Raw genomic sequence first — 56,358 nt, 5'->3', positions numbered from 1 at the left:
GCCTCTGGCTGGCGGGCTCGGCCGCGTATTGGCGGACACACCGTGAAATCCAGCCGCTTCGCCGCACGTGGATCCGCCCAGACCTCGAATCCATCCCGTTGCAGCCGAAACGACAGGACCTGCCCTTCCTCCGCGCGCGTGAAGCCGAGTTCGATCAAACGAACTTCTGCGCTGGCCATCGCCGCATCGTCACGCGGCGTGCGGCCCCACATCTCTTCGTCGAGCAGCATCCCCGGCTTTCGCGGACCAACATCATACACGCGTTCGGTACGTCGGCGGAGCTCAATCTGCGCGGCGGCACCCCGATCGGCCTCGACGAAGTCGCTTTGCAAGGAATCACGCGCGATGGCGAAAGCGGCCCGCGTCCCAGGACACTGGCGGACGTTCCCGAATCCTTCTAGGTGCCTGCGCAGTCCTTCGGGGATGGTGAAGCCGATATCATAGGGGCCCGAACTACCTCCGCGACATAGGGGACAGCGTGCCCGTGGCTGCCAATGTGAAGCCACCGGATCTGGTTCGGCCAAGTCGATCGCCGCCTCGACGACCCGCTTTTCCCAGGCGTAGTGGTCTTCGCGCGTCCGACACGCGTGATAGTCGCGCATGAGAGCGGCGATTGCGTCCGGCATGAGCTCAATGATGTCGCGCCGCGCCCGATAAAGTTCGTCTTCGAGCCTGCGGACACGCTCGTCTTGTGGTTTCTCGAGATGCTGAAGTCCTATCCGCCGCATGGCCCGGATCTGCGGCAAGGAGCACCTCAACGAGCGAAGCGAGGCGAATGCGGTAGTCGTCTTCGTAGAACTTCGCTGGATCAAGCTGAGACAACGTCTCTTGCGGCACGGCGCGGATCGTCTCGGTAGTCCCGCTACCATCTCGTGCTGCCTCGTCCGCCGCAGCCTCTGATAGGCTCTTGACCGGCTCCGTCTCCTCTCTGTCCTCTGCATCATTCGCAGCGGCTTCATACGGCTCCTGGACTGTCACCGCAGCATTGGGCTGCATCCGCTCCGTCGTGGCGCGCGCGGCACTCCGCCTCGCCTCAAGCAGTTCGATGAGAATGAGGTGGACACGGTGCGTCTCGCGCTCCGCGTTGGTCCACCAATCGGTCGACCAGATGCGCTGGATACGCCAGCCAAGACCTTTCAGCACGGCCTGACGGAGCCTGTCGCGATCACGGGCTGATGCAGATCGGTGATAGGTTGCGCCATCGCACTCGATCCCCGCCAGGAAGGCGCCGGGCGCATCGGGGTCCACGATACCGAGGTCTACGCGGAAGCCGGACACGCCGATCTGCGGGTGCACAGTCCAACCTCGCGCGCGCAACCGTTCGGCCACGGCTGCCTCGAACGGGCTCTCGAAGTCGCCCAACGGGCCGGTCGATGTGGTCGCGAAAGCCCTCGCGCCATGCTCAGCAAAAGTCAGAAACTGCTTCAGATGCGCCACGCCGGTCGCGGATGTGCGGGCGAGATCGATGTGCTCCGGGCGAAGGCTGCCGAAAACCAGCAGAGCCTCTCGGGCGCGGGTCACCGCGACATTCAGCCGGCGCTCACCTCCCGACTGGTTCAGCGGGCCGAAATTCATCGCGACGCGGCCTGTCACGTCAGGGCCGTAGGTGAGCGAGAAGATGATGACGTCGCGCTCCTCGCCCTGCACGCCCTCCAGGTTCTTCACGAGCACCGGCTCGTCCAGGTCATCCGAGAAGAACCGCTCCAGGGAGGGATCGTCGCGCCGTGCCTCGTCCAGCAAGTTTTCGATCAGCGACTGCTGCTCGGCGTTGAACGTCACGATACCGATGGAATGCTCACGCCCTCCGGCCCCCATCTGGCGAAGGCGCCCGACGACCTCGGCGACGACAGCCCGGGCCTCGGCTTGGTTGGTCCGCGCGCCAGCCCGTGCATAGATGCCATCGGCCACGTGACGAAACGACACCGCGGTGTCCTTCACCACGGGGGAAGGGAAGGTCACGAGCCGCCCGCCATAATACTGATGGTTTGAGAAGGCGATCAGCCCTTCGTGACGGCTGCGGTAGTGCCAGGTGAGTTCCACGCTACGGATGCCGGCACCGAGGCATTCGTCGAGGATGGATTCCAGATCCTCGGTTTCGAGTTCAACCTTCCCGTCCTCGCCGCTGCCATCGAATGCGTCGGGGATGGCCCGCTCGAAGAAGCGCGTCGGCGGCAGTTGCTTGGGGTCACCGACCACGATCACCTGCTGTCCGCGGCCGACGGCACCGATCGCATCCCAGGTCGGGATCTGCGAGGCCTCATCAAAGATGACCAGATCGAACTGCGCTGCATCCGCCGGCAGATACTGCGCGACCGACAGTGGGCTCATCATCAGGCAAGGTGTCAGGCGGCGGATTGCCTGCGGCATGCGCGTAATCAGCTGCCGCACGGGCAGATGTCGCTGCCGCTTGGCAAGCTCCCGCGTCAGCACGGCGTATTCCGGGCTGGCCTGGCGCTCGGAACCGCCAGGCATGGCCTCGGTGATGCGCGCCCGGGCCACACGGGCGGAGAGATCGAGCATCCGCTGGTCGAGATCACGGAACCGCTCGATGCGCTTCTCATGTGTCGCGGCGACGAACCCACGAAGCCGCGGAAGATCATCCGCGGCGACCGTGATCCACCAGCGCGCATAGTTGGCCTCGAATACCCGGCCGGCATCGGCAGGGGCCAGCATGCCGTTTTCCATGGTTGCAAGAAGCGGGGAAAGGCCGAGGCTTTCGGCGCGCTGGACCACGCCGCGCCAAGCACACCAGTCACGCAGATGTGCGGCGCTCTCGCCCCAACCGGCAAGGTGAGACCTGAGCGCTCCGGCCCAATCTGTCTCCCCATCGACCACGACCAGTGCCGGGTCGCCTCCACACAGCGGCGCCAGCGCGGCGAGGGTGGACTTCACCTCGGCCATTGCCTTGGTCAGGAGCCGGATCGGCACGGTCACGGCGCCAGCCTCCCCGAGCAGATCGGCGCCCTCCGTCAGCAGCCTGCGGATATGGTCCCGGAGCGCCAGGAGCGCGGCGGGATCCGCGGCACAGCCGGCCACGGCTGACCTGATGGCCATGCCCCGATCGAGCGATGCCTCGATCCCAGCGAAATCCGATTGCAGGCCGCGCCACCGTCGGCCAAGCAGCGGTTCCAGAAGCGCGGCATGGGGGACGAGTTCGGTGGCCTTCGCCTGCATGGCGATCAGCCGCTCAAGATCACGGGAGGGGTCCTCCGGCACGCGGCTGGCGGTAGCAGCGAGCCTCTCGCGGATCGCCTTCTGGCCAGACCGGCGCTTCAGCCACCACCGACCACCGGCATCCCGCCACTCCAGCAGCATCGCCTGCAGCGGAAGGGTAGTGACCGAGGCGTTCCATTCCGCATCGAGTCCCCGGGCCAGATCGCCATGGTCGCGGGCAATCGCCGACGCGGCCTGCAGCGCGCCTCGCGCTTCCCGCGCTGCCTCACCCAGCGCCCAGGCCGCATCCGGCGCTGCCGGGTCTAGGAGTAGACTGGCTAAGTTGTCGATCCTCTCCACGACCTGGCGCGTCAGCGGCGTGTCAACTGGCAGAGCCAGGGCGCGCAGCGTGCCCGGCAAGGCTCCCTGAAGGCGGCCGAGCGCCGAGACGGCGCGCCGCGCTGCCTCGACGAGATTGGCCTGCCAGGTCGGGGACCATTCGGTGGCGCCTATTCCGGCGAGAGCCGCGCAGGTTCCCGTCTCGCCAAGTCTGGCCCGCGTTGCGGCCGCATCCTCAATCGCTTCTATGAGGCGCTGGTAATCGCCTGCATCATGCGAGTCGGCAGACGGCCATGACAGCGCGACTTCCGGCACGCCGCCGGTCTCGGCACGAAGCATGACGCCGATAGCCCGATAGGGCGTCCAGCCGTTGCGCCCCTTCCGATGCAATTCGCGGACATAGCCATTGAGTTCCGCGCGCAGGGCCGCCGCCTCTTGGCCCGCGGAGGCCCAGGCCGCGTGATCGAAGGCCTCGCGGGCCTGCTGGGCACGGTTCAACTGCTCCAGCACGGCCATCTTGGAGGCCTTGGACGAGAACAGATCCAGGCAGAAATCATCGAGGCCAACCTGGCGCAAGCGACGTTGGACGACCTCCAGCGCCGCGCGCTTCTCGGCCACGAACAGCACGCTTCTGCCCTGGGCGAGCGCGTTCGCTATGATGTTGGTGATGGTCTGGCTCTTGCCCGTCCCGGGCGGGCCGATGAGGACATAGCTCTCGCCACGCGCGGCGGCTGCCACAGCGCGAAGCTGCGAACTGTCCGCCTCCATCGGGCAGGCAAGCCCGAGGAGACCCGGATCGTCGTCGAGAGCAGCGCCGGCATGGCCTGTCGCGTTGGTGGGGCTGCTGCCCGTGACGGCGTCGTCTGGCCCTGGGATGCCATCGGACGGGCCGTCCATGAGCCGGCGCGCCACCTCGCTCTCGCGCAGAGCATCGGCGCGATCGGCCAAATCCTTCCACATGAGATATTTGGTGAAGGACAGATTGGTCAGCGCGACCTCGTCAGTCACCTCCCATCCCGGGATCTCCCGGACCTTGCGCCGAAAAGCGTCCAGAATCGCCGGGACGTCCAACCCCGAACCATCCTCTGGGACCGCTTCGAGCTCCGGCATTCGAACGCCGTATTCCTGCTTCAGCATTTCGAGCAGCGTGGCGTTGATGCGAGTCTCGTCGTCATGGGCGCGGAGCTGGAAGCCCGACTTCACGCTCGGGCGTTCAAGTACCACGGGCACGAGGATCAGCGGCGCACGATAGGGCTTCTCCTTTCCCTTCGGCTTCCAGAGCAGGGCGCCGATCGTCAGATAGAGGGTGTTGGAACCACCCTCCTGCTGCGATGCCCGGGCCGTCCGGAACACCTCCGTCAGGTTGGCCTGGAGCTTCTCCCCCTCCAACGCCACCAACAGTTCGCGCTTCGTCAGCGAATCCCGGGCAAAAGCCTGGTTCGCTTCCTCGTTCAGGCGATCCCGATGCAGCCGGGCGCTGCGGGGATCGCCACCGGCCATCAGATCGGGCCAGGGGCGGAACCGGATCGGCGGCGGCTTCGCGCTGCCACGCATGTCGGCCAGCATATCCTCCAGCCTGGCCGGATCGTGACAATCGATCGCGACGGTCTGCCTGCCGCCGAGCCGGAGGTTCAACAGCCGGTTCCGCCCGGAGAGATCGAGCAGCCGCTTGCGCCAGCGCGCCAGCCGATCTGCGGCGGTTGCCGGCGGTGGCTCGGGCTCCGGCTCATCGTCATCGCGCAGAGGAGGCGCGTCCTCGATCGGTGGTGGGCCGACCTCGATGGGCGCATCCTCGCCGACGGCCCCGGTGCCGCCCCGGCTGTATCCGCCGGACGGCGCGCCGAGCGGACGGATGCGCCGCTGTCGCGCCCGATGCACGTCGATGACGCCTTCGAACTCCTCGTCTCGCCCGGCTGCGACCTTTTCGGCTCCCGCGGAACAAGCCCGTTTGAAGCCCGGCGCCGGGGCCTGGGTGCAGAGCGTCGTCTCGAACAGCAGGACGTCGTTCAGCGCGAGGCGCGTCCGAAGGCTTGGCGCATCATCTGCCACCGAGGCGCCGAAATCATGCTTCGAGAGCCACACACCGGCAAAGGCATGCCCCCTGGTCAGCACGATGAGCGGCCGGAAGCCAGCGTGTTCCAGGCAGGCGGCGAAGAGGACCGTCAAGTCGAGGCATGTGCCAAGACGTTCCTCCATGATCTGGCGCGGCGGGCGGACGCGCTGCCCTTCGACCTCGAAGGAAGGCGGTGGGTTGACGTAGCGAATGTCAAGCGAGCAGACGGCACTCCACACGGCGGCAGCCTGTTCCCATAGGCGCTGCTTCGACGTCGCCTGGTAGCCTTCAAGGCCGTCAGGCTTTCCCTGCGCGCGAAGCAGGTCCGAAGCCTTCCGGAGGATTGTCGCGACGGCGGGGTCGTTGGGTTCCACGAATGCAGCCAGCAGGTCGGGGATGCTGCCGTTCCCGCCCCATTCGTTGTGCGCCAAGAAGCGCACATCCTGCGTCACCTCGGCAACGCACCGTTCGCCGGATCGCGCTGTGAAGGAGACGCTGCCGCGGATACCTTCGGTCAGGCCACCAAGCCAAGCGCCATCCAGCTTCAGGTCGAGATCGTCCATCACCCGCATCTGGCCGGGCCCGACCTCCGCGAGCCGCCAACTGCGGGGCAGGATGGCCGGAGGGGTGCTGACGACCTCCACGACGATTTCGCCGAGGCGTTCTTCCGTATCGTTGAAGAGGGTGAGTTCTGAAAGCACCGGGACATGATTGGCCCAGAGCGCGACGTTGACGGCACCTTGGAGCCGTGCCGACAGCTGAATCTCCGAGCTGTCGACAAGGCCACTTTCCGTGCTGACAGGCGTCGCGGCTTCTTCTGTCGCTTGGGTGCCTTGGTCCAGCGTCATTCAAGCTCCGGGCAGCTGCGCAGTATCTATTGCAACTTAGCCGTCTTCATTGTTGGGCCGAAAATTGCAATCTCGTATAGAACGCAATTGGCTTCCGATTGGCAAGTAGTGCAGCAATCCGAGCCGAGGTGCCCGGAGGCAACGCGATTCCCCGGGTGCCCAACCGTCGCTATCCAGGCGGCAGTGCTGACAAAGCCCGCCGAAGATGCTCCCTGACCGCGTCGAGATCCGGCGAATGCCCGGAGCGATCGCGCCGCGCGAGGCGCAGCATGGCGAGGAAGACGGCATCGGACTCAGCCATCAGGGCGATGAGATGTTCGCCGCGCGGACCGGGCTTTCCGCCGATCCATCCCTTCACCGCACGCTCGCTGGCTCCCGTCCAACGCATGATGGTCTTCGCTGACACACCATCCGCGTTCATCTCCTGCCGCAGCGCCTCAGCGATCGCGCGCGCATAGCCGATTGGCGCCTGCGTCTCCACATCCAAGAAGGGCAACTTCTTGCCCTTCGAGTGCAACAAGTTGCCCTTCTTCGTCCGCACAGCCGATTCCGCTCCCGGTATGATGGGAGCGAAGGTGCAACGCGCTCGACCGCCCGCCCGGAATGTCGCGACGTGACGATGCTGTTGTGTTCCTTCGTGGCCTGCATGCGAAGGGATGGAGCATTGGTCGAACCAGCAGGTACCAGCGGAGGCGACGAACCTGCGCCCGAGCCAAAGATCCGCGCGGCCGAGTATGTGCGGATGTCGACCGACCATCAGCGCTACTCGACGGAGAACCAGGCTGACGCGATCCGCGACTACGCGAAGAGCCACAACATCGAGATCGTCCGGACCTACGCCGACCACGGAAAGAGCGGTCTGACCATCGCCGGGCGCGACGCGATGAAACGGCTCCTGGCCGATGTCGAATCAGGCCGGGCGGACTTTACCCTCATCCTCGTCTATGACGTCAGCCGGTGGGGCCGCTTCCAGGACACGGACGAAAGCGCCTACTACGAATACAAGTGCAAGCGCGCCGGCGTCCGGGTGATCTACTGCGCAGAGCCCTTCGAGAACGATGGCAGCGTCGCTTCCGAGATCTTCAAGAACATCAAGCGGACCATGTCGCGGGAGTACAGCCGCGAACTGGCGAGCAAGGTCTTCATCGGGCAATGCCGCCTCATCGAGCTCGGCTTCCGCCAGGGTGGCCAGGCCGGCTTCGGGCTCCGGAGGTCACTGGTCGATGGTGGCGGCACCCCGAAAGGTGAACTGGAACGGGGCGAGCACAAGAGCATACAGACCGATCGTGTCGTCCTCACGCTCGGCCCGGCCGAGGAAGTCGAGACGGTGCGGTGGATCTACCGCACCTTCGTCGAGGACGGGCGAAACGAGGGGGAGATCGCGCGCCTTCTAAATGAGCGGGGCATCGCAAATGAGGCTGGCAACCCTTGGTCACGCGGCACGGTCCACCAGATCCTGATCAACGAGAAGTATGTCGGAGACAACGTCTGGAACCGCGTCTCCTGCAAGCTTCATGAGAAGCGTCGATCGAATGCGCGCGAGATGTGGATCCGGCGCGACGGCGCCTTTCCGGCTGCCGTCGATCGGCTACTGTTCGAAGCCGCGCGGGTCATTATTCGGGAGCGTTCCCGCAAACTCACCGATGAAGAGATGCTGGATGCCCTGCGCCGTATCCTGGCAGCCCACGGACGCCTCTCCGGCATCCTCATCGACGAGGCCGAGGATTCGCCATCGAGCAGTGCCTATGCCCAGCGGTTCAAGGGCCTTATTCGAGCCTACCAGCTGATCGGCTACGCGCCGGATCGGGACTTCGCGTTCCTGGATGCCAACCGGGCCACTCGCGAATTGCATCCCGCCTTGGTCGCGCAGGTCATCGCCGGCATCGAGCAAATCGGTGGCACCGTTTCGCAGGACCCGGAGACCGATCTGCTCACCGTAAACGGCGAGTTCACCGCCGCAATCGTGCTGTCGCGCTGCCGTACGGCTCAGAGTGGCGCGCGGCGCTGGCTGATCCGGCTGGATGAAGGGCTGACGCCAGACATCACCATCGCAGTGCGGCTCGCTCCCGGTGAGACCAGTGTCACCGACTACTACCTGCTGCCATGGATCGATCTTGATCTCTCATCGCTGCGGCTGCGGGACGCCAATGGCCTCTCGCTGGACGCCTTCCGGTTCGACAGCCTGGACCCATTCTTTGCGCTCGCTGCCCGAGCGCCGATCAGGGAGGTTGGATGATGGACGGTCGTGAAGCCGGGGCGAAGACCCAAAGCATTCCAGTCGACCTGATCGACGTGGCCAATCCCCGGGCCCGCAACCAGCGGATCTTCGAGGGCATCGTGGCGAGCATCGCAGCCGTCGGCCTGAAGCGTCCGATCACCGTGGCGGCCCGCCCCTCGGCCAATGGCATCCGGTATGACCTGGTCTGCGGCCAGGGGCGCCTTGAAGCCTTCCGCCGACTTGGCCAGACGACAATTCCGGCGTTGGTCGTCGAAGCGGATGCTGAGCAGCTCCAGATCATGAGCCTGGTGGAGAACCTGGCACGACGCCAGCACCATGCCCTGGACCTGCTTCACGACATCCAGGGCATGCAGGAACGTGGACACTCGGAGGCCGACATCGCCCGCAAGACTGGCCTGACCAACGAGTATGTTCGGGGCGTCCTTCGCCTCATCAACCGAAGCGAGACACGGCTGCTCGTCGCGGTGGAGAAAGGCACCATTCCCGTGAGCATCGCGGTGGATATCGCCCTTGCCGCAGACACGGACACCCAACGTGTGCTGCAGGAAGCCTACGAGAAGAATCTGCTGCGTGGGCACAAGCTGATCGCCGCGAAGCGGCTGGTCGAGCAGCGTCGCCGCCACCGGCGCCTCGGCGGGAATAGCGATCGGGGAGAACGCGCCCGGCCGCTCTCGGTGAATGCCCTGGTGCGGACATACCAACAGGACACAGAAAAGAAACGCCTGATCGTGCGTCGTGCTCTGGCGACGCGGGATCGGCTGGTCTTCGTGCTGGAAGCACTACGCACGCTGATGTCAGATACGGTCTTCATGCGGTTGCTCGAGGCCGAGCAGATCGAAACCTTGCCTCGCAGCCTGAGCGAGCGCCTGCGTTCACGGGGAGCCGCATGATGGGAAAGCCACCGACGGTGCCGACCTGCTTCGAGCCGAACATTACGTCCATCAAGATCAGCCAGATCGACCTGCTGCGCCCCGTGGCGCAGAAGGTCCGGCGGTCGGCAAAGTATGCGCGCGTTGCCTCGTCGATTGCGGAGGTCGGCATCATCGAACCGCCAGCCGTTGTGCGGAAGGAAGGTGCCGAAGACCGCTACTTGCTGCTGGATGGTCACCTTCGGCTCGACATCCTGGTATCCCGTGGGGTGGAGACGGTGGATTGCCTGCTCGCCACGGATGATGAGGCCGTCACCTACAACAGGCAGCTCAGCCGCCTTGCCGTGGTTCAGGAGCATCGCATGATCCTGAAGGCCATCCACAATGGAGCCTCTGAGCAGCGCATCGCGCGGGCGTTGAACATCGACATGCAGACGCTGCGGGAGAAGAAGCGGATGCTGTCGGGCGTATGCCCGGAGGTGGTTGAGCTGTTGAAGGATCGGCCTGTTGCCGCTGGCCTTTTCCGGGTCCTGAAGCGCATGCTGCCCTTGCGCCAGATCGAGGCCGTCGAGCTCATGATTGCCATGGACCGCTTCACGATCACCTATGCGGACGCGCTGCTGGCGGCGACGCCACAGAGCCAGCTCGTGCCGGACGAGAAGCCGAAGCAGGTTCGCGGGCTGACGACGGAGCAGGTTGCGCTCATGGAGCGAGAGAGCGGACAGCTTGAGCGGGAGCTTCGCGTCGCAGAGCGGAGCTATGGCCCGGACCACATGCATCTGGTGGTTGCGCGCGGCTACCTCTCGAAGCTGCTCGGCAATGTGCGATTGGTGCGCCACCTCGCGTAGCACCATCCCGAATTTCTCGCCGAGTTCCAGCGGATCACCGATGGGGATGCCGCGACGGCTTGAGCCGGTGGGCCGGGCGGGGCCGGCCATCGGGATGGGGACCCGGACCCGAAAGCGCGGGGACCGCCGGAGACGCTGCACGAGGGGCAGATCGAGGGTGGTGGTGGGGATGGCGGCGAACCCGCTGGTGCCCACCAGGCCGGCCGCCATAGGGCCGGCCGCATGGTTGGAGGCGGGTGCGGAGGCGACAGCGCCGTACCCGCCGCCCGGCTCACGGGAGTCGCCGCTTGATCACCTGCACCGCCAGCGGTGCCGCAGCGAGATCCACTGTCGACGCGCTGACGTTCCGCGCCGTCACGCGCACGCTGTTGTTCGACCAGACATGGCAATCCAGCACGAAGGCGATGCTGCTGGTGTCGAGCGAGGCGTCCGCGTAGTCGCCCCGCCGCGCCCCAGGCACGGTCACATCGACATTGGCGGTCGCACCGGCGGCCATGCTGGGCAGGTCCCAGCTGGTCTCCAGCGCCAGCGTCCGCGTGCCAGCCGGCAGCGACGGGCAGCCATAGAGGATCGACGGCGCATCCTCCGGCAGGCCATAGAGCCGCAGCGCCTCGAGATCGATCGGCCCGTCGAAGCCGATGATGCCGATCTGCGCGAAGGCGACGCTCGGTCCCAGCCGGATGGTCTGCCGCCGGTTGAGCGAGTTGTCCTGCATCACGGCACCCGCCTGCCAGCTCTTGGAGGCGACTACCCACTGCATGGTGGTGCCGGAGGCCAGCACGTCCTCGGGCTGATCCTCCCGGATGTTCCCACCGCCATCGAAGCAGCGCACGCAGAGACGCCCGCCATCGGCACCATCCGCCAGCCAATGCGCCAGGGCAAACTCCTTCGCGTGCGTCGTCTGCACCACGAAGGCGACGCCCCGATTGGCGTTCAGCTGCAGCCCCCGCCCGGTTCCGGCGATGCCATCCAGTCCGCTCCAGGACAGCCCCGCCATGGTGGTCTCGGTGGTGGTGGAGGTGGCGATGACACAGGCGCCCTCCACGCCGATCTCGGTGTTGCTGTAGCGGAAGGCGGCAGCGCGCAGGTTCGGGATGTTGGCCAGCAGCCGGGTGAGGCGCGAGGCTGGCGCGCGGTGCCGGTTGTAGACGGCATTGCCGGCCCGGCTCGCGGTCGCGGTGTAGTCGATCCCGACCTGGTAGGTGTTGGACCAGGCCACCTCGTATTCGCAGTCCGTCGCCGCGGCGGCGTGCCGAGCGGCGATGGGCGAGCAGGCTTCCATGCGCATGCCGCGGGCGATGATGGCGGTGCCACTCGTCTCGTTCAGGAAGGGAATCGCGACGTTCGGGTCGAGCTGGCGCAGCTCGAAGTTCGGCCCGTCAAAGATATGCCGGTTGTGGTTGTTGTAGGCTCCGGCCTGCCGCGAGAAGCGCACCCCATATCGGTCCGTGGTCGCGTTGATCCCGGTGGCGCAAGCGAAGTGGCCGCCATAGTAGCGGATCGAGGTGTTCCAGGCCGTCGCCGTGGCACAGTGGACGTCCAGCCCGTAGCGGTTGTTCAGGATGCGGCCGAGGATCAGCGTGGTGTCCTCGAAGCCGCGGCCGTCGCCCAGCGTGCGCAGCCCGATGCAGAAGCCCGAGACCAGCCGGAGGTCGAGCAGCGAGGAATCGAGGTTCCGCGCGACGATACCGATATCGGCCTCGCTGGCCCAGTCCGACTGGATCTGCCGCGTGACCTGGAGGTTGAGGTAGAGCTTCTCACCATTGCGGATGGTGCCGCCATCGCCGAGCGTCAGCACGGTCGCCGGGGCGCTGGCGGCGCCGGTGTACTGGATGACGCCCTGCATGATCAGGCCGCGCGCGCCGCCGCCGAGCGTTACGCCGGCATCGACGTTCCAGGTGCCGGTCGGGATGACGGCGAGCTTGCCATCGGCGGCGGCGCGGTCGAAGGAGGCCTGGATGGCGGCGCGGTCGTTGGCCGCGCCATCGCCGAGCCCGCCGAAGTCGCGCGGCATCACCGCCTCGCGGTCGCGGAGATACTTGGCCAGGTCGGTCTTGGAGATGTTCTGGCCGAGGACCATCAGGTCATCGATGCGGGCGGCCATGGCGGCTCCTACAGAGCTGTGGCGGTGACCGGGCCGGCCAGGGCCGAGACATTGCCCTCGGCCGAGACGCTGCGGAGCCAGTACCAGCGGGTCTGGCCGGTGGTCAGGCCGATGCGGTCCCAGAAGAGGCTGGTCGGCTCGGTCGCGAGCTTGACGGCAGCAGCCAGGCTGTTGCTGCTGGCCTCGAAAACCTGCAGCCGCACGGCATCGGTGGGAAAGCCGCCGGACAACCGCACGCCGCCGACGATGCCCGTCACGGTGGGCACCGAGACGGTGGCCGGCACCAGCGCCTCACGCCAGCCCGACACGGCGCCACTGCGCGCCACCGCGCGCGCCCGAAAAGCAGTCGGCTCGGCGGTGGGAATCCCCGCCGCGGTGGCGCCCAGCCCCGCCCCGTAGCCCTGCCACGTGGCGACGGAGGCCGGCATGAACTGGACCTCGTAGCCGGCGAGATGGGCGCTGGCGACCGGCGCCCATAGGCGGTCTCGTTGTTCTGGATGAGCCGCTCGCGCTCGCGCAGCAGCTCATTCAGCTCGCGCTCGGCCTCGCGCGCCTCCCGCACGCCCTCGTTGCTGGCGCGGCGGACCGCGGCGACGCGGGGCTCGAGGCGGCGCAGCGCCTCGTCGCGCTCCTGGAGCGCCAAGGTCTCGAGGCGGGTGCGCTCCGCGGCGGTGACGCCACCGGCCGCCTCCGCCTCGCGCAACCGGCGGACACGTTCCTCGTATTCCCGGTTGATCCGGAAGCGGTCGTCGAGGTCGCGGGTGAGCTCCTGGACGTCCTGCGTGGCGCTGCGACGCCGGGCCTCGGCCGCGGCGGTGGCCGCGGTCTCCTGCTCCGTCCGCTGGCGCTCACCGGCGGCCTGCTCGCCGCGGGTGATCTCGGCCTGGAGTTCTGTGTATTGCCGGCGCAGCTCCTCCAGTCGGGCGGTGCGATCGACCCCGGCCTGCTGCTCGGCGGCACCGACCAGACCGGGACGGATGCTGCCGCGGCGGGTCTGGGCGGTGAGACTGGGCCGGCCGTCATTCTCGCTTTCCAGCCGGGCGATCTGGGCGGCCAGCGCCTCGGCCTGCCGGCGCATGCCGGCGACCCGTTCCCCCTCGCTGAGCAGGCCAGCACCCTGGCGGACACCATCCACGGCGCGGGCGGCAGCCGACAGCGCCCGGGCCAGCGCGTTGGACAGGCCGATGGCGCGGTCGAGCTGACCGAGGAAGTTTTCCGTCGACGCCGTCAGCTGGCCAAAGGCACGGCCGAGGGAGAGCGGGGCCTTGTCGAGCTCCGCGCCGAGCCGCTCGGTCGCGCGCAGCAGCGCGGGAAACACCCGCTCGGCGGTGAGCTTGCCCTCGGAGCCAAGTTTGCGCAGCTCGCCGATGGAGACGCCGAGCTCGCGGGCCAGCCCCTCGGCTAGCAGTGGCATGGCCTCCAGGATGGAGCGGAGTTCGTCGCCCTGCAGGACGCCCGAGGCCAGCGCCTGGGCGAGCTGCAGCGTGGCTGAGGAGATCTCCTGCGTGGAGGCTCCCGAGACGATGGCGACGCGCTGCAGGCCGCCGACGAGGCGGACCACCTGGTCGGAGGTGGCGCCGATTTCCCGCGCGGCGATCGAGAAGCGCTGGAAGGCGTCGACGCTCTCGGACACCGCGACGCCGGTCTGGAGCGCGTTGCGGTACAGCGCCTCGTAGACCTGCCCGGCGCGCTCGACCGAGCCGGTGGCGTTCTGCAGGCGGGAGAGGCCCTGGGTGAGCGCGTCACCGGCCTGGACCAGGGCGCGCGCGGCGACCGCCACGCCGGCGAGCTGGATACCGCGCGTGGCGACGTCGAGCAGTTCGAGGGAGCGCGAGGCGCGCTCGGCGCCGCCCTTGATCTGGTCGAGGGAGCGCTGGCCGGTCTCGCCGACCTCACGCAAGTCGGCCTTGACCCGGGCGGCGTCGTCCAGCGAGAGGCGAACTGAGACGCGGCGGGTGGCGTCGGCCATGTCAGGTCGTCTCCCCCTCGCGGCGGGCGGCGGCGCCGTCGGCCATGCCGATGCGGATGGCGAGCAGCAGTTCGGAGGCGGCCCAGCCGGTGGCACCGAGTTCGCGCGCCGCGGCGAGGGCGCCGGCGGTGTCGAGCCTCAGGCCGGCCATGCTGACTTCGGCGCAGGCGGTGCCGGCGGACCAGCAAGCGTGGCCCTCGATGCTGGTGGGGGCCTGCATTGCGTAGGGGCAGGCGTCAGCGCAGTCGCGTCCGAGGGCGGCGCAGCCGCGGCAGTATTCGGGCCCGCGCCCGAAGTGCCAGGCGGCGCGGGCCCTCAGCCGTTTCCCTCCAACGCCACCGCGGCGACCGGTGCGGTGGCGCGGTCCCAGAACGCCGCGGCGATGTCGTCGAGGTCCATCAGGCGCTCGACCGCCTCGGGCGAGAGCGGCAACGGCTTGCCGGCAGCGTCACCGACGCCCGCCCAGGCGGTGACGGCGTGGCGGGCCAGTGCCTTGACCAGGAAGGCGAAGGACAGGCCGCGCGACATGTCGGGGTCGAGGTCCGGGTCGGCGATGCGGATCGCGGCCAGGCGGCGCGCGGCGGCGGCCTGGGCGGCGGCCATCACGGCGGTGGTCACCGGCCGGATTTCGACGCGGACGCCGCGTGGCAGGTCGAGCCAGTACGGCTCGGCCAGGAGGTCGAGGGTGAGCATGGAAAAATTGCCCTCCATGGGTTATGTATTTTGCAGAAACCAAGGAGCTCCCGATGAGCGAGCCCATGCTCAAGGTCCCGGCGGCCGAGGCGCAGCGGAACTTCGGCCTCTATCAGGACAAGGCGCTGACCCAGCCCGTCGCCATCACCCGCAACGGGCGCCCGCGCACCGTGCTGATCTCGATCGACGAGTACGAGCGCCTCAAGCGCCGCGACCGTCAGGTGGTTCGCACCGAAGAGGCGCCGCAGGAGATCGTGGACGCCATCCTCACGGCGCGGCCGCCAGAGGAGAACAAGCGCTTCGATCATGAAGTCTGATACGCCGGCACTGCCGGCTGTCGGCGACGTGATCCGCTACGCCTATCTTTGGAGCCACGAGCACGCGGCGGGGCGCGAGGAGGGATCGAAAGATCGGCCATCCGCGGTGGTGGCCCTGGTTCGCAAGGAGGATGGGAAGGACGAGGTCGTCGTGCTGCCCATCACCTCGACGCCGCCTGCGGAGCCCGGCGCCGCTGTGGAGATCCCTGCCGATGCCCGCGCCCGCCTCGGGTTGCAGCGCGAGCCGTGCTGGGTCGTGGTCACCGAATACAATCACTTCGTCTGGCCCGGGCCGGACCTGCGTCCGACCGAAGGCGGCACGGGGACATTTGCCTATGGCCCACTGTCCGATCGAATGATGGCGCAGATACGCGAAGCCTTTGCAGCGTGGCGGCAAAAGCGCCGCGTCACAGCCGTGCGGCGCACTGAGTAGTCTTCACGCGTACCCCGCCCCGGCCTACTGGTTCTTGAGCATCGCGTTCATGATCCGCGTTGTCGTTGCGTTGAAGGCGGTGCGGGGGGACTGTCGGGAATTCCGTGTGTGACCGGACGGTTGAACGACACGGTCAGGCCAAGGCCTAGCTCCCCGCCTCAACATCCTCGCTCGCCTGCTCGTCCTCATCCTCCGCATCGCTTGATCCTTCATCGGTGACGGGCGAAGACAGCACGTTCTCCAAATACTTGCTGTAGGTCTGCCGGAGATGGTCCAGAGCCCCCTCGCGCGTTACGCGAACGGCAAGGGCTTCCTGGAAAAACTTCAAACGAGCGCGGTTCTCCTGAAACAGCGACGACCACGTCTTCACCCAGATGACGACGTTCCCGCTCTCGTTGATCACCCCTGATGGGGCGTGTCGGATTTGGCGAAGGCCGCAGTAAGCCTCGTCAAGCGTGCGGGAGAGCACCCAGAACGTCCACTTTGTTCCCGCCTTGTCGAATCTAGCGTCAGAGACGACCGCCTGAGCATATCCCTCGACCTGCCCGATTTCCTTCTGCCGGATGCAGACCTTCGGGGCCTTCAGTTCGACGACGAGGTGTTCAATCGACGCGTCGCCGTGCGGCCTGCGCTGACGGCCGAACATGAGGTCTACGATGCCCCGCTTCTTCGTGGGATGCAGGACGGGGTCACTCCCAAGGACCTCTACACCCCGCGCCTTGGCATGCTCAGCGAGGCACCGGTCGAGCCCCTCGTCATCTACCATGAGATTGTTCTCCTCCCCGAAGAGCCAGGTATTCTCCGCGACTAAGCGGTGAAGCTGGCTCCTCTCCCGGAGAACTCGGGAATGGTTCTTCTCAAAAACAAGAGCCTCGAGGCCGGTGATGACTCTAAGTCGATCGGACACCACCCGGGCCCCTGCGATAATCGAGGAAAGCGTCGTTTCTCGCAGCAACCCGGCGAGGTCGCTCAGCTCCTTCTTGGGGAGCTTTAGCACTTCGCCGAGGACAAACTGGATTTCTTCCCCTCCTTGCTCCACTGCGATGCGCAGCGTCCTCAACTGGAGACGCCGCGCCTTCTGTGAGGCCTTATCGAAATCCTCGATGTGGCGGGCTGCCGTCACGGCCACTATGTCAAATACATCTCGCTCAACCTGCTCAACCGCATTTAGTGGTACCTCGGCATAAGGATAGGTGACCTCGGGGATCATGAGCAGGCGCGAATTTGCGCCGATGGCACGGGGCATGAGGCGTCTCCGGGAGCGGTATCAGGCCAGCGGTGAGCCGGCGACGGTGAAGGACAGCGTGACGGGGACGGAGGCAGCACGGGCCGCGGCGGCGCCCTCGGTCTCGGCATCGTCGAAGAACGGCGCACCGGGCTGCGCCCACTCGACCGCCCCGCCGAGGGCGCGGTCGCCGGTGATCGCCGCGGCGATGTCGACCAGCAGCGCGTCGAGCAGCGCCCCCGTCGCAGCGACGACCTCGACCTCGGCGCGGTGCTCGACCGCCCAGGCAAGCGGCGAAAGGATCGCGGTCTCCTCCACCGTCTCGCCGTCGCGCACCACCACCAGGCCGCCGGCAGGCAGGCGCTGGGGGACGGTCTCGTTGCGCAGGACCTTCGGGGCGGGGTTCCGCGCGGCCAGGGCGGCGCCCAGGCGGGCGGACAGGGCGGCCAGGGCCGTCTCGCGCACACTCATCCGGTCCTCGCCGTCTCGGCCTCCCAGGCCGCCACGAAGCGCCGTGGCAGGCGCCGCAGGGCGCGCAGTGAGGCCCCGCGTACGTCGAGCCGCTTGGCGAGCTTCACCTGCGGCAGGAGCAGGAACATCGGCACCATCCCTTGTTCGAGCAGGCCACGGGCCCAGGCGTCGCGGCCCTTGCGGTTGGCGGTGCCGACCTCGGCAACACCGCCGGCGATCAGCCGGGTGCGGCGGCGCCGGCCCGTTCCCGCGCCCTGGCGCAACGGCAGGCACCAGACGAAGCCGCGGCCCGAGCGGAAGGGCCGCAGGAAGGCCTGGCCGGAGCACCGCCAGCGCGTCGTCGAATACGCCCATGGCGGCTCAGCCGAGCCCGAGCCAGGAGGCGAGCTTCGCGCCGACCGCTGCGCCGACGATGCCGCCAGCCGCCGCCGCGCCCGTGGCCGGGATCGCGGGCGACGCGCTCGGCACACCGCCGGCCGCCAGCGACAGCCGCGCCGTCAGGCCGGCCATCGCCTTGACCAGTTCCGTGACGGTGCGGGTCAGTTCCCGCATGTCCTTGTCGCCCTCGGCCAGGCGCCGCTCGATCTCGGTCAGGCGTGTGACGATGGTGCCGAGTTCGCGGTCGTGGTCCGTCATCGGGTCACCTCCCGCTGCCGCTGCAGCCGCTGGTGGATGGTCCAGGCCGCGACGCCGATCACCGCGGCGGCGACGCCCCAGGGGCCGAGTGCGCGCAGCACTGCGGCCAGGCCCTCGGCATGCGGCGCCAGCGTGGTGACGGCATCGACCATTGCCGCGGCCGTGGCGCCGGCGACCACCGAGCCTGCCGCCGCGCGGACCGTCCCGCTGTGGGCGAGGCCCGGCTGGACCAGGCCGGCCATGCGCAGGCCCTCCGCGATGGTGTCCGGCGCGTAGGGCATGCCGCCGAGCTCGTGCCGGATGATCGCCTCGACCAGCCCGCGCATCGTCGCCGCGTCGTGCAGGTCGATCGGGTCGTCGAGGCCAACGCCGAGCCGCGTGGCGACCGCCGCCTGGTAGGCGCGCGTGTCGTTCTCGCTGCTCGGCGCCCAGCGCGCGACGATGCCGCGGACCGTGCGCAGCCCGTGCCGGTCCTGGTAGCTCTGTAGCAGCAGGGCCAGCGCGCGGATCCCGTGCTGGTGCGACCGGAAGCGGCAGAACCGCCCATCCGAGGGCGGCGTCTCGAGGCCCAGCCACTTGTTCGTGGCGACGTGCTCGATGTTGCCGGGGTTGCGATTGCGGTAGCCCCGGCTGGCCTTCGGATCGCCGCTCATGCGCCGGAGGCCGGGACGCGGTTGAGCCAGACGCGGACGGTCGCGTCCGCCGCCAGCGCCGCCGTAGTGGCGATGCCGATGGAGAAGTTGCCGGTGGCGGTGGTGGTGACGCGGCGGTTGGTGTTGTCCCAGAAAACGCGCGCGCCGGCGGAGATGGCGAGCGAAGGCTCCTTGGTGAGGTCGAAGACGCCCTGGGTGGCGGCCTCGATGACGGCGTTCTGCGCGCCGTCGACGGCGGCGACGCCGAACAGCGCGCCGACCAGGACGCCCTGGCCGGCGGTGACGCCGCCCGCATAGGGGACGGCGACGGCCAGGCTGTCGCCCGGCTGGACGAAGTTGCGCATGGGAACGGGGTCTCCAGAAACGCAGAAGGCGCCCGTGGGGGCACCCTCTGCGTGGGTTCACGATGGAAGGGGTGAGCCGGGATCAGGTGCCCGGGTTGAACCAGGCGCCGCGCCAGTCGATGGCGCCGACCCCGAAGTCGAAGATCACGCTGACCTCGACGCCGTCGACGCCGGAGACCGGCCCGGTGGTGACCTGCGGTCCCTCCGCCCCGTTCAGGTAGCCGTAGACGTAGACCGGCGCCGAGAGCGGGTCGGAGAAGAGGTACCAGCGGTTGTTCTGGATCAGCGGCTCGACGAGCGGCTGGACGAAGCCCGCGAAGACGTTCGCGTTCGAGGTCTGCGTCGCCGCGACGCTGACGGTGAGCTGCCGCGCGGCCAGCTCCTGGTTCGGCCCCACCAGCAGCCGCATCGAGGAGCCGACCGCGATCGGCAGGCCATCAAGGGTCTTCTGACGCATGATGGCGGCGCGGCCGGTGGCGAGCCCGCCGAGGTCGAGGGCCGAGCCGGCGCCCGCCTTGTTGGCGCGCGCCGCGCCGGTGCCGAACACCGCGGCGTTGCCGGTGGTGAGCGTCGGGCCATCGCCGTTCGCGGAGTTCAGCAGGCCATAGGCGGTGGCGTTCTCGAAGTCGGCGACGCGGCGGCCGATCGCGGCGGCGAAGTCGGTGAAGGCGCCGAGGTCGTCGTTCACCAGCATCGGCCGCGTGACGCGGATCCGTCGGGCGAAGGTCTGCAGCAGGACGATCTCCTGGCTCTCGGACATGGTGCCGGCCTGGATCTCGCCGTTCTCCAGCAGCGGCAGCAGCGTCGGGAAGTCGCCGACGCGGAGGTGCCGGTGCGGCTTGAAGTCGCGGAAGTCGCGGCGGAGGAAGATCTGCCGGTAGGTCGGCTGCGCGGGCTGGTAGGCGGCGAGCAGCATCTTGTTGGCCGCGGCCGAGAGCAGGGCCGGGAAGTCGGAGGTGGTGTGGAAGGCGCGCTCGGCGAGCAGCGTCGGGTTGCGCGGCACGCTGCGCTCGCCGCGGGCGCGCAGCAACTCGCCGATCATGTCGGACGGACGCCAGCCCATGAACTCGGCGTGCCGGCCGGACCCCTGCGGCTGGTAGCCGGGCATGGAGCGGGCGGCGAGCGCCTCGGCCATGGCGTCGATCAGCATGGCGGGATCGTCGTAGCCGGGGCCGCTCTCCGGCCGCGCCGGCACGGAAGGCTTCGGGGCCGTCGTGACCAGAAGGTCGAACAGGGCGCGGCGGACCTGGTCGGCCGACCAGCCGCGCTCCACCGCCTCGCTGCGGACCGGCGGAATGCGGTCCGCGGGCACCAGGCCACGGGCGGCCTCGATGGCGGCGTCGATGCCGGCGAGCACCGATGTGAAAGTGCAGTTCGTCACCATCGCGGACTACGCCGAGCTGACGACCGAGATCACCGCCGGCCGCGGCCAGTCGGTCGCAGGCCAGGGGCTGGGCGTGAATGTCCTCAGTACCATCGCGCCATCCGTCACGCCGGTCGGGGGCCAGGCGCGCAACACCAGCGGCGCGCTGCCCGTGCTGGCGGCGACAGGCTATTCGGCCAACCCGACCGCCGTCACCACGGCGCGGGGTGTCGATCTGCTCGCGACGCTGATCGGGGCGCTGGTCACCAAGCCCTTCTCGATCCCGGAGGCCGACTGGCAGTACGCGGCGGCCGCAGGCGGGATCATCAACACCACCGACGTGGTGCTCCGGGCCGCGGCGGCGGCCGGCATCCGGAACTACGTCACCTCGATCGACCTGCGGAATGCGCACGCGACCGTGGCGACCGAGGTCGTGATCAAGGATGGGGCGACGGTGATCTGGCGACAGCTGCTGCCGGCGGCGATGGCAGCCCCGGTCGAGATCACCTTCCCGACGCCGCTGCGCGGGACGGCGGCGACGGCGGTGAACTTCGCCTGCCTGACCACGGGCGCGCAGGTCTACGTCAACGCGCAGGGCTACGCCGCGCCGTAGCGGCGCCGGCCACCAAGGATCCAGCATGTCCGAGACCACCGAACCGGGCGGGGGCGGCCCCGCGCCGGATGCCCCTGCCATGCCGATCGTGGCGCAGCGCGCGCTGGCGGCGCCTGCCACCGTCGATCGCGCCGCGCGCACGGTCGAGGTGGTGTGGTCGACCGGTGCGCGGGCCCGCAACTTCGTGCCCGCTCTCGGCCTGATCACCGAGGAGCTGGAGATGTCGCCGAACGCGGTGCGCATGGAGGCTCTGCGCTCGGGCCAGGCCCCGGTGCTGAACACCCACCGCCGCGGCGATGCCCGCGACGTGCTGGGCCGCGTCACTGCCGCCCGCCTCGAGCGCGGGCGGGGCTATGCCACCCTGCAGTTCTCCGCCGCTGCGGACGTCGAGCCCGTCTGGCAGCGCATCGCCGACGGCACGCTCCGCGCGGTGAGCGTCGGCTATAGCGTGCACCGCTACGAGCCGCGGCCCGACGTCGCGACTGGCGAGACCGTCCACCGCGCGGTGGATTGGGAGCCCTTCGAGATCTCCGTCGTGCCGGTCCCGGTGGATCGGGACGCCGCAGTCCGTGCGCGGGGAGAGCAGGGCCTCCCCGCGCCGGCGATCGAACCCGCCCTGCCTGACGAGGAACCCATCATGCCCGAGACGACGCCGGAGACCCCGGCCGCGCCGGCGCCGTCTGCGCCGCCCAGCCCGCCCCAGGAGATCACCGTGACCACCACGCCCAGTCCCGCGCCAGCCGCGCCGTCCGAGTCCACGCGCGCCGCCGCGCCCCCGGACCTCGACGCGGTTCGTGCCGAGGCGCAGCGCGCCGAGCGCGAGCGCATCGACGCCGGGGCCAGGTTCCGGCTGACCGAGGCCCAGCCAGTGTTCAGGTAGGCCCCGGAGAAGGTCGAGCCGACGAGATCGAAGCTGTTCGCGTCGATCACGGTGATGGTGAAGGTGCCATTCGCCCCGGGCACGCCGGAGACGTCCGCCACCGTCACCACATCGTTCGTCGCAAAGCCATGCGCCGCGCGGGTGATCCGCACCAGGCCGGAGCCGTTGTTGGCGACCGCCGAGATGCCGTTGATGAACTGCCGGTTCCGCACGCGGATCCGGAAGCGGTAGAGCGCATTCGGCTCCGGGATCTGCTGGTGCCGGACGTAGGAGTTCGACCGCGCCGCCGTGGTGTCGAGCTGCCGGCCGTGGAACCAGCACTCGTCGTTGGTCGGCTCGATCTCCAGCACCGACCAGCCGGTGGGGACGGTGGTCGGGATCGGCGAGCCCGACGAACTCGCGAGCCGCGGCGCGCCCTCGCTCTGCACCTCGTAATTGGCCAGCGTCGGGCTGGTGCCGTCGAGCCGCCAGGCGGCGGCGCTGCGGCCGTCCGGCTGGGCGGAGGTCGGATCGACCGAGACCAGCTCGAGCCAGACCGACTGGCCGGCGATGCGCTGGCTCAGGTTCACCGCGACCATCACACGGAGCGGGATGGTGAAGGCGGTGCGGCTGGTCAGCACGACCTCGTCGTCGAGGGTCGTGCCGGTGGAGATGGTCACGGTGCCGTCGGCGACGGTGAGCGCCATGCCGCTGCCGGAGGCCGCGACGTCCCAGCGGGTCGGGTTGATCTCGGTCCCGTTGAAGCTGTCGCGGAACTTCTTCTGCATGCTCTTGATCTTGAGCATGTCGTCCGTCCAGTCGTAGGCGCCGGCGGTCATGCGGTGGCTCCTGGGTTTGGTTCGGCGCGGGGCGGCGCGGCGGCGCCAGTGGCCGCGATCTCGACTGCGGCCATCTGCGCGGCGTCCTGGGCCGATCCGGACTTCGCGACACGGCGCGGGTCGGTGTCGAGCGAGATGCCCGCCTCGTCGAGCAGGGCATTGGCCTCGCGGATCATCTCCACCGCGGCGCGGAAGTCGTAGCCGAAGGCCCCGGCGGCTTCGGGCTGCGGCACGAAGCCCGCCCGCACCTGGGCGATCAGGGCCGTGGTGTCCTTCAGCGGGTCGATCATCTCGTGAGCCGGCGGGACGTGGCTGACGCCGTCCGGCATCTCCGCACCCCACAGCCCGAGCAGGGCGCCCTGGGCGTGGAAGCGGTCCGCGATGGGGCGCACCAGCATCGGGATGAGCATCCCGTACTGCACCTGCTCGCAGAGGCGGCGGAACTCGATCTTGCCGGCGCGGAGCGAGGAGTAGTTCGCCTGGGTGAGATCGCCCGAAACCTGGTCGTAGGTCAGGCCCGCGCCGACTGCCGCGGCCTCGAGCGCGCGGCGGGCAAAGGCGGCGTGGCTGCCGCCGCCGCTCGGGTTCACCACCTCCACCGAGCCCATGCCGCGACGGTAGAGGATCATCCCGGGCTCGAAGCTCTCGACGGTGCGGCCCTGAGCGTCGCGGAGCAGGCCAGCGGCCGCACCGGTCAGGGCCTCGTCGCCCTCCTCGGTCACCACCGCGGCGAGGCAGGCCTCGATCTTGGCCTTCATCAGCAGCGCCGCCTCGTAGTCGCCGAGGTCGCGCAGTCGGAGCAGCACCGGCGCGAGCCAGGAGACGTCGCGCAGCTGGCCAGGGCGACGCTTGCGATAGATGTGCAGAACCTCGCTCGCCGGGATGCGCTCGCTGCTCTGCCAGGCCGAACCCGGCAGGATCCACGCCGCGCCGGGGTGCACGCGGTGCAGCCAATAGCCGACTGGCTCGCCCGCCTCGCCGAGGGCGATGCCCTGGATGGTCGGGGCGCCGTCCACCACCCCGTTCCGCGCGGTGTCCAGGTGGTCCGCCTCGAGCACCTGCAGCCGCAGGCCGATCGGGTTCGTCAGCGACGGCGCGGTCATGACGAAGCGGACGAAGCACTCGCCGCTCTCGACCACCGCCCGCATGGCCAGCGCCTGCAGGCCGTAGAGGTCGAGCCGGCCCTCCGCGTCGCAGGCGGTGCTCTCGGCCCAGCGCTGCCAGGCGCGGCCACCCTTGAGGCGGCGTCAAGGACCTCCTTCAGCCTTCCGCTGCGCAGAACTCGTCTTTCCCTATCCGGGATGACGCTCGTCTCGAGCACCGTGATGAAGACAGTATCCGCCAGTCGCTCGCCCTCCGCCGTGGGCACCTTCAGGTGCTGGAAGGCGTAGCTCGCAACGCGTTCGCGCAGGCGCTTGGCGAGGTCTGTAATGTCCGAAGCGCCGCACCGCCACTCTATCCGCCGGACCAGTTCGTCGCGGAGGCGAACGTCATTTCGCGCCTTGATGAATGCGTGGGCCTTGGCGTCGAGGTCGAGGGCTTCCAAGACCTTTCGCAAGGGTGCCATGTCGGTCCCGTCGGCAACCCGCTGCCAGAACTCCATTCCCGGAACGTCGCCGGTCCTATGCTCGCGCTTCCGCTCCTGCGTGATCATGGCTGTAGTGAGGAATACAAACCGGACCGTCCGGCCTGGGTTCGCTTCGACCAGCCCGACATAAGCACCGATCGCGTTTCGGACGGCTTCCGACGCAAGACTGACCGTGCCCGGGGTGTCCTTTACCTGGGTGGCGCGGAGCGCCTCGCGCGCAACAGAAGCGAAGTCCTCCGCGACCTCAAGGTGAAGTTCTTCGTCGTCGGCTACGTCCAGCCACGCGAGCGCGGCTGCATATACTTGATATGCGTAGCCTCTCAGCGCTGAGACCGCCTCGCGCGCCTTATCGCCGACTATGCTTTGGGTGGCATTTGAAGGTTGGAGAGCCTCCTGGGTCACAGAGGCTGGCGCCCGGTTAGTCGACAAGACTTACCTTCCCCCAAGATTGCTACCGTAACCCGACAGGGAGTCGATCACCGCAGCCATTTGGTCGCGGTTTGGCACGGGTGCCGATCGATGGCGAGTGATTAATCGGGACGAAAAGGATTCCGAATCCGAGCCGGGAGGCTGTGGGGAAAGCTTTTTAGTATCAATAGCTTGGACCTTGTTGGACAAATCGCCCATCCGGAGAGTCTCCTCCGTCCGGAAAGCGAATGCGCCTTCAGTCCGTCCGCTCACCCTTAGGGTGACCGCCAAAAACCGCGCGAAATCTGAGGCCCAGCGCACCCTAACGCTGTGGGGAACGTTTAGAGAAAGACCGACCAGAGCCAGTCAGCGCTTCGAAATATCGCCCCCAACAGTCACCGGCTGGCGACCCGATCGACGCAATCGATCGTCGGGACAGCGGCTCGGGGGTGAAGCGAGATTCTCCGTTCTCCGCTTCTTTGGTCAGACAATGGACATGCTGAATCTGAGCAGCGAGGCTGCGCCAAAGGTGATTTAAAATCAGAGCGTTAGAGCTTGTTGGCGAAATCGCCCAACCCTCAAGGTCCGGAGACTCTCCGCCATTCCGGAGAGAAAATCCGCCCTCGTTTCGCCTTTGCATCATCAAGGTCACGGCCGAAAACCGCAGGAAACCTGCGCCTCAGCGCGGTGCCCTGGTCGGAAGAGACAGATTGTGAGGAAACCGACTGGAGCAGCGGTGGGAACCCGGAACTGAAATTCTCTGGACGGCCTGGCGCCGGGCTGCGAGATCGGCATCCGGTTGAAAGACACACAGATTAAAAAGTTAAGCGTTGGGAGGTGTCGTATTCGCTCGATATCAATAATAAACTCCGCTTCGGTGAAACCTGGGATAAGCAGGCTGCGAAGGCGGCTGCCAGCCTTGCATTGCCATCATTTGCTCCTGCGGCGGTACGAGCAGGCTGCGCAGTCGTGAGACGCGTATCTCGGTTGGCGGATGGGTGCGCAGCAGCGAAGGCTCCGGGATCCGGCGTCCTGGAAGGAAGATCTCTTCCCAGAAACGGCCGGTGCGTCGCTCGAGCTTGAGCAGTGCCGAGACAAGCCCCTCGGGGTCGCCGGTCAGGCGGGCGGCGCCCAGATCCGCGTCGAACTCGCGCGACCGCGACAAGGCCAGTTGCAGCAGCGCCATCACGGTCGGCGAGAAGACCAGCAGCAGCACCACGCTCCAGGGCACGACCGCGAGACCGGCCGCGAGCATCGGCAGGTTCAGGACCAGGATGACCTGGCCCATCCAGGACGCGACGGAGACGAGGCGCGACATCGCATCGGCCAGCCCCATGATCCACAGGTCGCGATGGGCGATGTGGGCTACCTCATGCGCGAGCACCGCGACGAGTTCCCGCTCGTCCAGCAGGCGCAGCAGCCCGTCGGTGACGCAGATCGCGCTATCCTCCGGCCGGCCCATGGCAAAGGCGTTCGGCAGCCGGCTCGGGACGTACCAGAGTTCGGGCGTCCGCGGCAGCGCCGCGCGCCGGGCTATCGCCGCCAACATGGCGATGCCGCCCGGGAAGGCCGCGGCATCGAGACGGCGCGCCCCATAGGCCGAGAGCAGCACCCGCCGCGGGACCGCCGGGGCCGCCATCATGGTCGCGAGCGACACCAGCAGCACCACCATCGCCCAGGCGGGTCCGGCGACAAGCCGGACCGTCAGCCACACCAGCAGCCCCATCCCCGCGAGGATGAGCGCCGCTTGCGCCAGGTTGTTCAGGCGATGGCGGAGGGTGGGCGACATGCGCCATGCCGATGCGCCAGGGCGGATGCCGCCGTCAAGCGCGGGCAGGCTGCCGCAAGGGCAGCCTGCCCGGGCACTCAGCCGGCCTTCACCTCGACGCGCCGGACCTTGGCCTGCGCCTCGGGCGTCTGCGGCAGGCGGATGGTCAGCACGCCGTTCTTGAACGCGGCCTCGGCCTTGCTGCCATCAACGCCGGGCGGCAGCGGGATGGCGCGATAGACGGAGCCGTAGCTGCGCTCGGAGAGGTAGTAGCCCTTCTTCTCCTCCTGCCGTTCGACGCGCTTCTCGCCCTTCACGGTCAGCATGTCGTCGGCCACCGAGACCTCGATGTCCTTCATCTCCATCCCCGGCAACTCGATGGAGATCTCGACCGCGTTCTCGGTCTGCACGACGTCGGACTTCGCCTCCGACTGGCCCCAGGGCCAGTCGAGCGTGCCGAGGGGCCGGCCGAAGCGGGTCCAGAAGTTCTCGAACACCTGGTTCATCTCCCGCTGCAGGGAGGCGATGGGGTTCGTCTCGTTCGCCTTAGCCTCGGGCGCCTCGCCCTTGCGGGCCCAGGGGATCAGGTCCTTGATCTGCATCGTCGGTCCTCCTCCTTGCTTCAGGCGGCGCTGACGCGGATCGTCCGCGGCCGAGCCTCGGCCGCGCGCGGCAGCTTCAGCGTCAGCACGCCATCCTTCATCGTCGCCTCGATGCCGCTCTCGTCGAAATCCTCCGAGAGCGTGAAGGCGCGCTCATAGTCGCCTGGCTCGTATTCCCGATGCACCGCGCGCAGCGCCTCCGGCTCGGGCTGGCGGCCGCGGCCGCGGATGGTCAGCACCCGGCGTTCGAGCGTGATGTCCACATCCTCCGGCGCCACGCCCGGCATCTCGACCATCAGCACGATGCCCTCCCGCGTCTGCTGGATGTCGGCGAGCGGGCGCCAGATGGGTGTGTTGCGCACCGCTTCCGGCGCGGCGGCGGGGGTCTGGCTGGTGGTCGAAGCGAGTTCCGTGCTCATGTCCGTTACCTCCTCTCAGCCGGCCTTGATGGCGATCCGCTTCGGGCGGTCCGCCTCGGGGCGGCGCACCGCGATGCGCAGCACGCCATCGGCGAAGCGCGCGTCCACCTGTTCGGTGTCCACCCGGAAGGGCAGGCGGATCGCCCGGGTGAAGCGCCCATAGGCGCGCTCGCGCCGCAGCCATTCCGCGTGTTCGGGCAGTTCGGGGGCGCGGCGCTCGCCCGAGATGGTCAGGACATCCTCCTTGACGGTGATATCGATGTCCTGCGGTCCGACGCCCGGCAGCTCAGCGACGATCGCCGCCGCCTCATCGTTCTGCCAGACATTCACAGCCGGGAAGATCGGCGCCGCCCCCGCAATTGCCGCGCGATCCAACGCGTCGCTGACGCGGCGCAACAGGGCGAAGGGATCGGCGGGATAGAAGGCCATCGGCCAAGGCATGACTTCCTCCTCTCGCGGCCCGCGCGGCCCGCCATGACGGAAGTCGGCCCAAGGGCATTTGTCATGCCCCCGCATGGTGACGGCGCCGGACGTGGCCCCCGCTTCGCGGCTGACCTCCAGCGGTCTGCCATCATGGCCAGACCCGTCATGCTGCGAACCCCGCTTGGGCGTTCACGTCATGGAGAAGGGAAAGGCTCCGGCCTTCTTCAAGACATCTTCCATGCGTTGCGTGCAAGGCTGGCATTCCAGTCCGCGTGGGCAAGGCAGCGGTCCCCGAATCGACGCGGCGCGTCACTCGGAATGACGCCGTCGCCGGGCAAGGCCGCGGCTGGCGGGCGGCTCAGATGGCCTCAGGCGATCCGCGTTCCCGTCCAGGCGGGGGGATCGCTGGCGGGAAAGGACTCGCGGCTGGCCCGCTCGACCGCGTCCTCTGCCGGCACCCGGACGGGGCCGCGCGGCGCAAGCCAGGGCTGCACGCGGCCGATCGCGCCGCTGAGATCGCTTCGGAGCTGCTCGGCATAACTCCGGTAGCGTGGCCGCCGCGGTGGCGGCTCGGCCAACTCATAGGGCCATCCGTGCCGCTCGGCGAAGGCCACCGCACTCTCCCGGTCGGGGAAGCGCAGGCGGAGATGGGCGAGGGGATCCGTGCCGCCAATCCAGCCGGTCTGCGGGTCGCGGCGTGGCGGCGCCGAAGGCGGGAATTCGAGCACCCACTCCCCTCGCCCGGATCCGGACTGCATGACCAAACGGCCCGGCTGGTGGATGCGCACCGGCGGCCTGTTCCACAGCCCGGCAGGGCTGCCGCCGCCTGGCTGAAGCGGCGCCACCGCCGTTCGGCTTCGGCCGCGACCCGGGCCGGCCGCGCCTCCGTCAGGCGGCGGTGGCGTCGCGCCGGCAGAGGGGAGGCGCGGCGCCATGCCCCGTCCCCGGGCTATCCCGCCGCTCCGGTCGCTTCCGCCGGCGGTTGCGCCGGCGCGGCCGCCGTCCGCGGTTCGATGATCACCTTCTCCGCGCCCGCATCCCAACGCAGCGTCACCGCGTCGCCCTTGGCGACCTCCCCGCCGAGCATGGCGCGGGCAAGGCGCGTCTCCACCAGGCTGCGGATCTGGCGCTTGAGCTCGCGCGCGCCGTATTCGGGCCGGTATCCCTCGGCGGCGAGCATCCCGATCAGGCTCTCGTCGAACTCGAGGCTCACGCCCTGGCTGGCGGCGGTGCGCTTCACCCGGTCGAGCTGCAGCAGCACGATCTGGCGGATCTCCGCCTTCGAGAGCGCGTGGAAGACGATGATCTCGTCGATGCGGTTCAGGAATTCGGGCCGGAAATGCCCGCGAAGCACCTCCATCAGCTCGGCCTTCAGCTTGTCAGGCTGCTCCGCCATCGTCCCGCGCAGGTGCAGCCGCTTCTGGATGCGGTCCGCGCCGAGATTCGAGGTGGCGATGATGATGGTGTTGGTGAAGTCCACCACCCGGCCCTTCCCGTCGGTCAGCCGCCCGTCGTCGAAAACCTGCAGCAGCACGTTGTAGACATCCGGATGCGCCTTCTCGATCTCGTCGAGCAGGATCACGGAATAGGGCTTGCGCCGCACCTTCTCGGTGAGCTGCCCGCCCTCGTCATAGCCGACATAGCCCGGCGGCGCGCCGACCAGGCGGGCGACCGCGTGGCGTTCCATGTATTCCGACATGTCGATGCGCAGCAGCGCGTTCTCGTCGCCATAGACCACCTCGGCCAGCGCCTTGGCGAGCTCGGTCTTGCCCACGCCGGTCGGGCCGAGGAAGAGGAAGGTCGCCACCGGCTTCGAGCCCTCGCGAAGCCCCGCGCGCGCCAGGCGCACCGCATCCGAGACGGCGCTGATCGCCTCCTCCTGGCCGATCACGCGCTGGTGCAGCCGTTCCTCCATCTTCAGCAGCTTCTCGCGCTCCGCCTCCGTCAGCTCGCTCACCGGGATGCCGGTGAGCTTCGAGACGATCTGCGCGACATGGCTTGCCCTGACCTCGGCCGAGCCGGTTGCGCGCTCCTTCTCCCACGCCTCCGTCAGTTCCTTGAGGCGCGCCTCCTTCGCCTCGATCTGCTTGCCGAGCTCAGCCGCCTTGTCGAAGTTCTTGCGTGAGGCGGCGTAATCCTGCTCGCGCCGGAGCTGGTGCAGCTCGGCCTCGATCTCCTGCACCTCGACGGGCCGCGCGGTGGCCGAGAGCTTCACCCGCGCCGCCGCCTGGTCAATCAGGTCAATGGCCTTGTCCGGCAGGAAGCGGCCCTGGATGAAGCGGTCGGAGAGCTCGGCCGCGGCGATGATCGCCTCGTCCGTGATCGTCACCTTGTGGTGCGCCTCGAAGGTGTCGCGCAGGCCGCGCAGGATCATGATCGCCTGCGCCACCGTCGGCTCGGGCACCATCACCGGCTGGAAGCGCCGCTCCAGCGCCGCGTCCTTCTCGATGTGCTTCTGGTATTCGTTGAGCGTCGTCGCGCCGATCAGGTTCAGCTCGCCGCGCGCGAGCATCGGCTTGAACACGTTGGCGATGTCGAGCCCCCCTTCGCCGCCGCCCTGGCCGGCGCCGACGATGGTGTGAATCTCGTCGATGAACAGGATCATCTCGCCCTGGTGCTCGGTGACCTCCTTGAGGATCTTCTGCACCCGCTCCTCGAATTCGCCACGGTATTTCGAGCCGGCGACCATCGAGTTGATGTTCAGCTCCACCAGCCGCTTGCCGCGCAGTGCCTCCGGCACCTCGTCGTCCACGATGCGCTGGGCAAGACCCTCGACGATCGCGGTCTTGCCCACGCCAGGCTCGCCGATCAGCACCGGGTTATTCTTCTTGCGCCGGGCCAGGATCTCGATCGTGGTCTCGATCTCCTGCGCGCGGCCGATCACCGGGTCGAGCTTGCCGTCGCGCGCCATCTTCGTGAGATCGCGGGAATACTTGTCGAGTTCCGGCGTGTTGGAGGGGGCCTCGGCCTTGCCTTCCTCGGCGCCCTGGCGGCCGACGACACGCGCCACCTGCTGGCGCAGCGCCTGCGGGGTCAGACCGAGCTTGCGCAGGATGTTCGCCGCCAGCCCCTCGCCTTCCTCGGCGAGGCCGATCAGCAGATGCTCCGGCCCGACATAGGAATGGCCCATATCCGTCGAGGCCGCGAAGGCGCGGCTCAGCGCATCCTTGACGCGCGGCGCGACGCCGACCTCGCCTTCATGGGGCGCCTTATCGCGCTTGGCCTCCTGCTCGATCTGGGCGCGCAGCTGTTCGGCCGAGATCTTGAACTGGCCGAGGACGGTGCGCACCACCTCGGAGCCGGTCAGGGCCAGCAGAAGGTGTTCGGTGTCCACCTCCGGCCGGCCCCACTCGGCGGCGTGCCGCGCCGCCTCCTGCAGCAGGCGCTCGCCTTGTTCGCTGATACGCGCAGCGAGGCCCCCGCCTGCCCGTCGGGCCGAGGCGCGGCGCTGACCGCGGCGCGGTGGTTCCGCCGCCCCCGCGTCGCCGAAGGTGGCGTCCACCACCTCATCGTCCTCCTCCGCGGCCGGCAGGTCGCGCCCGAGCCCGCCAAGCAGGCTGCCGAAGGGCCGGTCGCCGAAGAACTCCTCGAACAGGCCGCCATGGCGGCCGAACAGCGCCTCGAGCGGGGAGGCGGTGCGCCCCTGCTGGCGCAGCACCTCGCGATAGTGCTCGTCGCAGAGCTCGAGATCCTGCCGCCGCCCGTTGACGGAGGCGCGGACGCGCACCGTTGCGGGCCGTCCGCAGACATCGCACTTGCCGTCCATCAGGTCCTCTCCTCCGCTGGGTTCGCCGTGACATTCGGCGTCGTGATGTTCCGCCGATCACCCGCCGACTCCCCCTGCCGCAGCGGCGGGAAGTCATCCGGGGTGATGGTCTCACGCTCGAGCAGCAGCCGCGTGCCCGCCTCCAGATCGGCCCGGCGCTCCGCGAGCAGCGCCTTGGCGCGCAGATAGGCGGTGTCGATCAGCTCGCGCACCGCGACATCCACCTCGCGCGCCGTCGCCTCGGAATAGTCGCGCGGCGTCAGCGCCGGTACGCCCTCGCCGAGGAAGCTCTGCCGCTCCGGCTCCAGCACCGCCTGGCCGAGCCCGGGATGCATGCCGAAGCGCGTGACGATCTGGCGCGCAATGTCGGTCACGCGCGCGAGGTCGTCGGCCGCGCCGGTCGAGATCTCGCCGAGCACCACCTCCTCCGCCGCGCGGCCGGCCAGCAGCACGACCATGCGGTTCTCCAGATCGCGGCGGGTGATGAGGAAGCGGTCCTCGGTCGGCCGCGTCATGGTGTAGCCGAGCGCGCCGATCGAGCGCGGGATGATCGAGACCTTGTGCACCGGATCCGCCCCGGGCAGGGAGGCGGCGGCCAGCGCATGGCCCATCTCGTGATAGGCGACCGCCTCGCGCTCCTTCGGGTTGAGCACGCGGCCCTTGCGTTCGAGGCCGGCGACGATGCGCTCGATCGCGGCGGTGATGTCGGCCATGGTCACCGCCTCGGCGCCGCGCCTTGTCGCCTGGATCGCCGCCTCGTTCACGAGGTTCGCGAGCTCCGCGCCCGAGAAGCCCGGCGTGAGCGCCGCGATCTGCTCGAGATCGAGCCCCTCATGCTTCACCTTCTTCAGATGCACGCGCAGGATGGCGGCGCGCCCGCCCTTGTCCGGGCGGTCCACCACAACCTGGCGGTCGAAGCGCCCGGCGCGCAGCAGCGCGGGGTCGAGGATCTCGGGGCGGTTGGTGGCGGCGAGCAGCACGATGCCCTCGCGCGGGTCGAAGCCGTCGAGTTCGGTCAGCAGCTGGTTGAGCGTCTGCTCCTTCTCGTCATGGCCGCCGCCGAAGGCGCCGACGCCGCGCTTCTTGCCGAGCGCATCAAGTTCATCAATGAAGATGATGCAGGGCGCGGCCTTGCGCGCCTGCTCGAAGAGGTCGCGCACGCGCGCGGCGCCGACGCCGACGAACATCTCCACGAACTCCGAGCCGGAGATCGAGAAGAAGGGCACCCCCGCCTCGCCGGCGATGGCGCGGGCGACCAGCGTCTTGCCCGTGCCCGGCGGGCCGACGAGCAGGATGCCCTTGGGGATGCGCGCGCCGAGCCGGCCGTATTTCTCGGGCTCCTTGAGGAAGTCCACGATCTCGCGGAGTTCCGCCTTGGCCTCGTCGATGCCGGCCACGTCGTCGAAGGTCACGCCGGTGTCCTTCTCGACATAGACCTTGGCCTTGGACCGGCCGACCGACATCAGCCCGCCGAAGCCCTGCTTCTCGGCGATGCGGCGGAAGACGAACATCCACAGCGCGAAGAAGACGATGACCGGGACCACCCAGGAGAGGAGGTTGTTGAGGAAGGTGTTGGTGATGGTGCCGTCGAAGCGCGCGCGCGACTGCTCGAGCCGCCGGGTGAGGTCCTCGGGCACGATCGTGGTCAGGAAATGCGTGCGCCCCTCGATCGGCTCGCGGTAGCGGCCGAGGATGCTCTCGGGCCGCACCTGCACCTCGGCGATGCGGTCCTGTTCGAGAAGTTCGAGGAAGCGCGAATAGGGGATGCGTTCGGTGACGCTCGCGCCCTGCCACCAGCCCTGGAACATCAGCAGCAGGAGCAGCGCGCCGATCCAGTACCAGGTGTTGTATTGCTGCTGCTTGTTCACGGCATCCCCCGAGACCAGTTCGCAACAGGCTGCGCGGTCACGAAGCCCGCTCCTCGGCGGCCTCGGCTTCGCGCCGGTCCTGGTCGCGCACGAGCCAGTAGACGATGCCGAGCGCCAGCATCGCCGCGCCGAGGGCGAGCAGCTTCGTCGCCTCGATCTGCCCGAGGTCGAGGATGATGAACTTCCGCGCCACCGCGAGCATGGCGATCATCACCACCGCCCGCACCTGCACGACGCCGAAGCGCCGCTCGACCACCACCAGCAGCGAACGCTTGAACTCGAGCGCGATGACGACCAGGAAGATCGCCCCGAACACGGCCTGGAACACGGCCGGATCCGTGGGGTCGAAGATGTCCACCAGCACGAGCGAGGTCACGACGAGCTTCAGCAGGCTCCACAGGGCGGCGACGACGATCAGCGCGATCAGCAGCGTCAGGACGAAGACGACCACCTGCTCGAAACGTTCGTAGAGGCTGAGCGTCCGCCACAGGGCGAGGCCGCGCAGGGGGGGCGAGGACTCCGTCATCGGCCGGCATCCAGCGTGGCGTTGACCTCGAGGCGCGCGCCGTCGCGGAGCAGCGTGAGCGTGACGACATCGCCCGGCGCGCGGCGATCGAGTTCGGCCAGCAGTTCCGGCACGCGGCGCAGCGGGCGCCCGTCGATCGCGAGGATCACGTCGCCGGTGCGGAAGCCGGCCTCACGCGACAGCCGCGCCGGCCGGATACCGGCCCGTTCCGCCGCCGATCCCGGCTCCACGTCGAGCACGAAGACCCCCTCCGTGCCGAGCCTCGCCACGAGCGCCGCGTTCAGCTGCTCTTCCGCGCGGATGCCGAGCGAGGGGCGGATGTAGCGCCCCTGCGCGATCAGCCGCGGCACGACGCGGTTGACCGTATCCACTGGCACCGCGAAGCCGATCCCGGCCGAGGCGCCGGAGGGGCTGTAGATCGCCGTGTTCACGCCGATCAGCCGGCCCGCGGAGTCGAGCAGCGGGCCGCCGGAATTACCAGGATTGATCGCCGCATCGGTCTGGATCAGGCGCTCGATCACCGCACCCGTCTCGGTTGGCAGTTCGCGGTTGAGCGCAGAGATGATGCCGGTGGTGAGCGTCCAGTCGAGGCCGAAGGGATTGCCGATGGCGAAGACCTTCTGCCCGACACGCAGGTCATGGCTAGTGCCGACGGGCAGCGGCTCCGGCCGGCCGGTGCCGACCCCGATCCGCAGTACGGCGAGGTCATGCGCCGGGCTGGCGCCGACCAGGACGGCGTCGTAGGCGCGCCCGTCGGCGAGGCGGACCACGGCCGCTGAACCGCCGGCCACGACGTGGTCGTTGGTCACGATATGCCCGAGATGGTCCCAGACGAAGCCCGAGCCGGTGCCCCGCGGCACCTGCAGCGCGTTGCGCGTCCAGGGGTTCACCAGCCGCTCGGTGGTGGCGATGAAGACGACCGAACCGCGGGCCTGCTCGAACAGCGCGATGGTCGAGCGCTCATCCTCGGCGAGATCGCCCCTTGGCGTGACGGCGCGCGGCTCCGCCCGCCCGGCGAGGAGTTCCGCTTGGATCAGCGGTATGCTCTGCCAGGCCGCCATCATGAGCAGCACCGCACCCGTCAGGATCAAGGTCCGGAACATGAAACGACCATCGTGCAAAGGGAGCCGCTCCGGATGGGTGCGCCTGGATCTGAATTTCCAGTTCCAAGACGCCTCAGCACTGCCAGCATGCCCCCATCCGTGCGCCCGCGAAAGAGACAATCTTGGCCGCGGCACGCCATTGTTCGCCAGGCGCGGGCGCACCGGCTCGCTTCACTCACCATGGTCACGCCGCCGTGCGTCATCACCGCCGCCAACCTCCTCAAAGGGCGCGCCTGATCGGTGCAACGGCCGCACCAAGGGCGGGCTGAACTCCAGACTCCACGCCGTCTGCGATGGCCTGGGCCGCCCGGTCGTCATGATGGTCTTCGCAGGACAGATGAGCAACCAGACGCGCGCCGGAATCCTTGCCTGGGCCCGTCCCGACTGAGCGGACACCTCTGATAGGGTGAAGGGCCCGGAGGTGATCATGGCGAACGATGTGAACCGGCGCCTGAGCTCTCCTGAAGCGTTCGAGCGGAAGACCGTGGCTGCGATCCGTGCTGGCTGGTCGGCATCACCGGTTGCCGCCGCGCTGAACTTGCCGGATTGGTTGGTGCGCTCGCGGTTGCGTTGGGCGGAGCCCACCAGGCCGGCCGCCATATGGCCGGCCAAGGGATCTGGGCGTGAGAGCGGGGGGGGCGGCAACGTCGCCGCACCCCTATCCGCTACGGCGCTCTCTCAAGCTCAAGGAATGCGCCGCTTCACCACCTGTACCGCCAGCGGCGTCGCGGCGAGGTCCACCGTCGAGGCGCTGACGTTCCGCGCCGTCACGCGCACGCTGTTGTTCGACCACACATGGCAGTCGAGCACGAAGGCGATGCTGCTGGTGTCGAGCGAGGCATTGGCGAAGTCACCCCGCCGCGCCCCAGGCACCGTGATGTCGACGTTCGCCGTAGCGCCGGGCCCGAGGCTCGGCAGGTCCCAGCTCGCCTCCAGCGCCAGCGTCCGCGTCCCCGCCGGCAGCGAGGGGCAGCCGTAGAGGATCGCTGGCGCGTCCTCCGGCAGGCCGTAGAGCCGCAGCGCCTCGAGCTCGATCTGCCCGTCGAAACCGATCATCCCGATCTGCGCGAAGGCGACACCCGCCCCGAGCCGCACCGTCTGCCGCCGGTTGAGCGAACTGTCCTGCATCACCGCCCCGGCCTGCCAGCTCTTCGACGCGGTGTCCCACTGCACGGTGGATCCAGACGCCAGCACGTCCTGCGGCTGGTTCTCTCGCACGGTGCCGGCGCCGTCAAAGCAGCGGACGCAGAGCCGGCCGCCATCGGCACCGCCGACGAGCCAGTGCGCCAGCGCGAACTCCTTCGCGTGCGTGGTCTGCACCACGAAGGCGACGCCACGGTTGGCGTTCAGCAGCAGCCCCCGCCCGGTGGCCGCGATGCCGTCCAGCCCGTTCCAGGACAGCGCCGCCATGGTGGTCTCGGTGGTGGTCGAGGTCGCGATGATGCACGCCCCCTCCACGCCGATCTCGGTGTTGCTGTGGCGGAAGGCCGCGGCGCGCAGGTTCGGGATGTTGGCGAGCAGCCGCGTCAGCCGCGACGCCGGCGCGCGGTGGCGGTTGTAGACCGCGTTGCCCGCCCGGGTCGCCGTCGCGGTGTAGTCGATACCGATGGCGTAGGTCTGCGCCCAGGCGACCTCGTACTCGCAGTCGGTCGCCGCCCCGGTGTGCCGCGCCGCGATGGGCGAGCAGGCCTCCATGCGCATGCCCCGCGCGATGATCGCGGTGCCGCTCGTCTCGTTCAGGAAGGGAATGGCGACATTCGGGTCGAGTTGGCGCAGCTCGAAATTCGGCCCGTCAAAGATGTGCCGGTTGTGGTTGTTGTAGGCCCCGGCCTGCCGCGAGAAGCGCACCCCGAACCGGTCGAGGGTCGGGTTGATCCCCGTCGCGCAGGCGAAGTGGCCGCCATAGTAGCGGATCGAGGTGTTCCAGGCCGTGGCGGTGGCGCAGTGCACGTCGAGGCCGTAGCGGTTGTTCAGGATGCGCCCGAGGATCAGCGTGGTGTCCTCGAAGCCGCGCCCGTCGCCCAGCGTGCGTAGCCCGATCGTGAAGCCCGAGACCAGGCGGAGGTCGAGCAGCGAGGAGTCGAGGTTGCGGGCGACGATGCCGATGTCGGCCTCGCTCACCCAATCCGACTGGATCTGCCGCGTGACCTGCAGGTTGAGGTAGAGCTTCTCGCCATTGCGGACCGTGCCGCCGTCGCCGAGCGTCAGCACGGTGGCCGGGGCGTTGGCGGCGCCGGTGTACTGGATCACGCCCTGCATGATCAGCCCGCGCGCGCCGCCGCCGAGTGTCACGCCAGCGTCGACGTTCCAGGTGCCCGGCGGGATGACAGAAAACTTCCCATCCGCCGCGGCGCGGTCGAAGCAGGCCTGGATAGCGGCGCGGTCGTTGGCGGCGCCGTCGCCGAGACCGCCGAAGTCACGCGGCAGCACCGCCTCGCGGTCGCGCAGGTACTTGGCGAGGTCGGTCTTGGAGATGTTCTGGCCGAGGACCATCAGGTCGTCGATGCGGGCGGCCATGTCGCGGCTCCTACAGCGCGGTGGCGGTGATCCACCAGGGCGCCCCGGCGCGGTAGCGCGCGACGGCCTCGGCCCAGAGCTGGTCTCGATCGCGCCGTAGGCGCTCGAGGTCGATGTCGCCGCAGCGCAGCGGCCAGAAGCGGCGGTTGCCGGTCTCGCCGTCGCCGGTGAAGACCTGGATGGACTGGCGGCGGCCGAAGGGCGGGTTGGTCAGGATCACGTCCCAGCGCCGGCCCGGATCGGCCAGCAGCGCGTCGGCGCGGTGGATCGGCGTGACGTCGGCGCGGCCGAGGCCGTGCAGGTAGAGGTTCATCGCCGCGAGCCGCGCGACGCCGGCGACGATGTCGAAGCCGGTGAAGCCTTCCTCCCGCATCTTCCGGCCGGTCTCGCGGTCGCGTGCCTCGGGCTTCTGGCGCATGTGCTCGAAGGCCGCGAGGAGGAAGCCGGCGGTGCCGCAGGCGGGGTCGCAGATGGTCTGGCCGGGCCTGGGGTCCACCACCTCGACGCAGGCCTGGATGACGGGGCGCGGCGTGAAATACTGGCCGGCGCCGGACTTGGTGTCGGAGGCAGTGCGCTCCAGCAGGCTTTCGTAGATCGCGCCCTTCACGTCCACGCCGAAGCCCGACCAGCTCTCCGCGCCGATCATGCGCACCAGGCGGTGCAGATGGGCCGGTTCCTCGATGGTGTTGCGGGCGCGGGTGTAGATGGTGCCGACGAGGCCTGGCTGGGTGGAGAGCGTCTCCAGCGTGCGGGCGTAGTGCTGCGCCAGCTCGCGGCCCGACAGCGCGGCGAGGCGCGCCCAGCGGCATTCCTCCGGCAGCAGGGAGGGCAGCCCGTCTTCCTCCCGCTCCGCGTCGAGCTTGAGGAAGAGCAGGTAGGTGACCTGCTCCACATAGTCGCCGGAGCCGACGCCGGCGTTGTTCATGACATGGGCGAGGTTCCAGACCTTCGCGGTCAGGACGTTCTCGGTCTCGCTCATGCGGGGGTCTCGATCAGGTCGGGCTGCGTGGTGGTGCCGCGCGCGCGGGGCCGCCGCGCGGCGGCCGGCGCGGCACGGAGGCGCGCGAGCAGGGCGGCGGCGGGTTCGTCGGCCGGGTCCTGCGGGACGAGGCGGCCCGTGAAGGCGGCGTGGAGGATGGACTGGCGGAGAGCGTCAGCGAAGCCGGAGGCCGGAAGCGCGTCGTCCTCAAGCTTCGCCGCGTCCAGCGCATCGAGGATTGCCGCAATCTCGTGCGAAGGTGGAAGCGGGATCGGCGCGGATCGCATGTCGTCCTGCGATATCTTCCAGATGCCGGCGCTTGTCTTGGCGCGGCGTTCCAGGTGCTCGCGCGCGAATGCGCTCCGCCACGCGATTGCCGCCCAGCGCGCCAAGGGCGCAGACGCGAGCCGAAAGCGGATCATGGTGTCGGGGAAGACAGTCGGCACGGGCGGCTTGCCGGCTACAGAGGCTCGCCCCATCAGCATCAGCGAGCCATTTGCGCGCGAGACGAGGAAGTCACCCTCACGGATCGCAAGGTCGGCAGCCTTGTTCGCGGGGATGTCGATGTATCGACGACGCGTGAAGTCGAGGCCGTCGCCTTGCATGGCGTCGAGCCTCAGCGCGGCAACGCCGGGCGGCTCGGCATTCCCCTTCACGGAGATGCCGTTGCGCGCTGGGAGCACCGCGAGCTGATCGAGCGTCGCCCACCGCCAGCCAACCGGAAGCATCGGCATGTCCGCTGCTATCGAGACCGGCGCTTCGTAACGGCCGGGCCAAAGCCTCTTTCTGAGGTCGAGTGCTGACGTAAGCAGATCGTCGGCTGTCTCGTTGGTCGGGTTTGCCGCGCGCCAGTCGGCGGTGAGGGCGCCGGTGCAGGCGGCGTGGAGGAGGCTGGCGCGGAACTGCGTCAGGCCCTCGCGCGCTCGCCCCAGCGCGGCTTCGCCGGCCTCCACTTCCTCGAACAGCGCGTCCACCGCGGCGACGATGCGGGCCTGTTCCGCTCGCGGTGGCACGACCACCGGCGCGCCCTTCACGGCCGAGAGCGAGATCGATGCGAGGTTCGTCGTCTGCTTGGCCCCGGTCAGGAAGTAGGCGCGGCCAAATTCGTTGAGGTAGAGCGACAGGAAATAGGGGCAGATCACGTCGTCGCGGACGCGCGCGCGGAAGACGTGGTTCTGGAAGACGCATTGCGGAAGCTGATCTTCCCAAACCCATCCCCGGCCGACCTTGTCACGGTCGCCGCCCTCGTTCAGCAGAACGTCACCATGCTGGAGGGTCAGCGCGTCGAGCTTCGCCTGCGGCACGAGGATGGTCCGCATCTTCGACAGGTCCAGGCGCCCCCGCTGGACATTGGCCACGCGCAGATACGGAACCTCGACATGGCCGGGGCCGCCGCGCTTCGCGTCCACCGTGATGCCGCCGATGACGTCGCAGAGTTCGCCGAGCGTTGCCGAGGCCCAGCCTGCCGGCAGCCCCAAGCCGGACAGCCCATCCATGCTCACGCCACCAGCGCGTCGGTCAGGTCATCCACCAGCGCCGGCAGCCGCTCCGCGCCGAACAGGGCACGCGCCCGCGCGGTGCCGCCGCGCGAGGAGAAATCCGAGGCCTCGCGCAGATCGGCCAGCGTCAGTTCCACGTTGCTCGCCACCCAGTCCTTCATCAGCCGCAGCCACTCCATCTGCGCCTCGGTGTAATCGCGACCGGCCTTCTTCTCGCGGCCGAGCCACAGCTCGAAATTGCGGTTCACGTCCGGTGCGAAGGGGGCCAGCACCGCGCGCGCGCCGATGGCGTAGCGCACCAGCCCCACCAGGTCGGTCAGCAGCCCCGCCGGCGCGCGGGTCTGCCCCGCATGCAGGCGCCGGTAGCACGCCCACACCGCCTTGTCGTCCAGCAGCCAGGGCGGCCGCGCCATGGCCGCGCGCAGTTCCTGCAGCATGGCGTAGGTCAGGCGGCGCTGCGCATGCGGCCGGGCGTAGAGGATGGCGAGCGCGGCGAGCTGGTCGGCTTCCTCGGCCAGGAAGCGGCCAAAGCGTTCGGTGATCTCGGTGGCGCGGTTCAGGTCGAAATCGGCGGAGAGCACGGCGTCGGCCGTCAGCTCGTCCACGATGATTTCGGTCTGGCGCTGCGCCTCCAGGATGGCGCGGCGCAGCGCGGGGTTGGCGGCGAGCGGCCGGCAGGCCTCGGCGCGCAGGGCCTCGGCGGCGGCGTCCCAGGCGGCTTCGTCGTCGGGCGTCGCGGCGCCGGCCTCCCGCGCGCGGGCCTCGATGCGGACGGGGTCGGCGGCGTCCACCAGGCCGCGGGCGATGTCGGTCAGCGTGGCACCGCCGGCAGCCTGGCGAAGCTCCGCGCGGGCCGGGTCGGGCAGGCGGCGTTCCAGGCGGGCCAGGCGTCCGGCGAGGGTGGCGCAGGTGTCCTCGTCGGTGTGGCCGAAGGCAACGCGCTCCAGCAGGGCTTCCAGGCTGAGGGTGCGGTCGCGCTCCAGCGGCTCGGTCGGGGTCTTCACGCTCTCCGTCACGCCGACCGCGTCCACGATGATGAAGCGGTCCTTCCGCTCGGCGGAGGGCGTGGCGCGCTGCAGGTCGGTGGGCAGGATGGTGCGGGCGCCGCGGCCGCGCATCTGCTCGAAATACTGGGCGCTGCGGACGTCGCGCAGGAAGATCACGACCTCCAGCGGTTTGATGTCCGTGCCGGTGGCGACCATGTCCACCGTGGTGGCGATGCGGAACAGGTGGTCGGTGCGAAAATCCTGGATCAGCTCCTGCCCGCTGCGGCCGGTGGCGCGGTAGGTGATCTTCTGGGCGAAGCGGGCGTCGCCGCCGAAGACCTCGCGGGCGATCTCGGTCACCGTCTCGGCATGGCTGTCGGACTGGCAGAAGATCAGGGTCTTCGGGACTTCCTGGCGGCCGGGGAAGAGCTGGGTCGGTAGGGCGTCGCGATAGGCCTGCAGCACGGTGCGGATCTGGTTCGGCACCTCCACGGCGCGGTTCAGCTGGCCGGGGGTGTAGGGCAGGTCCTCGTCCAGCGCGGCGAGGCGGCGGCGGCGCGTCTCCTTGTCGCGATGGGGGACGGTGAAGCCGGCGGGGATGGTGCCGCCGCGCTCGCCGACCTCGGTGCGGACGCGCCAGACCTCGAAGTCCACGTTCACGCCGTCGGCGACGGAGCGCTCGAAGGGATACTGGCTGACCAGGTTCTGCTGGAAGAAGCCGAGGGTGTGGCGGCCGGGGGTGGCGGTGAGGCCGACGAGGAAGGCGTCGAAGTATTCCAGCACCTGGCGCCAGTTGCCGTAGATGGAGCGGTGGCACTCGTCGACGAGGATGAGGTCGAAGGTCTCGGGCGGGATGGCGGGGTTGTAGGTGACGGGGCGCTCGGCATCGTCTGCGGCGCGCTCGAAGCCGCCGCGCTCGTCGTCCTCGTCGTCGAAGGGCTGGCCGCGCAGGACCGAATACAGGCGCTGCACGGTGGAGATGACCACGCTGGCCGAGGGGTCGATGGTGCTGCCCTGCAGGTGCTGGACGGTGAACTCCTCGCGGAAGAGGAGGCCGGCGCCGCCGGGGGCGAAGGCGTCGAACTCGCGCTTCGCCTGGGTGCCGAGGTTGGCGCGGTCCACGAGGAACAGCACCCGGCCCATGCGGACGGGCGGTGAGAGCAGGCGGTGGGTGAGCGCGCAGGCCGTGTAGGTCTTTCCGGCGCCGGTCGCCATGGAGACGAGGGCGCGCGGCCTGCCTTGGGCCAGCGAGGCTTCCACGCCCGCGATGGCCTCGGCTTGGCAGGGGCGAAGGCGGGTCGGATCGAGCGGCGGCAGGGTTGCGAGGCGGGCGCGAAGGCTGCTGCCGGCCGCGAGCATGGTGCGCAGCGTCTCGGGCCGGTGGAGGGCGAAGACGCGGCGGGGGCGGGCGAGCGGGTCGCGGGCGTCCTGGAACAGGGTCTCGGCGCCAGTCGACACGTAGACGAAGGGCAGCGGGTCGGCCCAGGCGGGATACCTGGCCGGCGCAGCGCGCGTGTAGTCGTCACCCTGGCGCACGACGCCCGACAGGGTCGTGCCTTCGGGCTTCGCCTCCAGCACGCCGCAGGCGCGGCCATCGAGGAAGAGCAGGTAATCGGCGGGGCCTGTGGCGGTCGGGGTCTCGCGCACAGCGACGCCCGGGCCGGCGTGCAGGTTCACCTCGGCGCGGTCCTGGACGATCCAGCCCGCGGCCGCGAGGCCGGCATCAATGATCTGTCGCGCCCGTGCCTCTGGGGCTGCGTCGCGGCGCCCGCGCTCCTGGCCATCCATACTGGAAGGGTAACACAGGGTCGGGAGATTCGAGGGGCCTGGGCCTGCGACGCGCCGGATTCAGACGTCCGAGGCGTTCGCCTGGGCGAAGCGGTTGCTGAGTATCCAAGCCCTGCGACGCCACAAAGATGAGGCATAACAACGGGTTGAGGCTTGTAGACTGGATCGGGCAAGTCCCAAGGTCCGGAGAGCAAAGCCCGGAGAGAGACGTGCGCGGCGGCTCGCTACCCCACTCGAAGTCCCAAGGTGCGCGCGGAAAACGTGGCGGAAGGCCGCGATTCCGCCAGGGGACGTCACAACGGAGAATGTGGTTCGGAAGACCGACTGGAGCGGGCGAAGGGATTCGAACCCTCGACCCCAACCTTGGCAAGGTTGTGCTCTACCCCTGAGCTACGCCCGCGCTCCGCCCGGAGGCTTCTAGCAAAGTCCTGTCATAACACAACACCCCCTCCCCCACTTTCCCGCGGGGCAGCCATGCCCCCCCGCCCCCCTTCACCGCAATTCCGCGACAGTCGCCACAACCCACGACAAGCCCCGGCCAGCGCAAACCGCCATCCTCCGCCCACCGAGCACAGCGAAGGAGGGCCCCCAATGGCCTACAGGATCAGGGGCAATGGCCAGGTGCACAGCGTGGATGTCGATGGCGATACCCCCGCTGCTCTGAGCGTTGCGCGACATCATCGGCCTCTCCGGCACGAAATTCGACTGCGGCCAGGCCCTTTGCGGCGCCTGCACCGTGCATCTGGATGGCGTCGCCACCCGTGCCTGCGTCACCCCCGTCGAAAGCCTCGGTACGTCGGAGATCCGCACCATCGAGACGATCGACCGCACCCCCACCGGCCGCGCCCTGCAGGCCGCCTGGCTGGCGCTGGACGTGCTGCGATGCGGCTATTGCCAGTCCGGCCAGATCATGGCCGCCAGCCCTGCTGGCGGAGAACCCCACCTCTCGGATGCCGATATCGACGCCGCCATGTCCGGCAATGCCTGCCGCTGCGGCGCCTATGTCCGCATCCGCGAAGGCATCAGGCAGGCGGCCGCGCAGCTCACGCCGGAGGAGGGCTGAGATGTCCGCCAGCCTCCCCGCCTCCCGCCGCGCCTTCCTCACGGCCGGTCTCGGCGCCGCCGGCGCCCTGCTGCTCGCCTTCAGCCTGCCCACCGGGGCCCGCCGCGCCCTGTCGGCAAACCTCGCCCAGCCGGCTCTCGCCGCCCCGCCCGCCGCCTTCCAGTCCAATGCCGTGGTCCCGGGTGGAACCGACCGGCGAGATCATCCTCACCATGTCCCAGGTGGAGATGGGCCAGGCCGCCTATACCGCCATGTCCATGCTGATCGTGGAGGAGCTGGAAGTCGGCCTCAACCAGATCCGCGTCGTCGCCGCGCCGCCGGATGACGGGCGCTTCGCCAAGCCGGGGGTGGGATTTTCTCGTGGCGCTGGGCGGGTGGGCGTTGCGTTCGGCGGTAGCAGGCTAGTGTCCCGATTCCGAAGTCCTGTGGACTTCGTTCTCAGGCCACCAGCTCTTGTTTTCAGTGGCCCGCTTGTCCGCTGCGTTCGCTGGAAATCCACCGGACGCAGCGGGCAGGACACTAGAGCAGCAGCCGGGTGACGAGCCGGCTGGGCGGCAGGCCAAGCCGCAGGAATTCCGCATGGATCGCCGGGTAGCCCTGCACCGCGGCGATCACCACCGGGTGCTGGGTTTCCAGCAGCAGGCGCGGCGGCCGCACCGGCAGGCCGAGGAAATCCCTATTGATCTTCGCCGGCGTGGAATCCACCAGGAAGGCGGGGCGGCGATGACGGAAGAAGCTCGCCCTCTCCAGCAGGTGTCGCGCCTGCCAGCCGGCGCCCCAGATCACCAGCTCCGGATGGTCCGGCGGGATGATCGCCTCTGTCAGGCCTTCCGCCGCCAAAGCGACGCGCAGCCGGTCCAGCGCCGCCTCCTCCAACCCGATCAGCCGCTGGCGCAGCAGATCGTCCAGGAACACCACCCTTGCGCCCGCCTGCAGCAGCAGCGCGTGCAGCGCGGCGATCGGCAGCAGCGCGGCCTCCGCCACCGCCTCGTCGTGGAAATCCTGGCTGAGCTGGACATTGCACTGCAGCAGCCCCTCCGCCGCCAGCAGAGCAGTGAAGGCGCGCACCTCGGCGAGCGTCGCATTGCCCTCGGTGAAGATGTATTTCAGCGTCACCGCCTCCGGCCGCTGCGCGGCGTAGCGGCGCAGATGGGCGATGACGCGCGGCAGCCGGTCGCGGCCGCGGGGCCGGGCGAAGACCTCCGGCGTGCCGGCATCGAGGCTGGTGGTGAGCGTCACCCGTCCCGCGGCCAGCAATTCTTCCAGCGCGGGCGAATGCGTCACCGCGTTGCTCAGTACGCGCTGGGTGGCAGCCGGCAGGCGCTCCGCCAGGCGCGGCGCCAGCTCGACGAAGGCGGGGTCCACCACCGGCTCCCCGCCGCCCCAGACCATGGTGGCGTCGCGCGCCAGGGCACCGTCCGCCAGCATGGCGTGGACCAGCCCGGGTACGTCATAGGCGGCGCCCTTGCCGCGGTAATAGGTCTCGCTGCAATAGCCGCGTTGCAGGTCGCGGACCGAATGGTGTTCCAGCGAGAGGGTGCGCAGGCGGAGCGGCGCGATCTCGCCCCAGTCGCGGAATTCCAGGAAGGGGCAGCCGGTGCAGGGCGTCTCCTCGCCGCGGTTGATGGCGGCGTGCAGCGCCTGCTTGGCGGCGGCGATGCGGGCGGTGGTCACCGCCTCGCCCGGCGCCACCTCGAACAGCACCACATCGCCGCGCCGCTCGCCATCGACGAAGAAGCGCTTGCAGCAGGTGCGGAGCCGATCCGGGCCGAGGAAGGCGGCATGGTGCAGATCGTGGCAGCTCAGGCTGCGCGCCAGCATCTCCCGCAGCATGGCGCGCACCGTGGCGGCCAGCTCCACCTCCGGCGTCGCCGCCATGATGCCGAGGAATTCCCGGGCGATGCGGAAATGCCGCGTGCCCTCTGCCGAAAGGTCCAGCCCTTCCGCCAGCGGCAGCAGTCGGCGCCAGCCGGCGGCAAGCTGGGTGTAGAGCGGACCGGCCTCGCCCGGGCGGGCCAGCCGGTCGATCTCCCGCACCCGGGTCGCCAGCAGCGCCACCAGGCCGCGGCGATAGGCGGGGCGCCAATCCCCTGCCATCGGCTCCTGGTCCTGCAGGAAGCGGCCGATAGCGGCCCAGGCGCGCAGGAAGCCTTCGACATGGCGTGGCGAGACGCTTTCCACGATGGAGCCCGGCTGCCGCCTCTTGCCGTAGAGCACGCCATCCAGGCAGCCCACCCGGCGGGCATGCCAGTAGAGGCGGAAGAGCAGATCCACATCCTCATGCAACCCGCCGGCAAAGCTGAGCCCGTGCTCGGCGAAAAGGCTGCGACGGGCGGCGGTGTGGATCACCGCGCCATCGGTCTGCAGGGACAGGTAGCGGCGCAGCAAGGCGGGCTTGCCGCCGGCGAGGGCGGCAGCGGCGCGGCCGGCGCCGCTTGCCGGCGGCCGTCCCAGCTCATGCCAGTCGAACCCCACCGCGTCGCATCCGGCCTGCTCCGGCCGGTCGAGGAATTCGCCAAGGCGCGCCAGAGCATCGGGTGCCAGCACGTCATCGGCATCGAGGAAGACCAGCCACTCCCCCTGCGCCGCGGCGATGCCGAGGTTGCGGGCGAGGCCCGGCCCGCCATTCACCGCCCGGCGCAGCAGCCTTGCGCCGCGCGCCGCCGCCAGCCGCGCGGTGGAATCCAGCGAGGCATCGTCCACCACCAGCACCTCGAAGCTGCCCTGCTGCGCCATGGCGCTGTCCAGGCAGTCGCCGAGCGTCGCCGCGGCGTTGAAGGCGGGGATGATGATGGAGAAGCGGGGCACGCCGTGCATCAGCCGAGCTTGCCTTCGACCAGGGCGATCACCCCCTCCACGGCGCGGAAGGCGCATGAATTCAGCTCGCGATCGCTGCTCTCCATCTCGAATTCGCTTTCGATGTCGAGGATGAATTTGACGATGCCGAGGGAGTCGGCATGGCCGGATGCGATATCGTCGAAGTTCGCCGGATCGGCGCCCGGCGGTAGCTTTGCCTTGGCCTGGATGCGCTTCGGGATGTAGGGACGGACCAGCGTGCCGCGTGCGTCAGGCGAGGACATGCGACGGCGCCTCCTCCACCGCCTGCCAGGTGAGGCTGCCGGCGGCGCGCTGGATGGCCTCCAGCAAGGCAAGGCCTTCGATCGCCAGCTCCGCGCCGAAGACTTCTTCGGAGGCGAATTGGCCCGTCGCCTGCCAGTGCCGCAGGGCCAGGGCGATATCGGCATAGAGGTTGGCGAAGGCCTCGATGAAGCCGGCCGGATGGCCGGGCCGGAAGCGGCCGTAGCGGGGCTGGGCGGCGATGGCGACGGGCGCGGCGCGGTCCAGGATTTCCCGCCGCCCATCGGCGTGGGAGAGGCGCAATTCCTCCGGCGCCGCCTGTTCCCATTCCGCCGCGGCCTCCGTGCCGTAAAGCCGCAGCCGCAGCCCGTTGCGGTGGCCGAGGGCGGATTTGCTGAACCAGGCATGGCCGTAGAGCCCGTCGGCACAGCGCAGCAGCGCCTGCACATCGTCGATGAAGCCGGGGAACCAGCCATGGCTGCCCTGCATCGCCGCCACCTGCACCGGCGCGGCGCCGGCGACGTAGTGCAGGAGTTGATGCAGATGTACGGCGAGGTCGAGGGAGATGGTCGGCACCGCCCCATCCTGTAGCTGCCAGCTCTGGGGCCGCGGCTTCAACCCGCTGGGCTCGGTGCGGATACAGCCTTCCTGCGGCATCTCCACCTGGAAATGCAGCAGCCGGCCCAGCGCGCCGCGCTGCACCAGGCGGCGCAATTCGCGCACCATCGGGTAGCCGGAGTAATTATAGGTGACGGCGAGGAAGCCGTTGCGGCGCTCGCGCAATTCGCGCAGCGCCACGGCCTCCTGCATCGTCGCAGCCAGGACCTTCTCGCAGATCACCGGCAGCCCCGCCTCCAGGCAGGCGGCGACCATGGGGGCGTGATCCGGCGTCGGCGTCAGCACGGCGATGGCGTCCAACCGGCCGGCCTCGGCGGCCAGCAGGGCGCGCCAATCGGGGTGCACGCGCTCCGGCGCCACGCCGAATTCGCGGCCGGTGGCGGCGTTCACCTCCGGCCGACGGCTGAAGCAGCCGGCCACCACCTGCCAATGCCCGTCCATCTGCGCCGCCGCGCGATGCGCCGTGCCGATCGCCGAATTCACCGCGCCGCCGAGGAAGCCGAGGGCGAGCGGCCGCATGCCCGCATTCCTCATGCCGATTGCCCTTCCGCCGCGAGGTAGAGGTCGAGCAGCACATGCCGCCTCGGCTTGCCCATGGCGTTGCGCGGCAAGGCGGGCAGGGCGAGGAATTTGCGCGGCTGCTGGTCATTCGCCAGCCGCCTGCCGACATGGCGGCGCAGCCGGCGGAGGTCGAATTCCTCCGGCCTGGCGGAGACACAGGCGAGGCCCGCCACCTCCCCCAGCCGCGGTACGGCGAAGGCGGCGGCCTCGACCAACTGCGGGTCATCGACGAGTGCCAGTTCGACATCGGCGGGGATGACGTTGATGCCGCCGGTGACGATCACCTCCTTGCTGCGGCCGAGGAAGAAGAGGTAGCCGGCTTCGGCCACCAGGGCCGGCTTGTCCGGCTGGCGCCGGGCAGCGGCGAAGAAGCGTCCGGAGAGGGTCACGATCCGCACCTTTTGTTGCGGCCCGGCGCGGCGGGCGCCGGCCGAGCGCCTCGGCAATGGCACTCTGCTGCGGAGTTCGTAAAAAGCGGGCTAATGCGGCGCTTCATCTCCGCTTAACCCCCGCCCGCCAGCTTGCCCCCCAAGGCGGCAAAAAACCGTCCCGTCATGCCGAGGAGCCGGTGGGGCCATACGGGATGGCCGCGAGGTCACCCGCCGGGTGATGAACTGGCTGCTGACCGATGTGCACCGGCGGGTGACGGACAACCACGACGCGGAGCGCTACCGGGAGGGCAAGGCGCTGCGAAGTTGCCGCCCGCGGCTGGCCATCTCGTTCTGCCACCAGCCGGAGGATCTTTTTGCCATCCCGCTCTGGCTGCATGGGCTTGGCCTGGGCTACCGCTTCTTCCTGGACCGCTACACCATCTTCGATGAGGAGACGGTGCTCTACGCCACCGCCGATCAGGTCATCCGGCTGAACGTCAGGAATTCCCGGCTGCTGAGGCGGACTTTCTCCCCGGGCGCGGAGAGATAGCCCTCGTCATCCCCGGTCGCCGGTTGACCAGCGTATTGGCGCCGATGAAGCAGCGCCCACCGACGCCGAGGCCCTGAGCGACGCAGGCATTCACCCCGAAGAAGCCATGCGCGCCGATGCGGCAGCCGCCGGCGATGGCACGGCGGGGTCGAAGACGCGCTCCACCTGGCTGAAGGGCACCAACGGACGACCGCAGAATTCGGTGGCATTGCAGAAGGCGTCGACGGTGAAGCCGGCTACCTTCCAGCAATGCCGCACATGGGAGTGGAAGACCCCCGCCATGGAGCCATTGCCGTAGATGACGAGTTGCACGCCGCGCGCTTCCCTTGCCTGCCCGGCCTTCCCGGTGTCCTGCCCGCGGAGTTCGCCGGATTTCCAGCGAACGGCGCAGACAAGCAGGCCACTGGAGATGATGGCGAGTATCCCGATGCCGAAGCCGCAGGACATCGGCATCGGGACACCAGGGCGGAGGGCCAGGCGGCCGCAACCAACGCGTGCAGGCTTCAGGCGGTATAGCCCGTGAAGCGGAAGATGTTGGCCGGGTCGCCGGCAAAGCCGCGCGGCTTGCGCAACCGCGCCGCCATCGCCCAGACATAGGGGGCGGCGCCGGCCAGCAACTCGAATTGCCGCTCGTTCAAGGTCAGCCCGGCGCGATGCGCGGCCAGGGCCACGGCGCCGCGCTCGGCCTCGGAGAGCTCGGCGGGGGTGGGGTCCGGCACCGGCGGCAAGGCGGTGGAGAAGGCGGCCTTCGGGTCCAGCGCCGGGCGGCGGTTGCGCCACTCGGTGGCCCGCTCATAGGCATCGGCGATGCGCAGCACCTTCGCATCCTCGAAGGGCCGGCCGACGAGCTGCATGGAGAGCGGCAGCCCCTCCGGCGAGAAGCCGATGCATTGCGCCAGCGCCGACCCGCCCAGCACGTTGAAGGGGGTGGTGAGCGAGCCCTTCTGCCAGAAATGGAGGGTCCGCCAGCTCTCGAACCGCGCCGCCGGGCCGGGGCCGGCGGTGAGCAGCGCGTCGTACTTCGCGAAGAGGGGCCGCACCTCCTCCACCATCACCCGCCGCTCGCGCTGGGAATTCACCACATCCTCGCCGCGGATCAGGATGGCGGCAAGCGAGCGGCCGAGGAAATCCTCGCCGAACAGGGAGGGGTCGCGGCGCAGCCCGGCCTCGTGCACGGCGTAGAGCTCGCTCTCCGCGCCGATGATCTTCACGTCGTAATACTCTTGCGCCGGGCGGATGCGCACCTCCTCCAGCACCGCGCCCAACCCCCGCAGCGTGTCCATCGCCGCTTCCATGGCGGCGCGGACCACGGGCGGGACGGGCACCTCCACCTCGAATTGCTGGCGCAGTACGCCGATGCGCATGCCCTTGATGTCGCCGCTCAGCGCCGCCACGTAGTCCGGCACCTCGCGCCGCGCGCTGGCCGGATCCAGCGGATCATGCCCCGCCAGCCCCTGCAGCAGCAGCGCGCAGTCGCGCACCGTCCAGGTCATCGGGCCGGCATGGTCGTAGGAGAAGCTGTTGGCCCAGATGCCGCGGCGGCTGACCAGCCCATAGGTCGGCTTCAGCCCCGCCAGCCCGCACAGCGCTGCGGGATTGCGGATGGAGCCGCCGGTATCGGACCCCAGCGCCCCCATGGCCAGCCCCGCCGCGACGGCCGCACCGGAGCCGGAGGAGGAGCCGCCGGTGATGTGCTCCCGCCCCCAGGGGTTGCGCGCCGGCGGCCAGGGCAGGTCGAAGCTCGGCCCGCCATGCGCGAATTCATGCGTCGCCAGCTTGCCGAGCAGCACCGCCCCGGCCTCCGCCAGCTTTGCGACCGTCGCCGCATCCTCCTTCGGCACGAAATCCTGCGCGCTGCGGGAATGGCCCGTCGTGCGGATGCCGGCGGTGCAGTAGATGTCCTTTACCGCATAGGGGATGCCGTGCAGCGGGCCGCGATACCGCCCCGCCGCAATCTCCGCCTCCGCCGCCCGCGCCTGCTTCAGCGCCAGATCCGCCGTCACGGTGAGATAGGCGTTGAGCTGCGGGTCGAGCGCCTCGATCCGCGCCAGGAAGGCCTCGGTCAGCTCCACGGGGGAGAGTTTCCGCGCCGCGATCAGCTCCGCGGCCTCGGCGATGGTCAGGTAATGCAGCTCGGTCATCGCCGTCACTCGCCCTCGAAGCTCACGGTATTGGCCAGCTCGGCACCGAAGGGGAGATCCGCCGGCAGCACCTCCGCCAGCGCCTCCACATGCCGCATCGCCTCGCAGAGCTGGGCGAAGTGGTGGTCGTCCAGCTCGAGCGCGGCGCGCTCCGCCAGCGTGGCGTAGGTGGCGCGCATAACCGGGTCCGGCGGCGGGGCGGACTGGTCGGCAGGGCCGTCCTCGATCGGCGTTGCCGGCAGCACGGGCCGCTTCGCGCGCCAGGGAGTCGCCGCCTCATAGGCCTGGCCGGCGCGCAGCAGCAGCGCCTCGGCGAAGGGCGGCGCGGCGAATTGCATGGAAAGCGGCAGGCCGGCCGGGCCGAAGCCGTTGCACAGCGAAAGGGTCGGAAGCTGCGCGACGTTCCATGGGTTGGTCAGGGGCGGCGAGGCGAAATTCGCCTCCGCCCGCATCGGCGCCATCACCGGCGCCTCGCCATAGGTGGTGGCGGTCAGCAACAGGTCGACATCCTTGAACGCCTCCAGCGTCTGCTGCAGCAGCAGGCGCTGCATCCGCTGGGCACGAATGTAGTCCGTGCCGGTCACCAGCGCGCCGGGGGTGATGCGGTAGCGGAAGACCTCGCCGTAATCCTCCGGACGCGTGCGCAGCCAGTCGCCATGGATGGCGAAGCTTTCGGCCAGCGCGGTGATGCGCATGCAGCCCTGATAATCGGCCAGCGGCGCCAGGGCGATGTCCCGCACCTCCGCGCCCAGGCCGCGCAGCACTTCCACCGCCGCATCCATGGCGGCGATGGTGGCGTCGCTGGCGGGGCGGTCCTTCTCATACCAGTGCCGCACCAAGCCGATGCGCAGGCCCTTCACCCCCTCCCGCAGCCCGGCCAGGTAGTCCGGCACCGGCACGTCGGCGCTGCCCGGGTCCAGCGGATCATGGCCGGCGATGATCTGCAGCAGGATGGCGCAATCCTCCACCGTCCAGGCCAGCGGCCCGGCATTGTCCAGGGTGAAGGAGAGCGGCAGCACGCCGCGCTTGCTGACGCGGCCGAAGCTGGGCTTCACCCCCGCCGTGCCGCAGAAGGCGGCGGGCAGGCGGATGGAGCCGCCGGTGTCGCTGCCCATCGCCCCCGGCGCCATCGCCGCAGCGACGGCGGCGCCGGAGCCGGAGGAGGAGCCGCCCGGGAAGCGGGCGAGGTCCCAGGGGTTGCGCGCCGGCGGGAAGGCGAGGTCCCAGGACGGGCCGCCGGTGGCGAATTCATGCGTCGCCAGCTTGCCCAGCAGCACGCCGCCCGCCTCGCGCAGCTTGCGTACCGTGGTGGCGTCCTCCGCCGGGATGCGCGTGCGGCAGCGGCGGCAATGGCCGGTGGTGGGGATGCCGGCGGTGTCGAAGATATCCTTCAGCGCGAAGGGCACGCCGTGCAGCGGCGAGCGCGGGCCGTCGCGCCGGATATCCGTCTCGGCCTGCTTCGCCGCCGCCAGGGCCTGGTCGGCGGTGAGGGCGACATAGGCCCGCACCACGCCATCCACCGCCGCGATGCGGTCCAGATAGGCCTGGGTCAGCTCCACCGGCGAGAGGTCGCGCGTGGCGATGCGCCGCGCCGCCTCGGCGATGGTCAGTTCATAAAGCGCGCTCATGCCCGATCCTCCGGCGGTTGCCCTTCCGTCGCCTGCCCGCGGGCCTGGGCGGGGCGGGGCAGCCCCGCCCACGCATCCGCGCCATCAGTTCCGTACATTCACGCTCTCCACGCAGCATCCGGCATGCCTTCCGCCGTCGGCGCGGGCGCAGCGAGGTGCGACCGCTCGACCTCCGGCCGAAGGCGGTGCGCTGGCGAACTCCCCAGGCGTCTTCTGCGCGCAGCCTGACAGCGGGGGGCCAGGTGGTCAACGCGCGCCCGGACTGCCCTTGCAGCTTCGCCGCGGAAGCCTGCGCGCGGCCCCGGCAATGCGCCGATCTCCATCGGGCCCCCAGGGTGCTGCACCGGCAGCGCCAGGGGAAGGCTAAAGCTGCACGCCCCGCGTCAGCGCCCCGTCGATCACCAGGTTGGTGCCGGTGGTGAAGGAGGAGGCAGGGCTGGCCAGGAACGCCACGCCGCGCGCGATCTCCTCCGGCGTCGCCATGCGGCCGGTGGGGTTCAGCGCCAGCGCCTCGGCGAACAGCTTCGGGTTGTTCTGTTCGATCCACTGCCAGATGCCACCGGGGAAATAGGTGTTGCCCGGGGAGACGGTATTGGCGCGGATGTTCTTCCCCGCCAGGCGGAAGGCCAGCCCCTGCGCATAATGCACCAGCGCTGCCTTGAAGGCGCCATAGGCCGGGCCGGTGAAGTCGATCTCCCTTCCGGAGACCGAGGAGATGAGCGTGATGGAGGCCGATTTGCTCGCCTCCAGGAAGGGCATGGCGGCGTTCACCAGGCGGACGCTGTGCATCAGATCCGTCTCGAAGCCCTTCCTCCAGGCCTCCTCGTCATCCTGCACCGCCAGGGCCGAGACATTGGCGACGACGATGTCGATGCCGCCCAGCGTCGCCGCGCTGGCCGCGACCCAACCCTCCAGCGCCGCCTTGTCCGCGACGTCCACCGCCTGGCCGAAGGCGTTCACGCCCTTCGCCCGCAGCGCGGCGACCGCCGTCTCCACCTCCGCCGCGTTGCGGGCGCAGATCGCGACATCGGCGCCCTCCGCCGCGAACAGCTCCGCGCAGCGCAGCCCGATGCCCTTGCTGCCGCCGGTCACCAGGGCCTTCAGCCCCTGCAGCCCGAGATCCATGGCGCGCCTCCCTCAGCCGATCCAGGATTTCAGCAGCAAGGCGCCCAGCGTGTATTTCGGGTCCACCATGTTGCCGACCCGCATCTTCCCCGCCTGGGTGCAGAGGAAATAGGCCTCCGATTCCTCATAGCCATAGTCGTCCACCAGCCAGCGGATCAGGTCGCGATAGGCGATGCGCGCCGCATCCTCCATCGGCCGGGCGCTGCCGACGGACATGATGAATTCCTCCGTCTCCAGCCGCACGCCGGGGATGGACCAGCCCTTGATGAGATCGACCTGCACCGTCGCGTAGGCGGGAATCTCCACCGCCACGCCGCAGAGCTCGCCATCGCCCTGCCTGCCGTGGCAGTCGCCGAGATAGAGGAACGCCTCCTTGTGATGCACCGGGAAATAGACCACGGCGCCGGGCGCCACATCCGGCAAATCCATGTTGCCGCCCCAGTAGTCGGGCTGCAGGGAGGAGACGGCCTCGATCTCCGGGCTGACGCCGAGCGTGCCGATGAAGGGCTCATAGGGCAGGGTCACGCGGTCGCTGAACACCACGCCGCCCTCCGGCGTCACCACCATCTTCTTGACGCGCTCCGGCAGCGGCTTGTTCAGCATCGCGGTGGTGCCCGTCGCGACCAGCCCGCCGAATTCCGGGATCAGCGCGGTGGTGCCCACGGGCTGCGGGCCGCGCGGCAGGATGGAGAGGATGTGGACGGCGAGCGCATCGCCCTTCTCGGCGCCCTCCACGGCAATGGGGCCGTTCTGCGGGTTGAGGAAGGGCATCTTCAGCAAGGCCGAGGGGCTGTCGCTCTCGCTCCTGATCTTGCCCTCGAAGGCGTCATGCGTCTCCGCCACCACCACGTCGCCGGGCCTGATGCGGAGCACGGGCGCGGCATAGGGGCCGTAGACGTAGCGATACTCGCCCTGCACCGCCTCGGTCAGCTCATGCGTCGCGCCGCGCCGGCCGCGGGCGACGCCCTTGCGGCCCATGTAGGAATGCTCGATCCAGCTCATGGCACGTCTCCCGGGGGTGGACGTGGTGGGTGAGCAAGAACCGGGCCGGTTGGGGAAGGGCGCTGGTGGCGGCAGGGCCGCGGTCCCCAAACCCCCACCCGCCAAGGGCCGCAGGGCCCTTGGAACCCTAGAGTTTTGCGCTTCGGCCGACGGGTCCAAGACTCATGGTTTCCAAAGGCCCTTCGGCCTTTGGCGGGGAGAGCTCGAGAGGGGCAGAGCCCCTCTCGATCAGTCCAACCAGGCGACAGCCCGGATCGGGCTCCCCGTCCCGCCGCTGATCTTCAGCGGAAACCCGATGAACCGGAACCTTCCCTTCCCCACCAGCTGCTCCAGGTTCACCAGCCCCTCGATATGGGTGAACCCCATGTCGCGGCACACATGGTGCACCTCGAAATTATTCCGCCCCGGCCGGCCGGGCGAGACCGCCTCCACCCCGAAGGCGGTGATCCCGAACTTCCCCAGCCAGGTCGCGCTCTCCTTCGTCAACCCGGGGAAATCCGTGATGTAGCCCTCCGTCCCCCAGGTGCGGCGGTAATGGTCCATATGCAGCAGCACCGTGTCGCGCGGCTTGATCTCCACCCCCGCCGCCGTCACCGCCGCCTCCAGGTCGGCGATCGAGATGTCGCTCTTCAGCGGCTTGTGGGAGAGGTCGAGGCACACCGCCTCGGTGAAGAAATTCTCCAGCGGCATCTCGTCGATGCCCTTCGCCCCCGGCCGCTCGTCGAAATGCCGCGGCGCGTCCACATGGGTACCGGAATGGTCGCCCATGTTCAGCAGCATGACGGCGGAGGAGAAGGCATAGCCCTCCGCCTCCCGCTTCTCCGCATGCGTGGTGAACTCCGAAAGGCTGATCATCGGGTGGTTCGGCAGCCGCGGCATCTTGTGGGTGATGGTGCGGGACAGGTCGATCAGGCGCATGGCACTCCCCTGGCGCTGGCAAGCGCCGGAGTATGAACCCCGGGCGAGGCCCGGCAAGCTGGCACCCGCATTGCATCGCTCCGCCACCCGAAGGGAGGACCCGATGCGCCGCCGCCGCCCTGATCCGCTCCCTGGCCGGCCTCTGGGCTTGCCTCCTGGGGTGCCTGCCCTGACCCCCCGGCCGCCCGCTGAAGC

At 69.4% G+C, this 56,358-nt stretch carries 48 protein-coding genes, 1 tRNA gene and 3 pseudogenes (1 of these 52 running past the window's edge); 10 read left to right on the top strand and 42 right to left on the bottom strand.

Going from position 1 to position 56,358, the window contains the following annotated elements:
• The 3 genes from E5N76_RS22990 to E5N76_RS22980 all read right to left on the bottom strand — a co-directional run.
• Positions 1-626, bottom strand: the 5' portion of a protein-coding gene (locus E5N76_RS22990; protein WP_149539663.1) for a hypothetical protein. It extends 121 nt beyond the left edge of the window; the window shows 626 of its 747 coding nt (coding positions 1-626); it begins with the start codon at positions 624-626; its stop codon lies off the left edge, out of view.
• Between the two features lie 4 nt (positions 627-630).
• Entirely contained in the window at positions 631-6,393 is a 5,763-nt protein-coding gene (locus E5N76_RS22985) for a DUF4011 domain-containing protein (protein ID WP_149539662.1), read from the bottom strand.
• Positions 6,394-6,562: 169 nt separating this feature from the next.
• Positions 6,563-6,934, bottom strand: a complete 372-nt coding sequence (locus E5N76_RS22980) for a hypothetical protein (RefSeq protein WP_207792082.1) — start codon at positions 6,932-6,934, stop codon at positions 6,563-6,565.
• Positions 6,935-7,012: 78 nt separating this feature from the next.
• Here E5N76_RS22980 and E5N76_RS22975 point away from each other — a divergent pair, with 78 nt between their 5' ends.
• The 3 genes from E5N76_RS22975 to E5N76_RS22965 are packed head-to-tail and all read left to right on the top strand — an operon-like array spanning position 7,013 to position 10,349.
• Positions 7,013-8,629, top strand: coding sequence for a recombinase family protein (locus E5N76_RS22975; protein WP_268921324.1), 1,617 nt, complete (start codon positions 7,013-7,015; stop codon positions 8,627-8,629).
• Positions 8,629-9,522: a plasmid partitioning protein RepB C-terminal domain-containing protein gene (locus E5N76_RS22970; RefSeq protein ID WP_235907838.1), complete on the top strand. Its 894-nt coding sequence runs from the start codon at positions 8,629-8,631 to the stop codon at positions 9,520-9,522. Before E5N76_RS22975 ends, E5N76_RS22970 begins: the two co-directional genes overlap by 1 nt.
• On the top strand, positions 9,522-10,349 hold the full coding sequence (locus tag E5N76_RS22965; protein WP_207792081.1) for a plasmid partitioning protein RepB C-terminal domain-containing protein: 828 nt from the start codon (positions 9,522-9,524) through the stop codon (positions 10,347-10,349). Before E5N76_RS22970 ends, E5N76_RS22965 begins: the two co-directional genes overlap by 1 nt.
• Before the next feature lie 271 nt (positions 10,350-10,620).
• On the opposite strand, the gene E5N76_RS22960 is transcribed toward E5N76_RS22965, so the two are convergent.
• From E5N76_RS22960 to E5N76_RS22945, 5 genes are all read right to left on the bottom strand, one after another.
• Positions 10,621-12,453: a hypothetical protein gene (locus E5N76_RS22960; RefSeq protein ID WP_149539660.1), complete on the bottom strand. Its 1,833-nt coding sequence runs from the start codon at positions 12,451-12,453 to the stop codon at positions 10,621-10,623.
• Positions 12,454-12,461: 8 nt separating this feature from the next.
• A complete protein-coding gene (locus E5N76_RS29760) occupies positions 12,462-12,761 on the bottom strand; it encodes a hypothetical protein (RefSeq protein ID WP_187830338.1) in 300 nt (99 codons plus the stop codon).
• On the bottom strand, positions 12,707-14,422 hold the full coding sequence (locus tag E5N76_RS22950) for a tape measure protein (protein WP_235907837.1): 1,716 nt from the start codon (positions 14,420-14,422) through the stop codon (positions 12,707-12,709). Before E5N76_RS22950 ends, E5N76_RS29760 begins: the two co-directional genes overlap by 55 nt.
• A 1-nt stretch (position 14,423) precedes the next feature.
• Complete coding sequence (locus E5N76_RS29755; RefSeq protein ID WP_187830337.1) at positions 14,424-14,573, bottom strand: hypothetical protein; 150 nt, start codon at positions 14,571-14,573, stop codon at positions 14,424-14,426.
• 164 nt (positions 14,574-14,737) lie between these two features.
• Entirely contained in the window at positions 14,738-15,133 is a 396-nt protein-coding gene (locus tag E5N76_RS22945; RefSeq protein WP_235907836.1) for a hypothetical protein, read from the bottom strand.
• 35 nt (positions 15,134-15,168) lie between these two features.
• Here E5N76_RS22945 and E5N76_RS22940 point away from each other — a divergent pair, with 35 nt between their 5' ends.
• Together E5N76_RS22940 and E5N76_RS22935 are read left to right on the top strand one after the other, a co-directional pair.
• On the top strand, positions 15,169-15,432 hold the full coding sequence (locus tag E5N76_RS22940) for a type II toxin-antitoxin system Phd/YefM family antitoxin (protein ID WP_149539659.1): 264 nt from the start codon (positions 15,169-15,171) through the stop codon (positions 15,430-15,432).
• Positions 15,422-15,865: a hypothetical protein gene (locus E5N76_RS22935; protein ID WP_149539658.1), complete on the top strand. Its 444-nt coding sequence runs from the start codon at positions 15,422-15,424 to the stop codon at positions 15,863-15,865. Before E5N76_RS22940 ends, E5N76_RS22935 begins: the two co-directional genes overlap by 11 nt.
• Positions 15,866-16,010: 145 nt before the next feature.
• Here the strand turns inward: E5N76_RS22935 and E5N76_RS22930 are convergent, their stop codons facing one another.
• From E5N76_RS22930 to E5N76_RS22900, 7 genes are all read right to left on the bottom strand, one after another.
• Positions 16,011-17,111 carry a type I restriction enzyme HsdR N-terminal domain-containing protein gene (locus E5N76_RS22930; RefSeq protein ID WP_149539657.1) on the bottom strand — a complete coding sequence of 367 codons (1,101 nt, stop codon included), beginning with the start codon at positions 17,109-17,111 and terminating at the stop codon, positions 16,011-16,013.
• A gap of 21 nt (positions 17,112-17,132) precedes the next feature.
• A complete protein-coding gene (locus tag E5N76_RS22925; protein WP_149539656.1) occupies positions 17,133-17,561 on the bottom strand; it encodes a hypothetical protein in 429 nt (142 codons plus the stop codon).
• A complete protein-coding gene (locus E5N76_RS22920; RefSeq protein WP_235907835.1) occupies positions 17,558-17,824 on the bottom strand; it encodes a DUF6441 family protein in 267 nt (88 codons plus the stop codon). The genes E5N76_RS22925 and E5N76_RS22920 overlap by 4 nt, the downstream gene beginning before the upstream one ends.
• 97 nt (positions 17,825-17,921) lie before the next feature.
• Positions 17,922-18,197, bottom strand: a complete 276-nt coding sequence (locus E5N76_RS22915; protein ID WP_149537205.1) for a hypothetical protein — start codon at positions 18,195-18,197, stop codon at positions 17,922-17,924.
• Positions 18,194-18,850 (bottom strand): structural protein, encoded by a 657-nt coding sequence (locus E5N76_RS22910; protein WP_149539655.1) that lies wholly within the window; start codon positions 18,848-18,850, stop codon positions 18,194-18,196. Before E5N76_RS22910 ends, E5N76_RS22915 begins: the two co-directional genes overlap by 4 nt.
• Positions 18,847-19,194: a DUF2190 family protein gene (locus tag E5N76_RS22905; RefSeq protein ID WP_149539654.1), complete on the bottom strand. Its 348-nt coding sequence runs from the start codon at positions 19,192-19,194 to the stop codon at positions 18,847-18,849. Before E5N76_RS22905 ends, E5N76_RS22910 begins: the two co-directional genes overlap by 4 nt.
• Before the next feature lie 82 nt (positions 19,195-19,276).
• Positions 19,277-20,551 carry a phage major capsid protein gene (locus tag E5N76_RS22900; RefSeq protein ID WP_235907834.1) on the bottom strand — a complete coding sequence of 425 codons (1,275 nt, stop codon included), beginning with the start codon at positions 20,549-20,551 and terminating at the stop codon, positions 19,277-19,279.
• Here E5N76_RS22900 and E5N76_RS22895 point away from each other — a divergent pair.
• Positions 20,538-21,170, top strand: a complete 633-nt coding sequence (locus tag E5N76_RS22895) for a hypothetical protein (protein WP_235907833.1) — start codon at positions 20,538-20,540, stop codon at positions 21,168-21,170. The two genes, E5N76_RS22900 and E5N76_RS22895, sit on opposite strands and share 14 nt — an antisense overlap.
• Before the next feature lie 25 nt (positions 21,171-21,195).
• Positions 21,196-21,687, top strand: a pseudogene (locus tag E5N76_RS31305) (prohead protease/major capsid protein fusion protein); the annotation flags it as partial.
• Here the strand turns inward: E5N76_RS31305 and E5N76_RS22885 are convergent.
• The 17 genes and pseudogenes from E5N76_RS22885 to E5N76_RS22810 all read right to left on the bottom strand — a co-directional run bounded on the left by E5N76_RS22885 (position 21,627) and on the right by E5N76_RS22810 (position 43,508).
• Entirely contained in the window at positions 21,627-22,868 is a 1,242-nt protein-coding gene (locus E5N76_RS22885; RefSeq protein WP_235907832.1) for a ubiquitin-activating E1 FCCH domain-containing protein, read from the bottom strand. The pseudogene E5N76_RS31305 and the gene E5N76_RS22885 sit on opposite strands and share 61 nt — an antisense overlap.
• Positions 22,865-24,037 (bottom strand): annotated as a pseudogene (locus tag E5N76_RS22880) (phage portal protein); the annotation flags it as partial. The gene E5N76_RS22885 and the pseudogene E5N76_RS22880, both read right to left, overlap by 4 nt.
• On the bottom strand, positions 23,968-24,858 hold the full coding sequence (locus E5N76_RS30720; protein ID WP_235907831.1) for a hypothetical protein: 891 nt from the start codon (positions 24,856-24,858) through the stop codon (positions 23,968-23,970). The pseudogene E5N76_RS22880 and the gene E5N76_RS30720, both read right to left, overlap by 70 nt.
• A gap of 862 nt (positions 24,859-25,720) precedes the next feature.
• A complete protein-coding gene (locus E5N76_RS22875; RefSeq protein WP_149539653.1) occupies positions 25,721-26,653 on the bottom strand; it encodes a zinc metalloprotease HtpX in 933 nt (310 codons plus the stop codon).
• Positions 26,654-26,730: 77 nt separating this feature from the next.
• The gene (locus E5N76_RS22870; RefSeq protein WP_149539652.1) at positions 26,731-27,234 is read right to left on the bottom strand and encodes an Hsp20/alpha crystallin family protein; all 504 of its coding nucleotides are present in this window, start codon (positions 27,232-27,234) and stop codon (positions 26,731-26,733) included.
• A 20-nt stretch (positions 27,235-27,254) separates the two neighbouring features.
• Positions 27,255-27,653: an Hsp20/alpha crystallin family protein gene (locus tag E5N76_RS22865; RefSeq protein ID WP_149539651.1), complete on the bottom strand. Its 399-nt coding sequence runs from the start codon at positions 27,651-27,653 to the stop codon at positions 27,255-27,257.
• A gap of 15 nt (positions 27,654-27,668) precedes the next feature.
• Positions 27,669-28,094: an Hsp20/alpha crystallin family protein gene (locus E5N76_RS22860; protein ID WP_149539650.1), complete on the bottom strand. Its 426-nt coding sequence runs from the start codon at positions 28,092-28,094 to the stop codon at positions 27,669-27,671.
• Positions 28,095-28,444: 350 nt separating this feature from the next.
• Positions 28,445-29,011, bottom strand: coding sequence for an NADH dehydrogenase ubiquinone Fe-S protein 4 (locus tag E5N76_RS31125; RefSeq protein ID WP_149539649.1), 567 nt, complete (start codon positions 29,009-29,011; stop codon positions 28,445-28,447).
• 14 nt (positions 29,012-29,025) lie between these two features.
• Complete coding sequence (locus tag E5N76_RS22850) at positions 29,026-31,842, bottom strand: ATP-dependent Clp protease ATP-binding subunit (RefSeq protein ID WP_268921323.1); 2,817 nt, start codon at positions 31,840-31,842, stop codon at positions 29,026-29,028.
• The gene (gene ftsH, locus E5N76_RS22845) at positions 31,842-33,710 is read right to left on the bottom strand and encodes an ATP-dependent zinc metalloprotease FtsH (RefSeq protein WP_149539647.1); all 1,869 of its coding nucleotides are present in this window, start codon (positions 33,708-33,710) and stop codon (positions 31,842-31,844) included. Before ftsH ends, E5N76_RS22850 begins: the two co-directional genes overlap by 1 nt.
• 37 nt (positions 33,711-33,747) lie before the next feature.
• Positions 33,748-34,236: a phosphate-starvation-inducible PsiE family protein gene (locus E5N76_RS22840; protein ID WP_149539646.1), complete on the bottom strand. Its 489-nt coding sequence runs from the start codon at positions 34,234-34,236 to the stop codon at positions 33,748-33,750.
• On the bottom strand, positions 34,233-35,339 hold the full coding sequence (locus E5N76_RS22835; protein ID WP_149539645.1) for a S1C family serine protease: 1,107 nt from the start codon (positions 35,337-35,339) through the stop codon (positions 34,233-34,235). Before E5N76_RS22835 ends, E5N76_RS22840 begins: the two co-directional genes overlap by 4 nt.
• A gap of 684 nt (positions 35,340-36,023) precedes the next feature.
• Complete coding sequence (locus tag E5N76_RS22830) at positions 36,024-37,856, bottom strand: hypothetical protein (RefSeq protein WP_149539644.1); 1,833 nt, start codon at positions 37,854-37,856, stop codon at positions 36,024-36,026.
• Positions 37,857-37,866: 10 nt separating this feature from the next.
• Positions 37,867-38,835 carry a type I restriction-modification system subunit M gene (locus E5N76_RS22825; RefSeq protein WP_149539643.1) on the bottom strand — a complete coding sequence of 323 codons (969 nt, stop codon included), beginning with the start codon at positions 38,833-38,835 and terminating at the stop codon, positions 37,867-37,869.
• A complete protein-coding gene (locus tag E5N76_RS22820) occupies positions 38,832-40,331 on the bottom strand; it encodes a restriction endonuclease subunit S (RefSeq protein ID WP_149539642.1) in 1,500 nt (499 codons plus the stop codon). Before E5N76_RS22820 ends, E5N76_RS22825 begins: the two co-directional genes overlap by 4 nt.
• Positions 40,332-40,333: 2 nt before the next feature.
• Entirely contained in the window at positions 40,334-43,108 is a 2,775-nt protein-coding gene (locus E5N76_RS22815; RefSeq protein ID WP_149539641.1) for a type I restriction endonuclease subunit R, read from the bottom strand.
• 325 nt (positions 43,109-43,433) lie between these two features.
• Positions 43,434-43,508, bottom strand: a tRNA-Gly gene (locus E5N76_RS22810).
• A gap of 191 nt (positions 43,509-43,699) precedes the next feature.
• Here E5N76_RS22810 and E5N76_RS22805 point away from each other — a divergent pair.
• Both E5N76_RS22805 and E5N76_RS22800 read left to right on the top strand, forming a co-directional pair.
• Positions 43,700-44,171, top strand: a pseudogene (locus tag E5N76_RS22805) ((2Fe-2S)-binding protein).
• A gap of 212 nt (positions 44,172-44,383) precedes the next feature.
• Complete coding sequence (locus tag E5N76_RS22800) at positions 44,384-44,710, top strand: hypothetical protein (protein WP_235907829.1); 327 nt, start codon at positions 44,384-44,386, stop codon at positions 44,708-44,710.
• Here E5N76_RS22800 and E5N76_RS22795 read toward each other — a convergent pair.
• From E5N76_RS22795 to E5N76_RS22780, 4 genes are read right to left on the bottom strand one after another with little or no spacing between them, the layout of a single operon-like run.
• A complete protein-coding gene (locus E5N76_RS22795) occupies positions 44,691-46,988 on the bottom strand; it encodes a glycosyltransferase (protein ID WP_187830335.1) in 2,298 nt (765 codons plus the stop codon). The two genes, E5N76_RS22800 and E5N76_RS22795, sit on opposite strands and share 20 nt — an antisense overlap.
• On the bottom strand, positions 46,988-47,251 hold the full coding sequence (locus E5N76_RS22790) for an acyl carrier protein (RefSeq protein ID WP_149539638.1): 264 nt from the start codon (positions 47,249-47,251) through the stop codon (positions 46,988-46,990). The genes E5N76_RS22795 and E5N76_RS22790 overlap by 1 nt, the downstream gene beginning before the upstream one ends.
• Positions 47,238-48,386 (bottom strand): Gfo/Idh/MocA family protein, encoded by a 1,149-nt coding sequence (locus E5N76_RS22785; RefSeq protein WP_207792080.1) that lies wholly within the window; start codon positions 48,384-48,386, stop codon positions 47,238-47,240. Before E5N76_RS22785 ends, E5N76_RS22790 begins: the two co-directional genes overlap by 14 nt.
• A gap of 11 nt (positions 48,387-48,397) precedes the next feature.
• Positions 48,398-48,826, bottom strand: coding sequence for an AMP-binding enzyme (locus E5N76_RS22780; protein ID WP_187830334.1), 429 nt, complete (start codon positions 48,824-48,826; stop codon positions 48,398-48,400).
• 211 nt (positions 48,827-49,037) lie between these two features.
• Between E5N76_RS22780 and E5N76_RS22775 the strand changes: the two genes are divergently transcribed.
• Positions 49,038-49,349, top strand: a complete 312-nt coding sequence (locus E5N76_RS22775; protein ID WP_149539635.1) for a hypothetical protein — start codon at positions 49,038-49,040, stop codon at positions 49,347-49,349.
• 90 nt (positions 49,350-49,439) lie between these two features.
• Here the strand turns inward: E5N76_RS22775 and E5N76_RS22770 are convergent, their stop codons facing one another.
• The 6 genes from E5N76_RS22770 to E5N76_RS22745 form a co-directional block, all read right to left on the bottom strand.
• Positions 49,440-49,802 carry a hypothetical protein gene (locus E5N76_RS22770; RefSeq protein ID WP_149539634.1) on the bottom strand — a complete coding sequence of 121 codons (363 nt, stop codon included), beginning with the start codon at positions 49,800-49,802 and terminating at the stop codon, positions 49,440-49,442.
• Positions 49,803-49,852: 50 nt separating this feature from the next.
• On the bottom strand, positions 49,853-51,490 hold the full coding sequence (locus E5N76_RS22765; RefSeq protein WP_207792079.1) for an amidase: 1,638 nt from the start codon (positions 51,488-51,490) through the stop codon (positions 49,853-49,855).
• 5 nt (positions 51,491-51,495) lie between these two features.
• Entirely contained in the window at positions 51,496-53,118 is a 1,623-nt protein-coding gene (locus tag E5N76_RS22760) for an amidase (protein WP_149539632.1), read from the bottom strand.
• A 363-nt stretch (positions 53,119-53,481) separates the two neighbouring features.
• Entirely contained in the window at positions 53,482-54,243 is a 762-nt protein-coding gene (locus tag E5N76_RS22755; RefSeq protein ID WP_149539631.1) for an SDR family NAD(P)-dependent oxidoreductase, read from the bottom strand.
• Between the two features lie 12 nt (positions 54,244-54,255).
• A complete protein-coding gene (locus tag E5N76_RS22750; protein ID WP_149539630.1) occupies positions 54,256-55,245 on the bottom strand; it encodes an acetamidase/formamidase family protein in 990 nt (329 codons plus the stop codon).
• Between the two features lie 228 nt (positions 55,246-55,473).
• Positions 55,474-56,163: a cyclase family protein gene (locus E5N76_RS22745; protein WP_149539629.1), complete on the bottom strand. Its 690-nt coding sequence runs from the start codon at positions 56,161-56,163 to the stop codon at positions 55,474-55,476.
• Positions 56,164-56,358: the final 195 nt, after the last annotated feature.

The organism is Siccirubricoccus phaeus (assembly GCF_008360935.1).
GTDB lineage: Bacteria > Pseudomonadota > Alphaproteobacteria > Acetobacterales > Acetobacteraceae > Siccirubricoccus > Siccirubricoccus phaeus.
The sequence above is the reverse complement of the archived record's forward strand: the minus strand, read 5'-3'. Positions and strand labels throughout refer to the sequence as shown.

Bases quoted from the DNA above. Each gene is read 5' to 3' on its own strand.
- E5N76_RS22870 (WP_149539652.1), bottom strand. From the start codon at position 27,234: ATGCAGATCAAGGACCTGATCCCCTGGGCCCGCAAGGGCGAGGCGCCC.
- E5N76_RS22885 (WP_235907832.1), bottom strand. From the start codon at position 22,868: ATGACCGCCGGCGCCTACGACTGGACGGACGACATGCTCAAGATCAAG.
- E5N76_RS22835 (WP_149539645.1), bottom strand. From the start codon at position 35,339: ATGTTCCGGACCTTGATCCTGACGGGTGCGGTGCTGCTCATGATGGCG.
- E5N76_RS22755 (WP_149539631.1), bottom strand. From the start codon at position 54,243: ATGGATCTCGGGCTGCAGGGGCTGAAGGCCCTGGTGACCGGCGGCAGC.
- E5N76_RS22775 (WP_149539635.1), top strand. From the start codon at position 49,038: ATGAACTGGCTGCTGACCGATGTGCACCGGCGGGTGACGGACAACCAC.
- E5N76_RS22945 (WP_235907836.1), bottom strand. From the start codon at position 15,133: ATGGAGGGCAATTTTTCCATGCTCACCCTCGACCTCCTGGCCGAGCCG.
- E5N76_RS22830 (WP_149539644.1), bottom strand. From the start codon at position 37,856: ATGGCCGCCCGCATCGACGACCTGATGGTCCTCGGCCAGAACATCTCC.
- E5N76_RS22875 (WP_149539653.1), bottom strand. From the start codon at position 26,653: ATGTCGCCCACCCTCCGCCATCGCCTGAACAACCTGGCGCAAGCGGCG.
- E5N76_RS22840 (WP_149539646.1), bottom strand. From the start codon at position 34,236: ATGACGGAGTCCTCGCCCCCCCTGCGCGGCCTCGCCCTGTGGCGGACG.
- E5N76_RS22785 (WP_207792080.1), bottom strand. From the start codon at position 48,386: ATGCGGCCGCTCGCCCTCGGCTTCCTCGGCGGCGCGGTGAATTCGGCG.
- E5N76_RS22950 (WP_235907837.1), bottom strand. From the start codon at position 14,422: ATGGCCGACGCCACCCGCCGCGTCTCAGTTCGCCTCTCGCTGGACGAC.
- E5N76_RS22850 (WP_268921323.1), bottom strand. From the start codon at position 31,842: ATGGACGGCAAGTGCGATGTCTGCGGACGGCCCGCAACGGTGCGCGTC.
- E5N76_RS22910 (WP_149539655.1), bottom strand. From the start codon at position 18,850: ATGAGCGGCGATCCGAAGGCCAGCCGGGGCTACCGCAATCGCAACCCC.
- E5N76_RS29755 (WP_187830337.1), bottom strand. From the start codon at position 14,573: ATGGCCGGCCTGAGGCTCGACACCGCCGGCGCCCTCGCCGCGGCGCGC.
- E5N76_RS22795 (WP_187830335.1), bottom strand. From the start codon at position 46,988: ATGCACGGCGTGCCCCGCTTCTCCATCATCATCCCCGCCTTCAACGCC.
- E5N76_RS22895 (WP_235907833.1), top strand. From the start codon at position 20,538: ATGCCGGCGAGCACCGATGTGAAAGTGCAGTTCGTCACCATCGCGGAC.
- E5N76_RS22860 (WP_149539650.1), bottom strand. From the start codon at position 28,094: ATGCCTTGGCCGATGGCCTTCTATCCCGCCGATCCCTTCGCCCTGTTG.
- E5N76_RS22905 (WP_149539654.1), bottom strand. From the start codon at position 19,194: ATGCGCAACTTCGTCCAGCCGGGCGACAGCCTGGCCGTCGCCGTCCCC.
- E5N76_RS22820 (WP_149539642.1), bottom strand. From the start codon at position 40,331: ATGGATGGGCTGTCCGGCTTGGGGCTGCCGGCAGGCTGGGCCTCGGCA.
- E5N76_RS22975 (WP_268921324.1), top strand. From the start codon at position 7,013: ATGCTGTTGTGTTCCTTCGTGGCCTGCATGCGAAGGGATGGAGCATTG.
- E5N76_RS31125 (WP_149539649.1), bottom strand. From the start codon at position 29,011: ATGGCGCCGCGCCTCCCCTCTGCCGGCGCGACGCCACCGCCGCCTGAC.
- E5N76_RS22935 (WP_149539658.1), top strand. From the start codon at position 15,422: ATGAAGTCTGATACGCCGGCACTGCCGGCTGTCGGCGACGTGATCCGC.
- E5N76_RS22930 (WP_149539657.1), bottom strand. From the start codon at position 17,111: ATGCCCCGTGCCATCGGCGCAAATTCGCGCCTGCTCATGATCCCCGAG.
- E5N76_RS22940 (WP_149539659.1), top strand. From the start codon at position 15,169: ATGAGCGAGCCCATGCTCAAGGTCCCGGCGGCCGAGGCGCAGCGGAAC.
- E5N76_RS22760 (WP_149539632.1), bottom strand. From the start codon at position 53,118: ATGAGCGCGCTTTATGAACTGACCATCGCCGAGGCGGCGCGGCGCATC.
- E5N76_RS22815 (WP_149539641.1), bottom strand. From the start codon at position 43,108: ATGGATGGCCAGGAGCGCGGGCGCCGCGACGCAGCCCCAGAGGCACGG.
- E5N76_RS22965 (WP_207792081.1), top strand. From the start codon at position 9,522: ATGGGAAAGCCACCGACGGTGCCGACCTGCTTCGAGCCGAACATTACG.
- E5N76_RS22865 (WP_149539651.1), bottom strand. From the start codon at position 27,653: ATGAGCACGGAACTCGCTTCGACCACCAGCCAGACCCCCGCCGCCGCG.
- E5N76_RS22745 (WP_149539629.1), bottom strand. From the start codon at position 56,163: ATGCGCCTGATCGACCTGTCCCGCACCATCACCCACAAGATGCCGCGG.
- E5N76_RS22960 (WP_149539660.1), bottom strand. From the start codon at position 12,453: ATGGCCGCCCGCATCGATGACCTGATGGTCCTCGGCCAGAACATCTCC.
- E5N76_RS22765 (WP_207792079.1), bottom strand. From the start codon at position 51,490: ATGACCGAGCTGCATTACCTGACCATCGCCGAGGCCGCGGAGCTGATC.
- E5N76_RS22985 (WP_149539662.1), bottom strand. From the start codon at position 6,393: ATGACGCTGGACCAAGGCACCCAAGCGACAGAAGAAGCCGCGACGCCT.
- E5N76_RS22970 (WP_235907838.1), top strand. From the start codon at position 8,629: ATGGACGGTCGTGAAGCCGGGGCGAAGACCCAAAGCATTCCAGTCGAC.
- E5N76_RS22925 (WP_149539656.1), bottom strand. From the start codon at position 17,561: ATGAGTGTGCGCGAGACGGCCCTGGCCGCCCTGTCCGCCCGCCTGGGC.
- E5N76_RS22800 (WP_235907829.1), top strand. From the start codon at position 44,384: ATGTCCCAGGTGGAGATGGGCCAGGCCGCCTATACCGCCATGTCCATG.
- E5N76_RS22790 (WP_149539638.1), bottom strand. From the start codon at position 47,251: ATGTCCTCGCCTGACGCACGCGGCACGCTGGTCCGTCCCTACATCCCG.
- E5N76_RS22915 (WP_149537205.1), bottom strand. From the start codon at position 18,197: ATGACGGACCACGACCGCGAACTCGGCACCATCGTCACACGCCTGACC.
- E5N76_RS22770 (WP_149539634.1), bottom strand. From the start codon at position 49,802: ATGCCGATGTCCTGCGGCTTCGGCATCGGGATACTCGCCATCATCTCC.
- E5N76_RS22825 (WP_149539643.1), bottom strand. From the start codon at position 38,835: ATGAGCGAGACCGAGAACGTCCTGACCGCGAAGGTCTGGAACCTCGCC.
- E5N76_RS22750 (WP_149539630.1), bottom strand. From the start codon at position 55,245: ATGAGCTGGATCGAGCATTCCTACATGGGCCGCAAGGGCGTCGCCCGC.